General features: G+C 46.8%; 41 protein-coding genes and 3 pseudogenes (1 of these 44 running past the window's edge). 21 read left to right on the top strand and 23 right to left on the bottom strand.

Annotation, left to right across the window (positions count from 1 at the left end):
• The first annotated feature begins 46 nt into the window (after positions 1-46).
• Both ACY3LV_RS03600 and ACY3LV_RS03605 read left to right on the top strand, forming a co-directional pair.
• Positions 47-925, top strand: a complete 879-nt coding sequence (locus tag ACY3LV_RS03600) for a TetR/AcrR family transcriptional regulator (protein WP_148962996.1) — start codon at positions 47-49, stop codon at positions 923-925.
• A 19-nt stretch (positions 926-944) separates the two neighbouring features.
• On the top strand, positions 945-2,363 hold the full coding sequence (locus ACY3LV_RS03605; protein WP_333519213.1) for an MDR family MFS transporter: 1,419 nt from the start codon (positions 945-947) through the stop codon (positions 2,361-2,363).
• A gap of 42 nt (positions 2,364-2,405) precedes the next feature.
• Here ACY3LV_RS03605 and ACY3LV_RS03610 read toward each other — a convergent pair whose 3' ends face one another.
• The 4 genes from ACY3LV_RS03610 to yclN are packed head-to-tail and all read right to left on the bottom strand — an operon-like array spanning position 2,406 to position 6,026.
• The gene (locus ACY3LV_RS03610) at positions 2,406-3,362 is read right to left on the bottom strand and encodes a siderophore ABC transporter substrate-binding protein (RefSeq protein WP_464863398.1); all 957 of its coding nucleotides are present in this window, start codon (positions 3,360-3,362) and stop codon (positions 2,406-2,408) included.
• Between the two features lie 21 nt (positions 3,363-3,383).
• Positions 3,384-4,142: a petrobactin ABC transporter ATP-binding protein YclP gene (yclP, locus tag ACY3LV_RS03615; RefSeq protein ID WP_087993033.1), complete on the bottom strand. Its 759-nt coding sequence runs from the start codon at positions 4,140-4,142 to the stop codon at positions 3,384-3,386.
• The gene (gene yclO, locus ACY3LV_RS03620) at positions 4,136-5,083 is read right to left on the bottom strand and encodes a petrobactin ABC transporter permease YclO (protein WP_148962993.1); all 948 of its coding nucleotides are present in this window, start codon (positions 5,081-5,083) and stop codon (positions 4,136-4,138) included. The genes yclP and yclO overlap by 7 nt, the downstream gene beginning before the upstream one ends.
• A complete protein-coding gene (yclN, locus tag ACY3LV_RS03625) occupies positions 5,076-6,026 on the bottom strand; it encodes a petrobactin ABC transporter permease YclN (RefSeq protein ID WP_148962992.1) in 951 nt (316 codons plus the stop codon). Before yclN ends, yclO begins: the two co-directional genes overlap by 8 nt.
• A 385-nt stretch (positions 6,027-6,411) precedes the next feature.
• On the opposite strand from yclN, the gene ACY3LV_RS03630 reads away from it, so the two are divergent.
• The 3 genes from ACY3LV_RS03630 (at position 6,412) to ACY3LV_RS03640 (ending at position 8,271) form a co-directional block, all read left to right on the top strand.
• Positions 6,412-7,776 carry an aspartate kinase gene (locus ACY3LV_RS03630; protein WP_333561215.1) on the top strand — a complete coding sequence of 455 codons (1,365 nt, stop codon included), beginning with the start codon at positions 6,412-6,414 and terminating at the stop codon, positions 7,774-7,776.
• 149 nt (positions 7,777-7,925) lie between these two features.
• On the top strand, positions 7,926-8,039 hold the full coding sequence (locus ACY3LV_RS03635; RefSeq protein ID WP_039075856.1) for a YjcZ family sporulation protein: 114 nt from the start codon (positions 7,926-7,928) through the stop codon (positions 8,037-8,039).
• Between the two features lie 136 nt (positions 8,040-8,175).
• The gene (locus tag ACY3LV_RS03640) at positions 8,176-8,271 is read left to right on the top strand and encodes a YjcZ family sporulation protein (RefSeq protein WP_148962990.1); all 96 of its coding nucleotides are present in this window, start codon (positions 8,176-8,178) and stop codon (positions 8,269-8,271) included.
• Between the two features lie 99 nt (positions 8,272-8,370).
• Here the strand turns inward: ACY3LV_RS03640 and phrC are convergent, their stop codons facing one another.
• The 4 genes from phrC to yclJ form a co-directional block, all read right to left on the bottom strand.
• The gene (phrC, locus tag ACY3LV_RS03645; RefSeq protein ID WP_087993038.1) at positions 8,371-8,493 is read right to left on the bottom strand and encodes a phosphatase RapC inhibitor PhrC; all 123 of its coding nucleotides are present in this window, start codon (positions 8,491-8,493) and stop codon (positions 8,371-8,373) included.
• A complete protein-coding gene (gene rapC, locus ACY3LV_RS03650; protein WP_333519207.1) occupies positions 8,477-9,625 on the bottom strand; it encodes a response regulator aspartate phosphatase RapC in 1,149 nt (382 codons plus the stop codon). The genes phrC and rapC overlap by 17 nt, the downstream gene beginning before the upstream one ends.
• Positions 9,626-9,787: 162 nt before the next feature.
• Positions 9,788-11,203, bottom strand: a complete 1,416-nt coding sequence (locus ACY3LV_RS03655; protein WP_148962988.1) for a sensor histidine kinase — start codon at positions 11,201-11,203, stop codon at positions 9,788-9,790.
• On the bottom strand, positions 11,190-11,873 hold the full coding sequence (gene yclJ / locus ACY3LV_RS03660) for a two-component system response regulator YclJ (protein ID WP_333519206.1): 684 nt from the start codon (positions 11,871-11,873) through the stop codon (positions 11,190-11,192). Before yclJ ends, ACY3LV_RS03655 begins: the two co-directional genes overlap by 14 nt.
• Before the next feature lie 213 nt (positions 11,874-12,086).
• Between yclJ and ACY3LV_RS03665 the strand changes: the two genes are divergently transcribed.
• On the top strand, positions 12,087-13,538 hold the full coding sequence (locus tag ACY3LV_RS03665; RefSeq protein WP_333561217.1) for an ABC transporter permease: 1,452 nt from the start codon (positions 12,087-12,089) through the stop codon (positions 13,536-13,538).
• A gap of 15 nt (positions 13,539-13,553) precedes the next feature.
• The gene (locus tag ACY3LV_RS03670) at positions 13,554-14,234 is read left to right on the top strand and encodes an ABC transporter ATP-binding protein (RefSeq protein ID WP_289346457.1); all 681 of its coding nucleotides are present in this window, start codon (positions 13,554-13,556) and stop codon (positions 14,232-14,234) included.
• 101 nt (positions 14,235-14,335) lie between these two features.
• Here ACY3LV_RS03670 and ACY3LV_RS03675 read toward each other — a convergent pair whose 3' ends face one another.
• From ACY3LV_RS03675 to gerKA, 3 genes are read right to left on the bottom strand one after another with little or no spacing between them, the layout of a single operon-like run.
• Positions 14,336-15,460, bottom strand: coding sequence for a spore germination protein (locus ACY3LV_RS03675; protein ID WP_333561219.1), 1,125 nt, complete (start codon positions 15,458-15,460; stop codon positions 14,336-14,338).
• Positions 15,461-15,485: 25 nt separating this feature from the next.
• Positions 15,486-16,712, bottom strand: a complete 1,227-nt coding sequence (locus ACY3LV_RS03680; protein WP_464863399.1) for a Ger(x)C family spore germination protein — start codon at positions 16,710-16,712, stop codon at positions 15,486-15,488.
• Positions 16,702-18,336, bottom strand: a complete 1,635-nt coding sequence (gene gerKA / locus ACY3LV_RS03685) for a spore germination protein GerKA (protein ID WP_148962982.1) — start codon at positions 18,334-18,336, stop codon at positions 16,702-16,704. Before gerKA ends, ACY3LV_RS03680 begins: the two co-directional genes overlap by 11 nt.
• Before the next feature lie 125 nt (positions 18,337-18,461).
• On the opposite strand from gerKA, the gene ACY3LV_RS03690 reads away from it, so the two are divergent.
• Positions 18,462-18,683, top strand: a complete 222-nt coding sequence (locus ACY3LV_RS03690; protein ID WP_148962981.1) for a YczF family membrane protein — start codon at positions 18,462-18,464, stop codon at positions 18,681-18,683.
• A 12-nt stretch (positions 18,684-18,695) separates the two neighbouring features.
• On the opposite strand, the gene ACY3LV_RS03695 is transcribed toward ACY3LV_RS03690, so the two are convergent.
• Positions 18,696-20,450 (bottom strand): right-handed parallel beta-helix repeat-containing protein, encoded by a 1,755-nt coding sequence (locus tag ACY3LV_RS03695; protein ID WP_464863400.1) that lies wholly within the window; start codon positions 20,448-20,450, stop codon positions 18,696-18,698.
• Between the two features lie 279 nt (positions 20,451-20,729).
• Between ACY3LV_RS03695 and ACY3LV_RS03700 the strand changes: the two genes are divergently transcribed.
• Positions 20,730-22,208, top strand: a complete 1,479-nt coding sequence (locus ACY3LV_RS03700) for a peptide MFS transporter (protein ID WP_464863401.1) — start codon at positions 20,730-20,732, stop codon at positions 22,206-22,208.
• A gap of 39 nt (positions 22,209-22,247) precedes the next feature.
• Here the strand turns inward: ACY3LV_RS03700 and ACY3LV_RS03705 are convergent.
• The 5 genes and pseudogenes from ACY3LV_RS03705 to ACY3LV_RS03725 form a co-directional block, all read right to left on the bottom strand.
• Positions 22,248-22,703, bottom strand: a pseudogene (locus ACY3LV_RS03705) (alpha/beta fold hydrolase); the annotation flags it as partial.
• 11 nt (positions 22,704-22,714) lie between these two features.
• Positions 22,715-23,179, bottom strand: a complete 465-nt coding sequence (locus ACY3LV_RS03710; RefSeq protein ID WP_464863466.1) for a pyridoxamine 5'-phosphate oxidase family protein — start codon at positions 23,177-23,179, stop codon at positions 22,715-22,717.
• Positions 23,176-23,403 carry a phenolic acid decarboxylase subunit BsdD gene (gene bsdD, locus ACY3LV_RS03715; RefSeq protein WP_148962977.1) on the bottom strand — a complete coding sequence of 76 codons (228 nt, stop codon included), beginning with the start codon at positions 23,401-23,403 and terminating at the stop codon, positions 23,176-23,178. The genes ACY3LV_RS03710 and bsdD overlap by 4 nt, the downstream gene beginning before the upstream one ends.
• 17 nt (positions 23,404-23,420) lie before the next feature.
• Positions 23,421-24,842 (bottom strand): phenolic acid decarboxylase BsdC, encoded by a 1,422-nt coding sequence (bsdC, locus tag ACY3LV_RS03720; protein ID WP_333561224.1) that lies wholly within the window; start codon positions 24,840-24,842, stop codon positions 23,421-23,423.
• Positions 24,843-24,844: 2 nt separating this feature from the next.
• Positions 24,845-25,459 carry a non-oxidative hydroxyarylic acid decarboxylases subunit B gene (locus ACY3LV_RS03725; protein WP_333561225.1) on the bottom strand — a complete coding sequence of 205 codons (615 nt, stop codon included), beginning with the start codon at positions 25,457-25,459 and terminating at the stop codon, positions 24,845-24,847.
• Between the two features lie 91 nt (positions 25,460-25,550).
• Between ACY3LV_RS03725 and bsdA the strand changes: the two genes are divergently transcribed.
• The 10 genes and pseudogenes from bsdA to ACY3LV_RS03775 all read left to right on the top strand — a co-directional run bounded on the left by bsdA (position 25,551) and on the right by ACY3LV_RS03775 (position 33,678).
• A complete protein-coding gene (gene bsdA, locus ACY3LV_RS03730; protein WP_333561226.1) occupies positions 25,551-26,423 on the top strand; it encodes a transcriptional regulator BsdA in 873 nt (290 codons plus the stop codon).
• A gap of 115 nt (positions 26,424-26,538) precedes the next feature.
• A complete protein-coding gene (gene tcyA, locus ACY3LV_RS03735) occupies positions 26,539-27,345 on the top strand; it encodes a cystine ABC transporter substrate-binding lipoprotein TcyA (protein ID WP_333561227.1) in 807 nt (268 codons plus the stop codon).
• Positions 27,332-28,036, top strand: coding sequence for a cystine ABC transporter permease TcyB (tcyB, locus tag ACY3LV_RS03740; protein WP_148962972.1), 705 nt, complete (start codon positions 27,332-27,334; stop codon positions 28,034-28,036). Before tcyA ends, tcyB begins: the two co-directional genes overlap by 14 nt.
• A 13-nt stretch (positions 28,037-28,049) precedes the next feature.
• Complete coding sequence (tcyC, locus tag ACY3LV_RS03745; protein WP_148962971.1) at positions 28,050-28,793, top strand: cystine ABC transporter ATP-binding protein TcyC; 744 nt, start codon at positions 28,050-28,052, stop codon at positions 28,791-28,793.
• A gap of 154 nt (positions 28,794-28,947) precedes the next feature.
• A pseudogene (locus ACY3LV_RS03750) lies at positions 28,948-30,077 on the top strand (response regulator aspartate phosphatase).
• On the top strand, positions 30,077-30,199 hold the full coding sequence (locus tag ACY3LV_RS03755; protein WP_464863402.1) for a hypothetical protein: 123 nt from the start codon (positions 30,077-30,079) through the stop codon (positions 30,197-30,199). The pseudogene ACY3LV_RS03750 and the gene ACY3LV_RS03755 overlap by 1 nt, the downstream one beginning before the upstream one ends.
• Positions 30,200-30,320: 121 nt before the next feature.
• Positions 30,321-30,968, top strand: coding sequence for a YitT family protein (locus tag ACY3LV_RS03760; protein ID WP_333561229.1), 648 nt, complete (start codon positions 30,321-30,323; stop codon positions 30,966-30,968).
• Positions 30,969-31,088: 120 nt separating this feature from the next.
• Complete coding sequence (locus ACY3LV_RS03765) at positions 31,089-32,081, top strand: permease (RefSeq protein ID WP_464863467.1); 993 nt, start codon at positions 31,089-31,091, stop codon at positions 32,079-32,081.
• Positions 32,082-32,093: 12 nt separating this feature from the next.
• Positions 32,094-32,876, top strand: a complete 783-nt coding sequence (locus ACY3LV_RS03770) for a TIGR03943 family putative permease subunit (RefSeq protein WP_464863403.1) — start codon at positions 32,094-32,096, stop codon at positions 32,874-32,876.
• 127 nt (positions 32,877-33,003) lie between these two features.
• Positions 33,004-33,678 carry a 4'-phosphopantetheinyl transferase superfamily protein gene (locus ACY3LV_RS03775; protein WP_333561232.1) on the top strand — a complete coding sequence of 225 codons (675 nt, stop codon included), beginning with the start codon at positions 33,004-33,006 and terminating at the stop codon, positions 33,676-33,678.
• On the opposite strand, the gene ACY3LV_RS03780 is transcribed toward ACY3LV_RS03775, so the two are convergent.
• A complete protein-coding gene (locus ACY3LV_RS03780; protein ID WP_464863404.1) occupies positions 33,673-35,007 on the bottom strand; it encodes an aminotransferase-like domain-containing protein in 1,335 nt (444 codons plus the stop codon). The two genes, ACY3LV_RS03775 and ACY3LV_RS03780, sit on opposite strands and share 6 nt — an antisense overlap.
• A gap of 124 nt (positions 35,008-35,131) precedes the next feature.
• Here ACY3LV_RS03780 and ACY3LV_RS03785 point away from each other — a divergent pair, with 124 nt between their 5' ends.
• Positions 35,132-36,070, top strand: coding sequence for a DMT family transporter (locus ACY3LV_RS03785; protein WP_464863405.1), 939 nt, complete (start codon positions 35,132-35,134; stop codon positions 36,068-36,070).
• A 53-nt stretch (positions 36,071-36,123) separates the two neighbouring features.
• The gene (locus ACY3LV_RS03790) at positions 36,124-36,681 is read left to right on the top strand and encodes a YcxB family protein (protein WP_464863406.1); all 558 of its coding nucleotides are present in this window, start codon (positions 36,124-36,126) and stop codon (positions 36,679-36,681) included.
• A 14-nt stretch (positions 36,682-36,695) separates the two neighbouring features.
• Here the strand turns inward: ACY3LV_RS03790 and ACY3LV_RS03795 are convergent.
• The 5 genes and pseudogenes from ACY3LV_RS03795 to srfAA form a co-directional block, all read right to left on the bottom strand.
• A pseudogene (locus ACY3LV_RS03795) lies at positions 36,696-36,866 on the bottom strand (MFS transporter); the annotation flags it as partial.
• 208 nt (positions 36,867-37,074) lie between these two features.
• The gene (gene srfAD / locus ACY3LV_RS03800) at positions 37,075-37,803 is read right to left on the bottom strand and encodes a surfactin biosynthesis thioesterase SrfAD (RefSeq protein ID WP_148962963.1); all 729 of its coding nucleotides are present in this window, start codon (positions 37,801-37,803) and stop codon (positions 37,075-37,077) included.
• Between the two features lie 27 nt (positions 37,804-37,830).
• Positions 37,831-41,658, bottom strand: a complete 3,828-nt coding sequence (srfAC, locus tag ACY3LV_RS03805; RefSeq protein ID WP_464863407.1) for a surfactin non-ribosomal peptide synthetase SrfAC — start codon at positions 41,656-41,658, stop codon at positions 37,831-37,833.
• A gap of 36 nt (positions 41,659-41,694) precedes the next feature.
• A complete protein-coding gene (srfAB, locus tag ACY3LV_RS03810; RefSeq protein ID WP_464863408.1) occupies positions 41,695-52,446 on the bottom strand; it encodes a surfactin non-ribosomal peptide synthetase SrfAB in 10,752 nt (3,583 codons plus the stop codon).
• A gap of 12 nt (positions 52,447-52,458) precedes the next feature.
• On the bottom strand, positions 52,459-57,671 hold the 3' portion of the coding sequence (gene srfAA, locus ACY3LV_RS03815; RefSeq protein ID WP_464863409.1) for a surfactin non-ribosomal peptide synthetase SrfAA. The gene runs 5,548 nt beyond the window's last position; the window shows 5,213 of its 10,761 coding nt (coding positions 5,549-10,761); its start codon lies beyond the right edge, outside the window — the gene reads right to left on this strand; it ends in the stop codon at positions 52,459-52,461.

Here is a 57,671-nt window from a genome sequence, read left to right on the forward strand (position 1 = left end):
TGAACCAATGGGTTTTCTAATGTTCAAGAAAGAAGGAAGCCATGAGATGCTTGATAAAAAAACAGATATCTTGTTAACTGCGAGAAAGCTTTTTTCAGAAAAGGATTTTACGTCGGTTTCTATGCAGGCGATCGCAGAAGAATGTAAGATGTCAAAAGCTTCGATATATAAGCTGTTTCAGTCTAAGGAAGATCTGCTTTTAGAGCTGCTGTCATTTAACCAGAAGCAAATGGTGGCCGCGGCCTCAAGACTTCAGGAAAATACCTCGCTGACACCGGAGGAGCGTTTGATGCAAAAGGTCAAAATGGAACTGGAAGGCTTCAGGCGGAACCAGCAGTTTTTCAATATGCTGACCTACGGGAACCCTAAGCTGCATAATAACCGAGTCAAACAGCATATCCATCAGACAAGATCAACGATTATTTGCTGGCACCGCGATTCGCTGATCCAGGCGTATGGAGAAACCATTCTCCCATTTGTGTGGGATTTAGTCATCATTCTTCACGGCATGATGCGCGAGTTTGTCATGCTGATCAAAATAGAGGAAAAACCGCTTGAGCTTGACCCGATCGCAGCGTTTATCATCAGCACCCTCAATCAGCTTGTCAAAAACAAGGAAACCCGGCAGTCTCTCCTTCCTCCTGAAGCCATCGAGCTTTATATTCATTCAGCATCCTCCTACAAGCCAAAGGATAAATCAGCCCTGTTGTCGGAAAGCCTGAAGGAATTACACCAAGGCATCTCTTCCCTGCCCGCCGCGGACTTTGACGTAGATGAACTGACATCCGCAGCCGCTATGCTGGAGGAAGAAGCGAAGAAGAAAGAACCCCGCGCTTTTTTGCTCAAATCACTGATTGGCTATCTGGAACAAACCGGTGTTTTAACACAGCCCGTTTCGATGTTGAAAACACTGTTAATTACTTAGAGAAAAGAAGGGATATGTATTGGATAAAAGTATTGCACCAAAACCTTTTAATCGTTCTATCATTGTCGGCATTTTATTAGCCGGGGCGTTTGTCGCGATTTTAAATCAGACGCTGTTAATTACCGCGCTTCCCCATATTATGAGGGATTTCAATGTAGATGCCAACCAAGCGCAATGGCTGACAACTTCATTTATGTTAACCAATGGGATTTTAATTCCAATTACGGCGTTTTTAATTGAAAAATTCACGAGCAGGACGCTGCTCATCATAGCAATGAGCATTTTCACTGCCGGAACAGTCGTCGGAGCGTTCGCGCCGAACTTCCCGGTTCTGCTGACAGCGCGTATCATTCAAGCAGCAGGTGCCGGTATAATGATGCCGCTCATGCAGACCGTATTCCTGACGATCTTTCCGATTGAAAAACGTGGCCAGGCTATGGGTATGGTCGGATTGGTCATCTCGTTCGCGCCTGCAATCGGGCCGACTCTTTCCGGATGGGCAGTCGAAGCTTTCTCTTGGAGATCTCTGTTCTATATCATTCTTCCGTTTGCTGTGATTGATTTAATTCTTGCCAGCATCCTGATGAAGAACGTGACGACTTTAAGAAAAACACAGATTGATATTTTATCAGTGATCCTTTCGACATTTGGATTCGGCGGGCTTCTGTACGGCTTCTCAAGCGTTGGATCTTATGGCTGGACCAGTTCAACCGTCTTGATTTCACTGCTGGTGGGTGCTGTCGCACTTATTTTATTTATTACTAGACAAATGAAACTTGAAAAACCGATGCTGGAATTCCGCGTCTTTACGTTTGGCGTTTTCAGCTTAACAACACTGCTTGGAACGCTTGTCTTCGCACTATTGATCGGTACGGAAACCATCCTGCCGCTTTATACACAAAACGTCAGAGACGTCACAGCTTTTGATACAGGACTCATGCTTCTTCCGGGAGCCATTGTGATGGGCTTCATGTCACCGATCATCGGCAGAATCTTTGACCGTGTCGGCGGAAGAGGGCTGGCAATCGCCGGTTTCTGCATCATCTTCCTGACATCGCTGCCGTTTATGCAGCTGACCGACCATACGTCACTCGCTTGGATTGTCGTTTTATACACTGTTCGTCTTTTAGGTACCGCCATGATCATGATGCCGGTGACGACAGCCGGAATCAACGCACTGCCGCGCCATCTGATCCCGCATGGAACAGCGATGAACAACACGATTCGCCAAGTGGGCGGCTCGATCGGAACCGCTCTATTGGTATCCGTCATGAGCAACCAGGCGGCACAAGCAGGTACGGAAAATGTGAAACACGCCGCCCTGCACGGCATGAACGCCGCATTTCTCGTGGCAGCCTGCATCGCACTTGCCGGCTTCCTTCTCTCATTTACATTAAAGAAACCTCAGCGCCCTGCCGAACAGCAGGCGGCACGCTGATCACATAAAAAGGGCCCCGCTTTTAAGCGGAGGCCCTTTTGTTTACTTCTCTAAACCGTCTTTTACTTCTTTAATCATTTTCGTCATAGACTCAAGTCCGCCTCCAGATAAGTACCAAGTAGCAGAATCAAGGTAAACGACATGATCATTTTTTACTGCGTTTACGTTTTTCACATAATCGTTTTCAACGACTTGTTTTGTAGATGATGTTTCTCCGATTGCTGTACCGCGGTCAATGACAAACAGGTAATCCGGGTTTGTTTTTGAAATGTACTCGTAAGAAACACTTTGTCCATGAGTAGAGGCTTTGATGTTTTTATCAGCCGGTGTCACGCCGAATACGTCATGGATCAGGCCGTATCTTGATTTAGAACCAAAGGCGCTGATTTTGCCGTCGTTCGCCATGATGACGAGACCGTTTTTGTTCAGCTTTTCAGCTGTTTTCTTAAGATCCGCAATTGAGTTATCAATTGTTGCGAGTTCGTCTTTCACTTCATCTTCTTTATCAAAGATCTTGCCGATTGTTTCTGCGTCTGACTTAAATGACTCCATGTACTTCGCTGTGTCCACGCCAAGGTAAATCGTCGGCGCGATTTCAGAGAATTCTTTGTAAGACTCAGATTGTCTTCCTGAAATAATGATCAGATCAGGGTCTATTTCAGCCACTTTTTCAAAGTCTGGCTCTTTTAAGCTTCCGACATCCGCATATTTGTCATCTTTGAATTGGGATAGATATTTAGGAAGGGCTTGTTTCGGCAGGCCCGCCACTTTATCATCAAGGCCGAGTTTATCTAGCGTATCTAAGCTTCCAAAATCAAACACGACTACTTTTTTAGGGTTTTTTGGCACTTTTGTGCCGTCTTTGTCCAGCATGTGTTTCACTGTAATTTGTTCATTCTTTAAATCAGAACCTTTGCTGCTGCTTGCGCTTTGGTTTCCGCATGCAGAAATGACAACTGCCGTCACCAAAGCGATGAATAATAATGCAAACTTTTTCATGCTCTTCACCTCTTCTATATATTAAGAAAAATAAACACCTATTCTTTGATGATCAATCGTCTGAATCGGGATGGTCATATCGTAGATTTCTTCAAGCACAGAGGTTTCAATAATCTCCTCGGGCGGCCCCTCTTTTACGATTCGGCCGTTTTTCAAGGCCACGATATGATCGGAGTAGACAGATGCGAAGTTGATATCATGAATAACGATCACGATTGTTTTTCCAAGCTCCTCCACCAGCCGTTTCAGCAGTTTCATAATTTCAACTGAATGTTTCATATCCAGATTGTTCAGCGGCTCATCCAGAAAAATATAATCGGTGTCCTGGGCAATGACCATTGCGATAAATGCCCTTTGGCACTGTCCGCCGCTCAGCTGATCCAGGTATTTGTCCTGAATGTCTTCCAGTTTCATATAGCCGAGCGCCTGGTTGATATGGCCCCAGTCTTCCTCTGTCAGCCGGCCTTGTGAGTAAGGAAATCTGCCGAAGCTGACGAGATCTTTGATGGTGAGCCTGATATTGATTTGGTTCGCCTGCTTCAAAATGCTCATTTTTTTAGCAAGCTCTTTGCTGTCGCATGATCCAATCTCTTGGCCGTCTATGAAAATCTCGCCGGAATCTTTTTTGATCAGGCGGCTCATTATAGACAGCAGCGTGCTTTTGCCGGCGCCGTTTGGACCGATAAACGAGGTAATTTTGCCCTTTTGAATCGTGACTGACGTCTCTTCAAGGACCACTTTCCCGCCATACTGTTTGCTTACATTTTTGACCTCTACCATGATTTATTCTCCTTTAACAGCAAGTAGATAAAATAAATCCCGCCGGCAAAATTGATAATGACGCTCAGCGTCGTTGAAAAGGTAAACACTTTCTCAACTACAAACTGTCCTCCCACCAGCGCAATGATGCTGATGAAGACGGAGCCTGCGATTAAGTATGAATGCTTATATGTATTCAGGAATTCTCTCGCCAGGTTGACGACAAGAAGGCCTAAAAACATAATCGGCCCGACTAGCGCTGTTGAAACAGAAACAAGGATCGCAACCACGACCAGCATCTGCTTCACCACTTTGTCGTAGTCAATGCCCAAATTCACGGCGTGCTCGCGCCCAAGCGAAAGCACGTCAAAAAACTTCGTAAAACGCCAGACGTAAACGCCTGTCAGCAGGAAGATGATGAACGCGAGCCATAACAAATCCGTATTGATGTTGTTAAAGCTGGCAAACATCTTGTCCTGCACCACTTGAAACTCATTCGGATCAATCAGCATCTGCATAAAGGAAGACAGGCTGCCAAACAGTGTGCCAAACACGATTCCGACGAGCAGAAGGAAAAAGATATTTCTCCCCTCTCCCTTAAACATGAGCTGATAAAGAACAAGGGAAAACAGTATCATCAGCAGAACAGAGATGATAAAGTTCATGTTTTTATTCATGATGACCATATTTGCAGAACCGAATAAAAAGATAATGCCGGTCTGAATCAGCATGTAGAGAGAATCAAGGCCCAAGATGCTCGGCGTCAGGATGCGGTTGTTCGTAATCGTTTGAAAGATCATCGTCGAAAACGCAATCGCTCCTCCCGTCAGCACAATGGCAGCGACCTTTTTGATTCTTCTCGGCAGGGTGTAATCCCAATTGCCTACGTCATAAAACAAAAACAAGCCAATACATACAATGGCTAAACCAACGAGCAACGCAATTTTCATCTGGTTACGCATACGCTTTTCTCCTTAACAGCATAAACAGGAAAATGCCGCTGCCGATGATTCCGACCATCAGGCCAATCGAGATTTCATAAGGGAAGATAATGATTCTGCCCAATATATCGCAAAACAGCACAAAAACCGCTCCCAATAGCGCCGTGTGCGGCAGGCTGTTCTTTAGATTGTCTCCTCTGTAAATCGATACAATATTCGGGATGATTAAACCGAGAAACGGAAGCATACCGACAGTCAAAATGACAAGAGACGTGATCAGGGACACGATCATGAGCCCGATGTTCACAACCCGCTTGTACTTCAGGCCGAGGTTGACAGAAAAGCTTTCTCCCATACCGGCCACTGTAAATTTATCCGCATACAAATAGGCAATGATGACGAGCGGAATACTCAGATAAAGAAGCTCGTATCTTCCTTTCACGACTAAAGAGAAGTCTCCCTGAAGCCATGATGACACATTCTGGATCAAGTCATATTTATATGCGATAAATGTCGCGATTGAACTGACGATATTCCCAAGCATTAAACCGACAAGCGGAATAAAGATGGTGTCGTTAAACTTGATTCTTTCAAGGATTTTCATAAACAGAAAATTTCCTGCAAGGGCAAAGACAAATGCGACCAGCATTTTGATTAAAGGACTGGCGGATGTAAACAGCAGCAAAGAAATCAAAATGCCGAGCCTCGCCCAATCCACTGTGCCCGCAGTTGTCGGTGACACGAATTTGTTTCTGCTGATCTGCTGCATAATCAAACCGCAGATGCTCATGCTTAAACCCGCGATAATGATGCTGATCAATCGCGGCAAACGGCTTGCAAACAGCGTTGACGCCTCTTGTTTGCTTAAATCAAAGAGATCAAGCGGCGACAGATCTTCTACGCCGATAAATACAGATGTGACTGCTAATATGATAAGTAGAATAAATAAGTAACGTAGCTTCATGCTGCCTCCTCACATCCTTACAGCAAAAAGAACGTATCTCCTACTCCGCAAGGACTCAAAACAATATGGCCATATAGTAATTGATTATCATTATCATTTACATATTACCATTTTTCTAGTGTTAGTCAATATTCTTTCAAAATATTAACCTAGTCATGTATTTAATTTTACTAATCATTCTAATCATTTTCCATCCCAAATCGTTAGGTTGTTTACCATATTTATCTTCAAAACGCATGTATACAGGTAGTTTACCTGACATAATTCCTCACGGAAAATACAAATGTTCACTCCAGAAAGAAATTACCCCTTGATTTACAGGTCTGAAAGAGAGATAATAAATACTAAATTTGTGTGAAAATTTTAAACATTAGGAGATGTAAACATGAAGGTCGTTAAATTCGGAGGCAGCTCACTCGCTTCAGGCGCCCAGCTTGAAAAGGTGTTTGACATCGTAACCTCAGACCCGGCACGGAAAGCTGTAGTCGTTTCAGCTCCGGGAAAACGCTATGCTGAGGATACGAAAGTGACTGATCTCTTAATCTCATGTGCAGAACAATATTTGGCATCAGGCAGCGCCCCTGAACTGGCAGAAGCTGTTGTGGAACGGTATGCCCTCATCGCCAATGAGCTTCAGCTGGAGCAAAGCATTATCGAAACAATCCGCGATGATCTGTTTACGCTTTTAGAAGGAGATAAAAACGATCCCGAGCAGTATCTTGACGCAGTCAAAGCCAGCGGGGAGGATAACAACGCCAAGCTGATCGCCGCCTATTTCCGCCATAAAGGCGTCAAAGCGGAATATGTCAACCCGAAGGACGCCGGCCTTTTTGTGACACATGAACCCGGCAACGCGCAAGTTCTTCCTGAATCCTATCAAAACCTCTATCGTCTTCGGGAACGTGACAGCCTCATTATTTTTCCCGGTTTTTTCGGATTCAGCAAGGATGGCGATGTGATCACATTCTCACGGAGCGGTTCTGATATTACCGGTTCCATTCTCGCCAACGGACTTCAAGCTGATTTGTACGAAAACTTTACAGACGTGGACGCTGTGTACTCTGTCAATCCGTCTTTCGTTGAGAATCCAAAGGAAATCAGCGAACTGACATACAGAGAGATGCGGGAGCTGTCCTATGCGGGCTTTTCAGTTTTTCATGATGAAGCGCTCATTCCGGCGTTCAGAGCGGGGATTCCCGTACAAATCAAAAATACGAACAACCCGTCAGCCCAAGGCACCCGCGTCGCAAGCAAGCGGGATAACACAAACGGTCCTGTCGTCGGCATTGCCAGCGATACCGGCTTTTGCAGCATTTATATCAGCAAATATTTAATGAACAGAGAAATCGGATTTGGCCGCAGAGCCCTTCAAATTCTGGAGGAGCATGGTTTGACGTATGAGCATGTTCCATCGGGAATTGATGACATGACCATCATCTTACGGGAGGGTCAAATGGATGCCGTCACTGAACGCAGCGTGATCAAACAGATTCAAGAGGAGCTACACGCCGACGAAGTGATTGTCGAGCATCATCTCGCACTGATTATGGTTGTTGGAGAAGCGATGCGCCACAATGTCGGCACAACGGCAAGAGCGGCCAAGGCATTATCAGAGGCAAAAGTGAATATCGAAATGATCAATCAGGGATCATCTGAAGTAAGCATGATGTTCGGCGTAAAAGAAGCCGAAGAAAGAAAAGCCGTTCAAGCGTTATATCATGAATTTTTCGCGGGCGTACTGATCTCTTAATTACATAAATAGCGGGCGCAAACGCCCGCTATTTTTTTATGCCCATCTGGCTCATAGCTGTGTCCATTTTTCTCTTGTCCTCTAATGGCCCTGACAAACGGATCTGTTCTGCATATCTTATAGTATCTATTATAGGGAGGTGAAGCCTTATGTCAGGATACACTGGCGGCGGCGGTTACAATAATTCATTCGCTTTAATCGTTGTATTGTTTATTCTTTTGATTATTGTTGGAGCGGCTTATGTAGGCGGCGGCTTCTACTAAACCTTTTTCACTTACCTCGTATGGCGCCGTAAGACAAATTAATCTTACGGCGTTTTTGTTTTTTATATGGTCCATACCCAATCCTCTGTGATCATTCAGCATATGATAATGTAATCTCACAAGGAGGTGGCACAAGATGTCAGGTTATGGAGGAAACTCATTTACTTTGATCGTTGTGTTATTTATCCTCTTGATTATTGTGGGTACTGCATTTTATAACGGGGGATACTAAGAAAAATATTCTCCGGTGAAGAGCAGCGCCGAAAGATACATGTCTTGCGGCGCTGTTTCTGTAAAAAACCCCTTCTCACTAATGAGAAGGGGCTGATTCTTACGTCATTCCTCTTTCCGCCACATGAAAGTCGAGTGCTTCCGCGTTAGCAGAGACGCCAGCCGCTGTAAAAATCGCAGCCGCGGCTAAACAAATAACAAACAACTTAGATTTCAATTTCATACAAACCTTCACTCCTTTGTATTTGTTTTCTTGCCTCTTCAACTTTTAGAAAGTAGGAAGCAGACAGTTTAAACCATTTCTGTTCATAGTAATATTTTGCTACTTCTAGGGCTAAATCCTCTATATCAGCGTACATATTTTTATTTTTTAAGTATTGGAAACATCGTTCGATTCCTATTTCATTGGGCTGATCCTGATATAGGGATTTCAAAAATTCGAATTTTACCGCGTAATCTGCATCGTCTGTTTCTTTAGCATATTCATAGCCCCGCTTGTGATATTCCGAAGCTTTATCATGTTTTCCCCGTTTATAATAAATCAGGGTGATTAAAAAATAGGCTTGCGGCAGTGAATTGATAATCCGGCTGCTTTCAAACGTGGAGACCGCTTTTTCAAAGTAGTCAATAGCAGGGTCGAGAATGTCTTGATTATAATAGCATAGTCCGAGATTGTAGTACGCTCTTCCGACCAGCTGGGCTTTTTGTTCTGCTTCGGCCATATCGAGCGCCAATTTAAAATGGCTTGCGGCTTGTTCAAAATTCCTTTCATCCATCAGGTTAACCCCGTAGACGAAATGGCATTGAATGATTCTCACATTATAGGTTTCCTGCTCCACATAAATTTCATAGGCGTTTTTTATATTGATCAGTGAAAAGTACGTTTGCTTCATATAATAATAAGCTTCCGCGATTTTAAAATAGAATTCAGCCCGTTCAATATGGTCTGCGACAAAGGAGAGCTTCTTTTCCGCCTGTTTATAGTATGTAATGGCAGAAATAAATTCCCGCTTATCAAACTCATACATCCCGCGGAAAAAATTCACATAGTAGTCGAGCAGCCCTTTGAGATCCGCCTGGTTGCTGTCAATGTTTCTTGATAATTCAGACAGGCTTGGCTGGTCCTCGATATTTAATTTCTCTAACGGCTCAAGATAATCAAGCATAAGCTGGTGGCGAAATTCCATTAGTGAATAATAGAGCAGCAAGTTGGAATCATGCTGCATGTGTTTCAGTTCCTGCTGGATTTCAGCTTTTAACACTTCGGCATCCGGCACGCTGAATGTGCGGATATATTTGTACCACTCGTTAATTTTTTGACCGACCGCTGAAGAAGGAATTACCCCGCTCTTCATTCCTTCACCCTCTCCCATCAAAAACTGTTTATGTCATATTTTATCATGTTTATAGACCGTCCCAACCCGAAAAACACGCAATCTTTGTTTCGGGAGCACGCAATAAACCGAAGTGATACGCAAAAAAGGCAGTTGCACCTCATGATGCCGCCGCCCTGTATGTTATGGCTGTTTTGCCGTTAAAGGAAGGCGGATGATGAATGTTGTGCCTTTTCCTTCCTCACTCTTGATTTCTACTGTGCCCTGATGCATTTCAACGAGCTGCTTGACGATGGAGAGACCGAGTCCGTATTCCCCGTATGCCGTGTTCGTTCTTGAAATATCAGCTTTGTAGAACCGCTCCCAAATATGCTCAATATCCTCTTTTGAGATGCCGACTCCTGTATCTTCAATTTCGATAATCGTCTCTTTATATCCTTCTATTCCGCGCAGCCAAATGTTACCGTTTTGCGTAAATTGGATGCTGTTTTTTGTCATGTTGACGAGGATTTGAATGAGCCGGTCGTAATCGGCGTGAACGATGACGTGATCCTCTACCTGAATCGTCAGCTTGTTTTGCTTTTCTTCCGCCTGCTGTTCCAAGTGCTCTTTCACAATTTCAAAAACCTCAATCAGCGGAACATCGAGCTTGTTCAAGGTAATTTGCTGGGATCTGATTTTTTCATAATCCAGATTTTCTTTGACGAGCCGCAGCATGCGCTTTGTTTCCTCACTGATGAGCGAGAAGCATTTTTCCTTCTTATCATCAGGAATCGTATGGCTGTTCAGTCCTTCAACCAAGCCGTTAATCGTCGTCAGCGGTGTTTTTAATTCGTGTGATACATCAGCGATAAACTGCCTTCTCCGCTTCTCAAGGCGGTCGATTTCATCCCTTGATTGCTTTAATTTTTTCGCCATGATCGTAAAATCAGACGCCAGCACGCCGATTTCGTCCCCGTAGCTGCTTTCCAAGTGAATGTCATAATCACCGGAAGCCACTTTATCCGTTGCTTCTCTCAGCTTTTCAATCCGTTTCACATGGAATTTCGATAGCAGCCAGCTAACGAGAATGGAAATGGCAAGCGTGCTGATCACGGCATAAAACATGTAGAGATTAACTTGATTGACCATCTGTTCAACACCGCTGATCGGAGAAACCAGCACAACCGCGCCTTTAAATTCATTCTGAATCATGATTGGCTGTGCAACTAGTGAAACTTCTTCATTAAAGCGGCCATCCGATCGAATCATGACAGTCTGCCCTTTTTTCAGCTTAGACCATTCTTCTTTTTTCAGTTTATCCCTTGGCGGGAACCCTTCAGGAAGAAAATAAGGCTGCTGTTTTTCATCAAAGAGGAGAAACTTTGTCTTTCTCGTGCCCAGTATATCCTGATACGGGTACAGCCTGTGCATATCAATCTGGCCGCCTTGGAATTCGTTTGCGATCTGCACCGCGTATGACGTCAATTCCTCTACTTTGTTTTGATAGGCAAACTCTTTCACAAAGTGGGAAAAGAGAGAAATGATAATGACAAACGCTAAAATTAAAATACTGATATGGCTCAGCAGCAGCTGATATAAATATTTAATCTTCATCAAATTTATACCCTACTCCCCACACCGTATACAGGAAAGGCTTGTCCTCGCTGGAAAGCTTTTTCCGCAGCCGTTTAATATGAACGTCGACAGTTCGCTCATCTCCGTAGAACTGATAGCCCCAAACCTGCTCAAGCAGCTGTTCTCTGGAGAACACCTGCCGCGGATTTTGGACCAGGTAATAAAGCAGATCGAATTCCTTCGGCGTGAGGTTTTCCACAGGCTCTCCGTTTAAGAATACTTCTCTCGTCTTCTTATTAATTGTAAAACATTCAGATTCGATCATATCATCATCCATAACCGCCTTGCCTGTCGCCTGATATCTTCTGATAACGGCTTTGATGCGGGCAACCAACGTCAGCGGACTGAACGGCTTCGTGACATAATCGTCCGCTCCCATCTCAAAACCGATAACCTGGTCTGATTCAGTGTCTTTGGCAGTCAGCATGATAATCGGCACCGTGCTTGTCTCTCTTATTTTTCTGCAGATGGTCACGCCGTCCATAGAGGGAAGCATAATGTCCAAAATGATCAGATCCCAATTATCCTCCGCAAAACGCTGGTACCCCTCTAACCCGTCATGAACGAATTCCGCTTCAAAACCTTCCTTAAAAAAGAACATCTCCGTCATCGTACATACACTAATGTTATCTTCTATCATTAATATTTTCATTGTATCCTCCGGTTGTTTTGATGCTTTTCTATATCATAGCACCATTTTATACAGAAGGTTTTGTGTTTCACATTTGTTAGTTTTTATTTAATCAACTAGCAATACATTGTTCATAGTTTTTTCATACCTTAGGACTACTATTAATTTAACAGCAAGCGGGCCCGCTCCATAGGCGGCCTTATCAATAAAAAATACCTATACGGAGGAACATACATGAACTTTATCAAACGGGCCTTTTGGAATATGAAGGCGAAAAAGGGAAAAACGTTATTGCAATTATTTGTGTTTACAGTCATATGTGTCTTTGTTCTGTCAGGCCTCACCATTCAGTCGGCAGCACAAAAATCAAGCGAACTGGCCAGACAGGAGCTCGGCGGAAGCGTGACGCTCCAGGTGGACCGCCAAAAGCAAATGGAAAAACAGCAGCACAGCGGAGAAAAGCGCAGTTTCGAATCAACACCGGTCAAAGTGTCTGATGCGAATAAGCTTGCAGCACTTGATCATGTGAAGAGCTACAACTACATCACGTCTGCTTCAGCCAACGCGGGAAACTTTGATGCGATTGAAAGCTCTAGTTCAAGTGATTCCAGTTCAAGCAGTTCAAGCACAAATACGAAAAACAGCCAAGGCGGCGGACAAGGCGGACCGCAAATGGTTCAAGCCGATCTTTCGATTGAAGGTGTCATCAACACAGCGTTAGTCGATGATTTCTCTGACGGAGATTCAAAAATCACAGACGGACGCGCGATTACAAAATCAGACGTCGGCAAAAAAGTAACAGTGATTAATGAAACATTAGCGGAAGAAAATGATTTAAGCGTAGGCGATTCGATCACAATTGAATCAGCAACGGATGAAGATACAACGGTGAAGCTGAAGATTGTCGGTATCTATAAAACAACGTCTTCAGGCGACGACCAAGCCCAGAATTTCTCTTTTTTAAATCCTTACAACAAGCTGTACACACCTTACACAGCAACAGCGGCGCTGAAAGGTGACGACTATAAAAACACAATTGACTCAGCTGTTTACTATATGGACGATGCGAAAAATATGGATGCTTTCGTAAAAGCAGCGAAGAAAACATCAATTGATTTCGATACGTACACACTGAATACAAACGACCAGCTTTACCAGCAAATGGTCGGTCCGATTGAAAATGTGGCTTCATTCTCTAAAAACGTCGTGTACCTTGTATCAGCGGCGGGCGCGGTCATTCTCGGCCTGATTGTTATGATGTCAATCAGAGAACGAAAATATGAGATGGGCGTTTTAATGGCCATCGGTGAAAAACGCTGGAAATTGATCGGACAGTTCTTAGCTGAGATTTTGATCGTGGCCGTTATCGCCATCGGTCTTGCATCAGTGACGGGAAATCTAGTCGCAAACCAGCTCGGAAATCAGCTTTTATCCCAGCAGGTCAGTTCATCAACTGATTCAACGCAAAACGCAAGCGGACAAATGCCTGGCGGCGGCATGGGCGGAATGTTCGGCCACAGCTCAGCAAACACGAATGTCATTGATTCACTGAACGTCGCGGTTTCTATGAACGACATGCTTGTTCTTGGCGGAATCGGCATCTTAATCGCCATCATCGCAACATTGCTGCCGTCTATTTCAGTACTGCGGCTCCATCCAAAAACGATATTGACAAAACAGGAATAGAAAGAGGCGAAACCTATGAGCTTATTAGAATTTCAACAAGTCGGCTACTGGTATAAAGACAAGAGCCAACCATTGTTTCAGGATATCAACATCAGCTTTCAAAAAGGAAAATTCTACACGATCGTCGGCACATCAGGGACAGGAAAAACCACTTTCCTGTCTCTGGCAGGCGGACTTGACGCACCAAAAGAAGGAACGATTCTTTACGGCGGAAAAGCTGTTTCCAAAATCGGCTTAACAAACTTCAGAAATCAATATGTATCAATTGTCTTTCAGGCGTACAACCTGCTCCCATATATGACGGCTCTTCAAAACGTCACAACCGCCATGGAAATCACAGGTTCTAAAGAAAAGAACAAAGAAGCGTACGCGCTGGAAATGCTTCAGAAGGTCGGCATCAATGAAAAACAAGCCCGGCAAAAAGTGCTGACACTGAGCGGCGGACAGCAGCAGCGGGTTTCAATTACAAGGGCTTTCTGCTGTGACACGGATCTCATCGCAGCCGATGAACCGACAGGGAACCTTGATGAGGATACATCAAAAGAAATTGTGCGGCTCTTTCAAGATCTGGCGCACAAGGAAAATAAATGCGTCATCATGGTGACGCACGATGAGCAAATTGCGAAAGTATCGGACATCAACATCAGGCTTTCAAGAGGAAGCTTTACTGTGAAGGAAAACGTCGCAGTCGTATAACAAAACGCGCCTCTGCCAGTGCAGACAGGGGCGCAACCTATATCCCCCTTTTATATAGAAGTGAACGTAAAAAGAGCGGCGGCTGCATCCCCCCGCTCTTTTTATTGTTTCTTTTCTTCCGACGGCTTTAATTTCTCTCTTCTCTTCTTTTTCCAAACGGCTATGATAAACAAGAAAAGCGGAAACAAAAACTGAAAAGGCAAATGAATATAGAGCGGCACCACATTCAGGCCTTCGTTCAAATGCTCCGAAAAGTTGGTTGCAATCGTAATGGAAAGGACTAAGATGCCAAATCCCATCGGATAAGCCAGTTGAGAAGGGTTCTTTTCCTTAAAAAGCGTGGACGCGCCCACCACCACCGCGTATAAATAAAGGCTGACCTTAAAGAAACCGCCGATAATCAGCGCCAGCATAAAAAAGACATCGAGACGGTCTAAAAATTCTTCAACCTTGATCGTCTGAATTGTGCTTAATAGCGGAAACTGAGATCTCAATGTCAAATCAACATCAAGCACACTGATATTAATGGCCACGGTAAGCGTCACAACCAATCCGCTGATGATCATGGCAAGCATCCCCGTTTTTTTTACACCTTTACGATCACTGAGATAAGGAAAAATCATCACAAATAAAACAACCTCACCGAACGGTACATACATCGTTTGCGTAAAAACAGAGTGAACGATAGGATAAACGCCGTCTGCTAAAACTGGTTTTAAATTTTGCGGTTCTACAGAGCCTGATACAATAAGCAGTACGAGACCGAGCGCACCTAATAAATACATGGCCCCAAAAAGAAGTTCCGCTGACCGGGCCAGCACTTCAATCCCTTTTCTGACTGCATAAATGCTTACAACTATTAATAGCGCATTGACAATAATGAGAGGTGTATCATGATATGCAAACGTCAGCAGCATTTCTCCGAAATCACGCAGCACCCGTGCGGCAATATAGGCAAAGTATAAGATATAGAGAAAGGAAAAAATCCAGCTGAGCGTGGTGCCGAGCATATCATCCATATATTCTTTCGGGGAAAAGTCCGGGTAGCATTGGTATATGCCCTGATACAAATAAAACAGAAACAAACCGGCCGCACAGCCCAAAAGCACTGCTATCCAGGCATCACGGCCCGCAATCGTCCCCGGGGTAATCAATAAGGAGCTGCCCAGCTCAAAAATGATAATCATGACAAACAGCTGCCTTATGCTGATTTGGGCTTTTTCCATCTGTCACTTCCCCTTTCTCCAAGGCCTATTCATGGTCAAGCTGGTGCCTGATCGGATTATTACGCAATCCCGTTCTTCTGATATACGTCTCCGCCTTTACATCGACAGGCAGTTCAGGCAAATACTCTTTGTCCCATGTGCGTTTCATTTTTTCCCACTGCTTCGGATACTTTCTGTAGATCGTCTCTCCAAATCCGATAAAATCTATTTTATTCTTTTTAATGGTTTTAACAGTTCTGCTGATTTCATGTTCCAATTCTTTGTTTAGTGCTTTTTCGATACTTGCCAGCACCTTTGGATCAGACAATTGAAACGGGTATTTGACCGCGTCTATGATGCCTTCGACAGTGACATGAACATGAATTCGCGGGCGGCCGTTGCGCATCTCGGGGCTTAGCTTTGTGATTTGATGCGTGATCTGTAAGCTTACCGCATCTTTTGTCTTGCCCCAATCGGCATTAATATACGTGTGCTGAATTTGATTCTTAAGCCAAACCACACCGGAGCTTACCGTATCATCTTCAATCCAATATTTTAAATGGCCGGTTTTATCGAAGACCGCTAAACCGTTCGCCTGAAGAATCGCTTTCGGATCAGTCGCCTGTGTGTTTTCCAGGCTGATCCCTTTTTCGCTGTCACCGATCATCAAATACCCAGGTATGACCGGCGCTTGTGTCGAAGCAGCAAGAGTTTTTATGACGTCCTGAATATTTGTTTTAATGACCCGCCCATATTGGGCTTGTGTAAAGTCGAGTGTTTTATTGACTTTATTTGACGGAATTTTGTCAATCGGGGTCAGGGTTTTCACAATGTTTTCCGCTTTTGTTTTATGAGCGATGACCACTGTGGCTGTTGTTCTGAATTCTGTGTCGCGGTCAAGATTATCTAACACAAAATCCAACCCTTCCTCTTTCGCCAGCTTTTCACTGATCACGATCAGATTCGTATGAGCAAAGTAAAGCCGCCTTGATACTTTCATGGAGGCTTTTCTCAGCGCTTCCGTCATGTTGTCGCCTTCAATCGAATAAACGGATACAGGCGGCCTGTCTCCCGCGCCGCCTCCCTGAAGCCCGCCGGCTACATTTCCGGGATTGATAATTTGAAAATGCAGTACATAGTTTCCTTCATTTGTTCTATCGATGCCAATTGCCGAAATAATCGCTAGGTCCGTCAGTTCCCGCTTATCCCAGCAGCCGGGCAGCACAATGATGCTTAAAAACATGATAACGGCTAATACACGATTACGTATCATCCTTATCCCCTTCTTCCAGTTCTTTGTTCACCATTCCGCGTGAAGCGTCGGGCAAAGGCCGCTGATGTTTTGACTGGCGCACTTTATCTTTCTTGCTGATTGATTCCGGCCGTTTTTCATCGGCCCACCACGGCACCCTAAACAGCGTGTCCTTTACACCTTGAGAAGAATAAGGAGCAAGCGGCGACATATAAGGAACGCCAAAGGAACGAAGGCTGCATAAATGGACAATCATGATAATAATTCCTAAAATAAGCCCGTAAAATCCCATAACAGCTGATGCAATAATAAAGATGAACCGAATGAGCCGGGCTGAAATCGCCATCGCAAACGCCGGTGTTGCAAAGCTGGCAATAGCCGTGAGGGCAACGATGATGACCATGGCCGGAGAGACGATGCCAGCCTGTACGGCGGCCTGCCCGATAACAAGCGCACCTACGATAGACACCGCCGAGCCGACGACACGCGGAAGCCTGACTCCCGCTTCTCTGAGAATCTCAAACGCAATCTCCATCGTGAGTGCTTCGACAACAGCCGGAAATGGGACAATTTCCCGCTGTGCGGCAATGACAACCAACAGCTGTGTGGGAATCATTTCCTGATGAAACGTCGTGGCCGCCACGTAAACAGCCGGCGCCACAAGTGAAATAAAAAAGACTAAAACCCGCAGAATCCTTATGCTTGTCGCAATGTCAAAGCGCGAATAATAATCTTCAACAGACTGAAAGAATTGAACAAATAAGGCCGGGGCAATCAGAACAAACGGCGTTCCGTCCACAAGGATCGCAAATCTTCCTTCCAGCAGATTTCCCGCTACAACATCAGGGCGTTCTGTATGATACATGGTCGGAAACGTTGTAAATGTTTCATCTTCAATCAGCTGCTCGATATATCCCGACTCTAAAATACTGTCAATATCTATTCTTTTCAGACGTGAGCGAACTTCCTTCAGCACCTTTTCCTCACAAATGCCATGAATGTACATCAGCGCGACATCCGTGTGTGTGACAGATCCGATTTTCATTTTCTCTACCCATACATTCGGATTTTTGATGTATCGTCGGATCATGGAAATATTGGTTTGAAGAGACTCTGTAAACCCTTGGCGCGGGCCGCGAAAGGACACCTGGGTGCTCGGCTCTTGGATGGAGCGCTGTTCTCCGCCCTGTGTGCTGCAGATCAGCGCCTCTTCTGAATCGTCTGCAAAAACCAGCGCATTGCCGAGCATTAATTCAGAAAAAAGCTTGTCCCAATCCTTATCCGCTTTCACCCCGCCCAGCGGAAGCGTTTTTTCTAGAATCTGCTGGATCGCCTGAGAATTTTGAATGGACTGGTCCTCAACCAAAGGCTCAATTAAGGATTCATGAAGCGTGTTATTATCGACCAGACCCGCAATATAAATAACGGCGAGGCGGACACGCTCCTGTTCCCCGATTTTGATCTCGCGAATGATGACATCAGCGCTGCTTCCGACTTCCTTCTTCATTTCCGCTATGTTTTTTTCCAAACTCGGGGAAATGAGAACCGGCCTTTCTTTTTCTTTCTGCTGTTCGTGATTCTTTTCTTCTGTATTCTGCTTGTCTTTTGCATCAGTATTGTTCTTTCGCTTTGAAAATAAAGGCATACACAAATACCTTTCTTTGTCGTTTTCTCATATTCTCCCTTTAGGCGTTAAGATTATGCATGTGTCCGGCGAGCGGTATAACTCTCTGATAAAGATAGAAACTAAAAGGCGGAGGGTGATGAATCATGAAGATATTAGGCGTGACTGCGCTTTTATTGTTTTGTCTGTTAGTTATTTCTGTTTTCATGGACACGCTGCAAGGGTTCAGTTTGACAAAAGCCATATACAACAATATGTCCAGCTTCAAAATGACAACGTTTGCTGAGTGGATCGTGTTTTTATTTTTTATGTTGGAATTGAGCAGAGAAATATTCTTGATGTATAAATCGAAAAAAAAGAACCCCTAGAAGGGGCGGTTTTCAAACGATTATATTGCCGTCTGCTGTATCGCTGCTATGTTTGCTGATGGTTCCTTTGAAGATGCGATTGCCGATGATTTTCGAATTGGTTGAGGTGTTTGTTTGAATGGCTGTCGCCGTGCCTGCGGAGAGGTTATTGATGGTGTTTCCAGAAATGATAGAGCCCGCAGAACCGTTGATATACATGACTATCGGATTTCCGGCTGTTCTGTTGACTGAAATGGTATTATCCAAAATCTCATGCACACCGGCGTTGATATAGATGGTGACCAAAAGCGGAGATCTTTCAAAGTGGTTGCCGATAATTGAGGTTTTCGCACTTGTGGAACAGTAAATCGGGTAATTTTTAAACTCTTTACATGTATTGTTTTTGATGATAGCGCTCGCATTGTTTGTAACAGAAACAGTATATGATTCTGGGGCTGCTTCAAACGCGTCAGGATTCAGTGTATTTCCTTCAATCACCGCGTTTCCTTGAGCGATCCAGATCCCCCGGCTGAATTTTCTCAGCACATTATCTTTAATGATCATCTCGCCCCCGGAAATATTCACGCCGTCAATGACTTGAATGAGGCAGTTATTCAGAAATGCGGTATCATCTGACAGCACTGCGCGAAGGCCGGTACTGCGCCTTGTTTCAGACAGTCCGTTTTGAATCTGGTTGCCGTCTACCTTTACGTCGGATGACTGATAAACCAATATCCCTGTGTTTTCAAAGTTGCTGATTTTGTTGTTCGTGACAAGCACGCTCTTTCCCCTGACATCAATCCCGGTTGAAAACCCGGTAATGAGATTGCCGGCGATCACCGCATCACTGCTCTCTTTTCCTTGTGACACACCGAGTCCCGTAATCCCGACTCTAGGCGCAGCAGCCGCGTCTTTCTCCCGTCTGAGAATATTTCCTTTGATCACAGTCTGCGCTCCATACCCATAGCTGATGGTATTGTCTGAGTGGTTTCCTTCTATTGAAATGCCGTACCCGTTAAAATTGGTCACAGAACTTGAGACATTCCCTATAAAATGGTTATTGCGAATGGATACATTGATCGGTTCTTCATAGTCAACATCGCCTTCGCCATATCCTTCTATGTCAATTCCGAATTTCGGCGCTGTTCCATTCCCCGTTCCGGCGTCTTCAATCACGCATTCCTCCACCGTGACCCTGTCACATCCGGTAATAGAAATGTTATTTCTCCTCGACCGCCGAACCTCACAGCGGCGGATGGTAATATGCTCTGACGTTCGATAATCATTATTTGTCTTTAATCCCCTCGGACTGACAATGATCCCGTCGCCGGTAAAATCAGAAATTTTGACATCATCAATGACGACATTCAAACATCCTTCAATACATATGCCGAAGCCCCATTCATGGGTTGACCTTACCCCCGCGGACGCATACGTATGCTCATCGCGTTCGCCGATAATTTGTCCTCCGGAAATGGTGATATTTTCTTGCTTGCCTACATAAAATGCGGAATAACCCCACGAACTGTTCGGGATGACTTTGATGATACACTCGGGATCCATCACAATCTCAAGGTTGGCGGGAACCTTAATCCCCGCGTTTCGAAACTTCTGATTAGGATCTGCTCCAAGCGTTCCGTCTATTAAATAGGTTCCCTTTGGAAACCAGACCGTATGATACCCTTTCGAAACAGCCGTACTGAGGCACTGATTAATCAGTTCTGTTGAATCCGTTTTACCATCTCCTGAAATACCGAAATCCGCCGCATTTAATATGAATTCAGCCAATTGCGAGCCTCCTTCTCCATGATTACTATCATGATACTCACAAAGGCCCGATCCGCTTGTACATCTCTCTAAAATTTTATTGAAAAAATATAAAGGAATCGTTTTGTAATAAAACCTTACGAAAAAAGATTTAATCATTAGGACAAAATCACTATTTTTATACATTTATAACTTTTCCATTATGGAACTATTTGAAATGCGTATAAATTATATTGACACAAGTATTATATAAGAATATGATTTTTATAATACACTTTTTTAAGAAAGGGTTTGGCTGACATGGCTTCGATTGATAACGAAAGTATCATCAAAAGCGTCCCGCAAAAAGGGTTCTTTGGTCACCCGCGGGGACTATTTACGCTATTTTTCACCGAATTTTGGGAGCGTTTCTCTTACTATGGAATGAGAGCAATCTTACTTTACTATTTGTATACAGAGACGGTAAACGGAGGGCTTGGCTTTGACAAAGGCACAGCGGTTGCCATTATGTCAATTTACGGATCACTCGTATACATGTCCACTATTATCGGCGGATGGCTTGCTGACCGGGTATTCGGAACCGCAAACACCGTGTTTTACGGCGGCATATTCATTATGTTCGGCCACATTGCACTCGCCTATCCGGGCAGCGCGACAGCATTCTATATCAGCATGGGTCTTATCATTATCGGAACAGGCTTATTAAAACCAAACGTTTCAAGTGTGGTTGGAGATCTTTACACGAAAGAAGACCCGCGCCGCGACTCAGGTTTTAGTATTTTCTATATGGGGATTAACCTTGGCGGTTTACTCGCGCCGTTAATTGTCGGAACACTCGGACAGAAGTACAACTATCATCTTGGCTTCGGAGCTGCCGCAGTCGGAATGCTTCTCGGGCTTATCGTATATGCTCTGACAAGAAAGAAAAACCTCGGGCTTGCAGGCTCAAATGTGCCGAATCCGCTGTCTAAAAAATCTGCGATTGGTACTGGAATCGGTGTTATCATTGTGGTGATCGCAGTGATGACCTCTGTACAAACAGGCGTGCTGACGGTCAATGGTTTCATCGACCTTGTCAGTATTCTCGGTATTTTGATTCCTATTGTTTACTTCATCATCATGTTTACAAGCAAAAAAGCGGACAAAACAGAAAAATCTCGTCTTGCCGCTTACATTCCTTTGTTTATCGGTGCTGTCATGTTCTGGGCCATTCAGGAACAGGGAGCGACCATTCTTGCGGTATACGCTGATGAACGCACAAGGCTTTCATTGGGCGGATTAGAACTTCAGTCATCTTGGTTCCAATCATTAAACCCATTGTTTGTCGTCATTTTCGCGCCAATTTTCGCGTGGCTATGGATGAAGCTCGGCAAACGCCAGCCGTCCACACCAGTTAAATTCTCAATCGGAATTATTCTAGCTGGATTGTCATTTATCATTATGGTATTCCCGGCTATGCAAGGAAAAGAAGCACTCGTAAGCCCGCTTTGGCTCGTTCTCAGCTTCCTGCTTGTCGTGCTTGGAGAGCTGTGCCTGTCTCCAGTCGGTTTATCCGTCACAACGAAACTGGCGCCAGCTGCATTCTCTGCACAGACAATGAGTATGTGGTTTCTGACTAACGCAGCAGCCCAAGCGATCAATGCCCAAGTAGCCGGATTATTTGATAAAATTCCTGAAACAACTTACTTCGGCACCATCGGCTTGATTTCTATCGTACTTGGCGGCATTCTTCTGCTGCTTTCGCCGATTATCAAGCGTGCGATGAAAGGGGTCTTATAATAAGAAACAGCCCGCGGATTTTGGCCTGCGGGCTGTTTCTTATTTGTCCATCCTTTTGCTGAAGCTTTGATCTAAGGCTTGCGATTCTTCCAGCATCGGCTGATGGCCGCTACCCTCAAAAATTACCTTCTCCACATGGGAATATAAACCGTCAACAATATCCCACAGCGCAACAGGGGCGACCAGGTATTCATATCTCCCTTATCCGATGGACACCGGCATTTGAACATCTGCTAACCGCTGAATAAGACAAACCCGGCAAATGTATGGCCCCATCATTAATCAATGATCGGCATATTCGTGAAATCACCATCCCATAGAGCAGCATGCGGCCGCTCTTGATAAAAGCTTTTCGCCTCAGCGCTTCGTACACATGTGTACGAAGCGTCTCTCAGGATCTTTTTTGATGTCTTGCTGCAAATTCGCGATGTCTTTTTCAAAGCGTTCCTTTCTCTCAAGACCGGCTGTTTCTAAGAAAAACGATTCACTTTTTCGAGCTGTCTATATTACTGTGTTAATTCCTCAAGCGTCTTTTCCCATCTGTTCAGTACCTCATCAGGGCTGTGAAGCCGGATACGGACACCGGAAGTCAAATCAGCATATTTCGCAACTTCTTCCTTCACCGAAACGACGCGGCAGGCAAAACGTTCTCTGTCATATTCGGCTTCTTGCAAAGGCGGCAAAGGCTCACATTGCAGCTTCACATAATGGGCTGATCCCTTCCACCATGCCGTGAACTGCGCTTTTCCTGTCCGAAGGATGTTGGCGGCAGTCACTGTGTTTCTCCACAGAGCGATTCGGATATCTGTCCGGCTTAGAGCGATAATTTCTCCCACGCTGATCATAGCGGCGTGCGGCCAGCCATCCTCCGATACCGTTTGCAGAACGAAAGCCTCCTGCTGCTTCTCCTTCAGGCGATTCCCGTCAAGCAGCTCAAAGAGACGGTCTGATATACAATTCACGCTGATCAGGCCTTTCGTTCCGGCACAGCCGGAACTTCAATTGCTGTTTCAGTTTCCTTCGGATTAATTTTAAACGCCGGATTGTATTTCGCGGGATTTGTCATGCTTTCCGGCTCACAGGATCTCCATGTAAAAAAGCATGTTTGGCACTGGTAAACTTCCCATGCGCCTTTTACAGGCGATTTGCTCATGACTTCTCCCTTTTTTGAATCGCATCGAGGACATGTATGCATATCGAATCATCCTTTCCTTATTTGTTCATGAAGTCCATTAGTTTTTGTTCCCATTCTTTCGTTGTTAATGGTGAATCAAGCGGCTGTGAATAGTGGCCTCTTGTTTCTGGCGCAGCAGGTGTAGTAGCGTCAAGAATCATTTTGTGAGTGATTCCTGATGGGTTAGATCCCGGGTCAAGCGGCAGGACAGATAAGTCCGGGATGATGACCGCATCGTGTTTCGGATGCATTTTGGTGGAAAGCGCCCACATGACCTGCGGCAGGTTGAATGGATCGACATCCTCGTCAACGACAATGACCATTTTGCAGTAGCCAAGTCCGTGCGGTGTTGTGAGTGCGCGCATACCGACGGCTTTCGCAAATCCGCCATAGCGGGTTTTTGTGGAAACAATCGCGATTAAACCATGTGTGTACATGGCGTTCACAGCCACAATTTCATTCGGATACGCTTCTTTTAACTGCTGATAAAGCGGCACACAAGTGTTAATGCCAATCATGTAATCGCATTCTGTCCAAGGCATGCCTAAGTATAAATGTTCAAAAATCGGATTGTTTCTGTGATATACGCGTTTAATTTTGATAATCGGCATGCTGCGGCCGCCGGAATAATGGCCTGTGAACTCACCGAACGGGCCTTCATATTCACGTTCTCCGGCAATGATTTCACCTTCAAGCACCACTTCGGCGCCCCATGGAACATCTAGATCAGACAGCTTCGATTTCACAATGCGATATGGTTCGCCTTGAATCGCGCCCGCCATTTCGTATTCTGATTGATCATAAAGAAGCGGAGTCGATGCCGCCGTTGTAATGACCGGCTCACAGCCGAGCGCAATGGTGACCGGAAGATTGATGCCGCGTTCTTCAGCTTGGCGCAGATGGACCGCAATATCGTGCTGCGGTACAGGCTGAATGCCAAGGCGGTCTTTTCCTTTAACCTGCATTCTGTAAATGCCGACGTTTTGTTTGCCAAAGTTGTCTGGATCTTCAAGATCGCGGGAAATGACACACGCTTTGTCTAAATAGTAACCGCCGTCCCCTCGGTTAATTCTAAAAAGAGGCAGTATATCGAACAAATTGATATCTTCAGTGATTTCATTTTCATGAAACGGCGCTGTTTCCTCACGTTTGACCGGCATCGGAAACTGGTCATAACGCTTCGCGAATTCAAAAAACTGTTCTTTAACCGGCGTGTCTTTCGGCATGCCGAGCATCATCGCATGGTTCGGCCAGGAACCGATCACATTCATCGCAATTTGGGCGTTGTGATAGCCGTAAATATTGTTAAATAAGAGCGCGGGGCTCTTATCGCCAAGATTGCTGGCTGCACGTGCCGCGGCCCCTAAATCCGGCTCCGGCTTTACCTCTTCACTCACTGTCAGCAGCTGCCCTTCTTTTTCAAGAGCAGCGAGAAATTCTCTGAAATCTTGATAAGCCATGATCAAGCTCCTCCTTTTTGTTTTTCAATCCCATTCCAGCGTTTCGCTTCAGGAAGGCGAATGCCGAATTGGTCCAACGTTCTGAAGATAATATGGTCGACCATTTCCTCTAGACTGCCCGGCTGATTATAAAATGCCGGCATCGGCGGAAGAATGATCGTGCCCATCTTCGTAAGCGCTAGCATATTTTCGAGATGAATCTGGTTCAAAGGCGTCTCTCTCGTTAAGAGGACGAGTTTTTTTCTCTCCTTGAGCATGACATCCGCCGCACGAGTCAGCAGATTATCCGCCATCCCGGTGCGAATGCTTGCAAGAGATTTCATGCTGCAAGGCGCAACAATCATTCCATCGGTATCAAACGATCCGCTTGAAATGGCTGCCGCCTGATCCTTCTGCGAATAAGTGTATGTAGCCAGTTGTTCTACTTCTTTTAAGGTATAGCCTGTTTCGTGTTTGATCGTGACGTTAGCCCAAGGAGACACAACGAGATGGGTTTCCACTTCCGCAGCCTTCAGCCACTCCAGCAGCCTGACTCCAAAAATGGCACCTGTTGCCCCTGTCATTCCGACAACGAGTTTCACTTTGCCCCCTCCTTTACGCTTGAATTCTGCTTTCATTTCCATCATACTCCTGATATATCCATATGAAAAATATCTGTTAAATCTATATTTAATACCCAAAAGGTATAAACGAGGAGGCGCTATTTTTTTGGACATTCGACAGCTTCGATATTTCATTACCATCGCCCAAGAAAAGAAAATCACATCCGCCGCCAAAAAGCTTCACATGGCGCAACCGCCTTTAAGCAGACAGCTGAAACAGCTGGAGGATGAGCTTGGTGTCATTCTCTTTGACCGAAATAAGAAAAAACAAATGTCGCTAACATATGAAGGAACTGTTTTCCTGAAAAGAGCCAAGGAGATTCTGCACAGGTTTGAAGATGCAGTCATTGAGGTACAAGAGCTGAAGGAGGAGGTAGCCGGCACGCTAGCCGTCGGTTCAACCATCTATTGCGCCGCTCTGATGCTTGAAAAAGTGACACAGATCAAAGAGAGATACCCGCACCTTACCTTTAATATTTGGGAGAATGAGCCTGCGACGCTGTTAGAATTACTGGAAAGCCGTCAAATCGATGCGGCTGTCACGACGACAATGATCAAAAGCGACACGATTCAATTCAAACAGCTTGATGACATTCCATGTGTGCTCGTGCTTTCCGATGAAGCCGGATATACGTGCGGAGACACCATTAAAATGGAAGACATCCCTTCCTTTCCGCTGATTCTGCTGCGGCCTGTCAACGGAAAAGGCGTCTATAATCAGGTCATGAATGAATTTCATCGTTTGAATCTGGAGCCGCGCATTGTTTGCGAATGCCACGATTCCGCCACTTTGCTCAGTCTCGTCTCATCCGGATTCGGCGCTTCCATTCTGCCCGTCACGATGATTCCCGTTCATATGAGGAATCACGTTCATACCGTTCATATCGAAAACAATCCCTTTATTATGACACCGGCTGTCATGTGGAGAACAGACAGTTATTTACCAAAACCGATACAGCAATTTTTGGATTTATTTTAAAAGAAATGGCCTTATGAAAACCAATTACTTGACTCATACTAAAAAAAAGTTATCCTTTAGATTTGTAAGCTAATTTTTTATTTCAATAAAATCAACCAGAAAAGTGGGGAATAAGATGAAAAAAGCATTTTTGGCTTTATTCATGGTCGTAAGCATTGCAGTGCTCGCAGCTTGCGGAGCAGGAAATGACAATCAGTCAAAAGACAACGCCAAAGACGGCGACCTTTGGGCTTCAATTAAGAAAAAAGGTGTGCTGACAGTCGGTACGGAAGGAACATATGAACCGTTCACTTTCCACGACAAAGACACGGACAAGCTGACTGGCTATGATGTGGAAGTCATCACAGAAGTCGCAAAGCGCCTAGGGCTGAAAGTCGATTTTAAAGAAACACAATGGGACAGTATGTTTGCCGGCCTGAATTCCAAACGGTTTGACGTCATTGCCAACCAAGTCGGAAAAACAGACCGTGAAGACAAATACGATTTCTCAGATAAATACACAACATCAAGAGCCGTTGTCGTTACAAAAAAAGACAACAACGACATTAAGTCTGAAGCAGATGTAAAAGGAAAAACATCAGCTCAATCACTGACAAGCAACTACAACAAATTAGCTACAGATGCCGGCGCGAAAGTTGAAGGCGTTGAAGGCCTGGCACAATCCCTTCAGCTCATCCAGCAAGGCCGCGTCGATATGACATACAACGACAAACTTGCTGTATTGAACTACTTAAAAACATCAAACAACAAAAACGTGAAAATCGCGTTTGAAACAGGTGATCCGCAGTCAACCTATTTCGCGTTCCGCAAAGGAAGCGGCGAGGTTGTGGATCAAGTCAACAAAGCATTAAAAGAAATGAAAGAGGACGGGACTCTTTCTAACATTTCCAAAAAGTGGTTCGGCGAAGATGTTTCTAAATAATCTGCCGGCATTGACGCTTGGCACGGCGATCCCGTGGGATCTGGTGCAGCAGTCATTCTGGCCGATACTTTCAGGGGGAATCTACTATACGATTCCCCTTACCATTCTTTCCTTTATATTTGGAATGATCATCGCGCTGATTACAGCGCTTGCCAGAATGTCGAAAGTGAGACCTTTGAGATGGGTGTTCAGCGTATACGTATCCGCGATACGCGGCACTCCTCTTCTCGTTCAATTGTTCATCATTTTCTATCTGTTCCCGGCTTTTAACATCACATTAGATCCATTTCCAAGCGCAGTGATCGCCTTTTCACTAAACGTCGGCGCCTATGCATCTGAAATTATCCGGGCATCTATTTTATCCGTGCCGAAAGGGCAGTGGGAAGCCGGCTATACGATTGGCATGACCCATCAGAAAACGCTGTTCCGCGTTATTTTGCCGCAGGCGTTTCGGGTATCGATCCCGCCATTATCCAATACCTTTATCAGCCTGATCAAAGATACATCCCTCGCCTCTCAGATTCTGGTCGCTGAGCTGTTCAGAAAAGCTCAGGAAATCGGCGCGCGGAATCTTGATCAAATTTTAGTGATCTATATTGAAGCAGCCTTTATTTATTGGATGATCTGCTTCCTGCTTTCACTCGTCCAGCATGTCATCGAACGGCGTCTTGACCGCTACGTGGCCAAATAAGGAGGTTCCGAGTATGCTTACCGTTACAGGATTAAACAAATCATTCGGTGAAAATGAAATTTTAAAAAAGATAGATATGAAGATTGAAAAAGGGAAAGTCATCGCTATACTTGGGCCTTCAGGTTCTGGGAAAACGACGCTGCTCCGCTGCCTGAACGCGCTGGAGATCCCCAATCGCGGGGAACTTGCATTTGACGATTTCTCTATCGATTTCTCCAAAAAGGTGAAACAGGCGGATATCCTTCGGCTTCGCCGGAAATCCGGAATGGTGTTTCAGGCGTATCACCTGTTCCCGCACCGCACAGCTCTTGAGAACGTGATGGAGGGCCCTGTTCAGGTGCAAAAACGGAACAAAGAGGAAGTCAGAAAAGAAGCGATTCAGCTACTTGATAAAGTCGGATTGAAGGACAAAATGGATTTATATCCGTTCCAGCTTTCCGGAGGACAGCAGCAACGCGTCGGCATCGCCCGCGCACTAGCGATTCAGCCTGAACTCATGCTGTTTGACGAACCGACCTCAGCGCTTGACCCCGAACTTGTCGGAGAGGTGCTGAAGGTGATCAAGGATTTGGCCAATGAGGGGTGGACCATGGCTGTCGTGACCCACGAAATCAAATTCGCCCAGGATGTGGCCGACGAAGTCGTCTTCATCGACGGCGGCGTAATCGTGGAACAGGGACCGCCGGAGCAAATCTTCTCCGCACCAAAAGAAGAACGGACGCAGCGGTTCTTGAACCGGATTTTGAACCCGTTGTAAAATTCTCAAAAAAACCAAAACGAAAGCTGTTTTGGTTTTTTTCTTTTTATAGATTGAATAATGCCTCCTTGAAGTTTGCGGTTTTTTTGCGGACAAGCATCATATGGAAAATGATAGAATATTACATAAAAAGGATGAACAGGGAGGATGAACCATAGGTTCGGCAGTACCATCTTCACACGTAGGCGTTAAGATTAACGATTGGTATAAAATGATTCGTCAATTTAGTGTTCCTGATGCTGAAGTTTTAAAGTCAGAGGTTGAGCAGGAAATAAAGGCAATGGAACAGGACCAAGATTTACTTCTCTATTATTCTCTTATGTGTTTCCGTCACCAATTGATGTTAGATTCCTTAGAACCGCCAGAAAAGAAATATGAGCGACCAAGCATCTCAGAACTGCTTGAGAAAATTGAAAATCAACAAAAAAGGCTTACTGGCCTTCTTAAATATTATTCATTATTTTTTCGTGGAATGTATGAATTTGATCAAAAAGAATATGTCCAGGCAATCCATTATTATCGAGATGCCGAACAAGAGTTAAACGAAGTTACAGATGAAATCGAAAAAGCAGAATTTCATTACAAACTAGCTGATGCATATTATCAAATCGACCAACATTATGTTTCATTGAATCATCTAACAATTGCCAAAAGTTTATTTGAAGGCAATTGTTTTTACAAAGTTAAAGTTATCGGATGCAATATGATGTTTGCAGCAAATATGTATGATATGCACCGTCTCTCTGAAGCTGAAACATATTATCAAAAGCTTTACACATGGCTGAACATTTGACAGGGAAACAAGCAAATAGGATTATCGGAGTAATCCACCACAACTTAGGACTTGTATCAGCAAGAGGTAGAAATCTAACAGGTGCTGAGTATTTTTTCAGAAAAGCATTAGAAATGAAAGATCACGTGAACACAGCTAATGGCATTAGGACATTATATATGATGGCAAATGTGCTTTATCAATCTTCTAAACCGGAAGAAGCGCGTTTATTTTATCAAAAAGCATTAAAACTAGCTTTGCATTGTAATGAAGAAGAATATAAAGCAAAATTAACAATCATTTATTCAATTTATGAAGATTATAATGAGAAAGAAGTGGAGCAGAGCCTTAACTATTTGGAAACGAAACGTTTATGGTCTGAATACGCCGAATTAACCGAAAAAATAGGTGATTTTCATTTTGAGACAGGAAATTTTACCGAAGGGAGGAATTTCTTAAAGAGGACTATTAATGCCCAAACTCAAATACTAAAAGTTACGGAGGCGCTATAATGAAAAAACTTATTATCAGCACCGCTTTGCTTGGTTTCCTTTTTGCTGGTTTATTAAATGCAGGTACATACGCTAACGAGCCAGATTCATTTCAAATAGCAGAAAAGGCAATAAATATTTAAACTTAAACAGGGCGCCTGCGACGGCCCTGTTTTTTTGTTGAGCTCCATTCGCCTATTCCGCCCTTCTGTCAGATGTGCTACAATGACACTCGACTGATTTTTACGAAAGAAGGGACCTCACGTGAAGCGAGAACTTGTGCTGCGCTGGACATTTTATTTTGCCGGTTTGATCATTTTGGCTTTTGGTGTATCCTTGACGATAAAAGGAAAAGCACTCGGCATAAGTCCGTGGGATGCATTTCATTACGGCCTGTTTCAGCACTTCGGGCTTACCGTCGGCCAGTGGTCCATCATAATTGGAGCGCTCATCGTCGGATTAACGTCATTGTTTACGAGGGTTTGGCCAAAAATTGGCGCAATCCTGAACATGGTGCTCATTGGTGTTTTTATAGATTTTTTCAATTTTCTCCTGCCTGCCCCCTCCACTTATACGGGCTCCGTCATTGTCTTCTCTCTCGGCGTTTTGCTGATCGGCTACGGCGTCGGTGTTTATGTATCAGCAGGCCTTGGCGCGGGGCCGCGTGATTCACTGATGATGCTGATTACAGAAAAAACCGGCTGGAATGTGCAATGGGTGCGGAACGGCATGGAAATAACAATTTTGTTTGCGGCTTGGGGCATGGGCGGCCCGATCGGGGTAGGTACTATTTTGACCGCCATCCTCACCGGTATCATTTTGCGTTTTTCATTGCCGCAGTCAATTCAGCTGCTGAATTATGCTGTGGCAAGGCGGACAGCCGCTGTTAAAGCATCTCCGCCTCTGCATTAATCTTTAAACGGACCAGTTCAATGGCCCGTTTTTTTGTTTTCACTCATGTTTTGAAGGCTTGTCTCATAGATTGGTACTATCTCTGATGAAAGAGAAATACTAGAGACGGAAGGTATCATGATGGAAGCTCTCCAACACTTTGCAAGACGCTCCTTCAGCATATTGCTCTTTTTCTTTTTACTGTACTGTTTTATTTTGCTTGAACCTAATAAGCTGTCTTTTTCTATTCCGGTTTCACTGCTGAATGTGAATACCATTTTCCTGAGTATTTTGCTAGAATCCATTCCATTTATCATGCTCGGCATCTTTTTTTCTTCTTGCATTGAATTCTTTGTCTCAGATGAATGGATGACCAAATGGATCGTCAAAAACCCGTATGGCGCGATAGGGTCCGCTGTCGTCATCAGTATTCTTTCCCCTGTATGTGAGTGTGCTGTTATTCCGGTGGTGCGCCGGCTCATTCAAAAAGGGCTTCCGCTTCACGTCGGCGCTGTTATCTTAGTTGGAGCCCCTATATTAAATCCGATTGTCATCCTCTCCACCTACTATGCCTTCAGCAAGCATTTGGAACTTGTGTACGCGAGGATTGGGCTCGCCTTCGTCATTTGTATCATAATCGGGCTCATGATGTATTGGATATTCGGAAACAAGAACATGCTGAAACCACATAAAACAGCTGCCTTGCCGGAACACAGCCAGCAGCAAGGAAAACGCTTGAAACCTATCGTCACCCATGCTGTTGAAGAGTTTTTCGATATGGGCCGCTATTTGATCATGGGCGCATTTATCGCCAGTCTGTTTCAAACGTTTTTAAACCGCGGGGCTCTCGCTGAGCTGGGGACAAGCGACCTGTCTGGTTCCGCTGTCATGATGGGACTGGCATTTGTCCTGTCACTTTGCTCACATGCGGATGCGTTTGTCGCATCTACTTTTTCAGGCACCTATTCTCACGCTTCCCTTCTCTCCTTCATGCTGTACGGCCCGATGTTAGATTTAAAAAATACGTTTGTGTATGCTTCATTTTTCAAAAAACGCTTTGTGTTTGTATTTTTTGTTGTCATTTCAGCTTCAGTTCTTGCAATAGCTTGGCTTTATGGTTTGATTACCTCATAAAGGATGAGTATGATGAAACAAAATAAACCGTATTCTTTTGATGCCGTTGTGCGGGGGCTTCTATTAATCGGCTTTGCTTTAATGGCATTTAAACTTTATCTGACAGGACATATTTTGCATTTCATTTCTCCGCGTATGCTTTGGTTTACGAAGTTCTTTATTGTAGCTGCTTTTGCGCTTGGCATACTGTCATTGATCTGGAGAAAACAAGATAGTCCGCACGTGTGCTGCGCATGTGCAAGCAGTCAAACACATTCTCCGTCTCACCCATGGCTGTACAGCTTTTTTCTGATCCCTATCATGTCTGGTTTCCTTTTTCCTAACCATGTGCTGACAAAGGAAGTCGCACAGAACAGAATCTTCTCAGCAAACAGTGCCAAGAGCCCGGAAGAGATGAAATCTGATGCTCAAACGCAATCCTCTGATGAAGCAGGGACGGCTGCGGTACTGCCAAGCGGGTATGAAAAAGAACTGGCGCGGGAGCTGGAGGGTAAGGATGTCATTCCGATTTCAGATAAGTATTATGTTCCAATCGTCAATCTATTGCTGGAGAATGCGGAAGCGTATGCAGGAAAAGAGATCGGCATGAAAGGATTTGTCTATTTTGATGAACAGCTAAATCACTATATCGTTGGACGTTACGGTATATCCTGCTGCATTGCGGATGCCGCGGTTTACGGACTGCCGGCTTCTTTCTCAGAAAATAATAAGATAAAGGAAGGCGACTGGGTCCAGATCACTGGAGGCTTGCTCTATTCCATAAAAACGGCGAACAGCTTCCAATCGTTTCTGTAACACATGCGGAAACGATCAATACGCCCAAAAACCCCTATGTATATGAGATCATCGAGGATCTTACTCCGAAGTAAAACAAAATATGATAGGATAGTTTTGACAATCTTTTGCAGACGGAGGATCTAGAATGAAGATTTACGGAATTTATATGGACCGCCCGCTTTCACAGGAAGAGACTGAACGGTTCATGTCATTCGTATCACCTGAAAAACGGGAGAAATGCCGGAGATTTTATCATAAAGAAGATGCTCACCGCACCCTGCTGGGAGATGTGCTCGTTCGCTCAGTCATCAGCGGACAGTATCAGCTGGACAAAGCCGAGATTCGCTTCAGCGCGCAGGAATACGGGAAGCCTTGCATCCCTGATCTTCCTGACGCCCATTTCAATATTTCTCACTCCGGCCGCTGGGTCATATGCGCGTTTGATTCACAGCCGATCGGCGTCGATATTGAAAAAATGAAACCGATCAGCCTCGACATCGCCAAACGTTTCTTTTCAAAAACGGAGTACAGCGATCTTTCAGCCAAAAATAAAGACGAGCAGACAAACTATTTTTATCATCTATGGTCAATGAAAGAAAGCTTTATTAAACAGGAAGGCAAAGGCTTATCACTTCCTCTTGATTCCTTTTCGGTGCGCCTGCATCAGGATGGACGGGTATCCATTGAGCTTCCGGACAGCCATTCACCATGCTATATCAAAACCTATGAGGTGGATCCCGGCTACAAAATGGCCGTATGCGCTGCGCACTCTGATTTCCCTGAGGATATCACAATGGTTTCGTACGAAGCGCTTTTATAGATGGCTCATCAGCAGCTTGACGCCGCGTTCAATTTCTTCCGTTTTCACATTGGAAATATTGATTTTTAATAGATTTTCTTTCGGATAATCTGATAAATAATGACGATCTATCGCCTCAAGGAGAACCCCTTGTTGTTTCAGCCTTTGCATCACCCTTGAGGCCGGCAGATCGGGAGGAAGCACCAGATGGGTATGCATGCAGGGCGCCTGCCCGCTGGAAAACGCAAAGCGTCCGCTTCCCAGCTGTCTGTGCGTTTGAATGGCTTGATGAAGCCTCATTGATCGTTCTTTATAGGATTCTCGGATTTTGTCTTTATGCCGGCTGAACATTCCGCTTTTGATATAAATTTCTAACGCTGCTTGAGAAATCACAGAGCTGTCGATGTCGTTCAGCTTTTTATACGTGTGAAACGTGTCAGTCAGCGCATCCGGCAAAACAGCGGCCCCTACGCGAAGGCCTGGAAACATCATTTTTGAGAAACTTTTTAGATAGATGACATGCGAGGACAGATCATATGCGTACAGCGGATCTGCCTTTTTGTTTTCCTCCAGATCACCGAGATAATCATCCTCAACGAGATAGACATCATGCGTTTCCGCCAGTCTCACAAGCTCTTGTTTATCACGCTCTGACAAAGAGCAGCCAAGCGGGTTATGGAAGCGCGGCATCGTATAAAACAATTTGATCGATTCTGTCTGAAACAGCCGCTCAATCTCGGTGATATCAAGCCCCTCTTCCGTTCTTTTCACTCCGATGGCGGGTATCCCAAGCACCTCAAGCTGTTCAACCATCAAATGATAGCCAGGCTGTTCAATGGCAATCTTCTCTTTCCCATTTGGAAATGGCATGGCGCAGAGCAGGGATAATGCCTGCTGGACACCTGATGTAATGAAAATGTGCCGTTCGTCCGCAAATACCTGCTGATTGGCCAACAGTTTTTGGAGTACACGAATAAGCGACGGAAGCCCCTTTGGCGTCCCATAAATAAACAAATCGTTTTTGTATGTATCAATCGCTTTGTTGATACAGTGTTGAAAATCAAGATACGGAAACACATCGGGGTCCGGCGCCGATGTCACAAAGTCGATGGGGCCCGGCTGCCCGCTTTTTAAATTTCCCATCTTTTTCACAATGTAATAGCCGCTTTTTGGAACGGAATAGATGAGGTGGCGCTTTTCGAGCTCCTGCAGCGCGCGGATCACTGTGCTGTTGCTGACTTGATAGCGGGCTGACAGCTGTCGGATGGACGGAAGCCTGTCTCCTTCTTGATATGCGCTGCTTTGCATCATCTCCTCTATCCTCGTCAATAGAGTCATATATTTCTCCATGCGTTCTCCCCCTGTTTTTGTACCGGTACAGTTCATTGTTTTTCTCATTGTACCCTTCTGCTCACAGCCATACAATAAAAGGAGCGACCGGCGCTGCAAATCAGGTAAAGGAGCACCTTCCATTATGTTTAAAAATCAGCAAACCTCCGCTTATATGGCTGCTATCTTATATTCGTTCATTATCGGTTTATCCTTTTTATTCGTAAAAATCGCACTGCAAACAGCCGAACCGTTTGATATTCTCGCGCACCGGTTCACCATTGCGTTTGCCGCGGCCACTGTACCCGTCTTATTCGGCTGGGTAAAGCTATCAATCCGTGTAAAAGACGTCATTGCCATTTTGCCGCTCGCCCTGCTGTACCCGGCGTTGTTTTTCAGCTTTCAGGCATTCGGCCTTGTGTACTCGTCCTCCTCTGAAGCGGGAATTATTCAAGCAGCCATTCCGATTTTCACAATGGTCTTAGCCAGTTATATATTAAAGGAACGCTCCACGTGGACGCAGAAGGGTTTCACGGTTTTATCAGTGGCCGGCGTTATGTTTATTTTTGTGATGAAAGGCGTTGACGTGGAATCAGCGAGCTTAACAGGATCTTTGCTGATCCTTTTGTCAGCTTTGTCCTCCGCGATGTATAATACCGCCGCCAGAAAAATGACGCAGCGGTTCAAGCTGACCGAGCTCACCTACATCATGTCAGCGATCGGCTTTGTCGTCTTCAACGCCATCGCCCTTGTTCGCCACAGCGCGGCGGGAACTGTCGGCACTTATTTCCAGCCATTCCGGGAACCCGGCTTTGTTCTCGCCATTGTGTATCTGGGCGTGCTGTCTTCACTCGTCACTTCGTTTCTGTCCAACTATACACTTTCGAGGATTGAGGCGTTTAAAATGAGCGCTTTTAGTCATGTGTCCACCATCGTGACGATGATTGCGGGCGTGGTGATTCTAAACGAAACTCTTGCCTGGTATCATCTTGCTGGAGCCGTTTGTATTATGATCGGCGTGGTGGGGAGCAATACGAATCTGCAGAAAAAGACAAATCGCCATAGGGCTCCTGCAAAAAAATGAGAAATTATGCTAGACTGGTAGGAAAAACATGGTTTGAGGTGTAAGGTTACCGTATGATTCAATATGCTAGTGAAAGTATTAATCTTCCAGGAGAAATTACTTTTAAAGACGTAAGAGAAATCTTTTTTTATCAACTCGGAAAAATCTCATTCTATTACTTTCTGTTGTTTTGCGCCATTTTTGCTGCAGTTCATTTCATTAACGGATGGCCCCGTATTGTTTATGGCAGCGACGCGCTTAACTTGTTTATGAATAGTATTTTGATTATCGTGATGTCAGTTCTGTTTACACTGCTGCTCCTCCTTCTTCTATATGTAAAGTTTTCTAGAGCATACAAGAAGAACGAACGGATTAAATCCAAAAGAACGTATACCCTCAATCAAGAAGGAATCCGTATATGTTCTAAAAAATATGACCTCATTTTTCATTGGAATGAAATCACGGCTGTTTTCGAATATAAGAATATCTTCCGGATCAATACATCCAGCAGCCAATATATTGCGATACCAAAACATTTTTTTCATTCCAAAGAGGAGATGAACAGATTCCGAGGAATTATCCTTAATCATACCGAAACAAAAAAAGTAAAATTCAAAAAGGATCAGCGCTGACAGTGCTGATCCTTTTATATTGATTGATGCGTTTCTTTTGCCTTCTGTTTATCTAAAAACGGTATCAGCTCTATCCCAGCCGATACACCTACAAACACGATGCACACAACAACAATCAGCAGATAATCATGGGTCATGTCAAAAAACAAACCGCCCGCATACACGCTGAGAGCCCCGGCGATCCGCCATTGGCAGCATGAAAAATTGAAAGGAAATTCTGAATGAGTTCATTCCTATGGCCAAAACAAACATAACCAGCAATACAAATCATTCATCCTAGGGACGCGCTCATGTTTCGGCTTGCCTTTGTTTGAGTATTGCGACTATTACGTCATGAAAAAATTCCCGCTCCTCGAAAAAAAAAGCGGAACAGCCAGCGCTGTCCGCTTTTGATCACGATTGAATGATCGGATGCTGATTCAAGATCGCAAAAATTCGTTCTGCCACTTCTTCCGTATGTGACAGCAGAAACATGTGCCCGCCGCCAAATTCATGGAACTTGATGTCTTTCGCCCACTTCTTCCAGCCTTGTGCATCCCTAATGCATTTTTCATCATCAAGCCCGTTAAAGACATGAACAGGTGATTGGATTGGGGTTACATCGTGAAGCTCAAATTGCTCAAGAGCCCGGTAATCTGATCGAAAGGAAGGCAGGAAAAAGGACATGACTTCCTTATTTTCAACGAGCTCCGCGGGCATCCCGCCTAATTTGATAATATGATCGAGAAATTGATCATCAGGCAGATGGGACACTTTCTTCCGCTGAATATGCGGCGGCTGTATCGCAGAAATGATCACCGCCTGAGGAAAGATGCCTTCACGCTCCAGCTTTTGCGCTAGCCTGAAGGTGATCATTCCGCCCATACTGTGTCCGAACAGCACAAACGGCCGATCGGGACGAAGGTTTAATTCTTGCTTGTACAAATCGGTCAGCTTTTCGAGATCCTCAATGGCTGACGTTTGATTCGTGCCGTGTCCCGGCGGCTCGGCAGCGAGCATCTCACACTCCCCTTGCAAAAAAGCATGGAGAGGGCGAAACGAAGCCGAGTAGCCGCCGGCAAACGGAAAACAGATGAGCTGAGTTTTTTCCGACGCATCAAATGATTTGAAGAGTTGACTCATTGGCCGTCTCCTCCTTTCACACTTCATTTAAGAAACCGTTATGGTTTGTGTATTAAGAAATTCGAGAAAAATCCCGGCATTCCTATCCAGAATTTCACCCTGCAGCATTTCAGCATGTGTTCCAAAGCCTCTTTTCACACGGTAAGCACCTGTTGTTGCCCCTTCCCATGATGCAAGCCATTCCGGCATGTCAAAATCAACGCCGGAAGTCAGCAGATCAATATCTGCTTTCACCTGTCCTGTGCTGATCAGGTTCACGTAGTACGAGTAAAAAGCGTGTGTTTTTTGCTTGAGGCCTTGTTTGACGGCTTCGCTGTTGAGCGCTTCATTGTCCCGGTTGACATTCATCAGGGCTTCGACATCACTTTCAACGGTGCGCCCGTCCAGATCGCTGACACCTTGTTTTTTATAGGAATCCACCATGATGATCCGCTGAACAATACGGCCTTGTTCCTCAAGCCTTTTGGCAGCTTCAAACGCCAGGCTGCATCCCGCTGAATATCCAAACAATATTAAAGGCCCTTCCGGCTGAAGCTTCTGGATCAAATCCGCATAGCGGTCAAGCCGGTTTTCCTCCTCAATGAAATCAAAGGCGCACAGTTTATATGACGGCAGGTGGCTGGCCAGGTTTTGGTACATGAGGCCATAGCCCAATACCGGCGGGAATGCAAAAATGATCTGATCCTGATCGGGATTTATCATCGTTACATCTTGCAATCCATCTGAGGCACCGTTTTTCAAATATGCTGAGATGCCGGCGATCGTCGGTGCATCAAACAAAAGCTTCACCGGGAGATCAATCCCGAGCTCTTTCTTGATGCGGGAAGCGGCGGTCATTGCCTTTAAGGAGTGCCCGCCGAGCGCAAAGAAATCGTCATGAATGCCGACTTGCTGTCTGCCGAGAATCTCGGACCAGATTTGCGCGATCGTTTCTTCCGTCTCGTTGCGCGGTCCGATCCATTCTTCCGCCGGCTGATCCTGATCCGGTTTTGGCAGCAGCCGTTTATTGACCTTTCCGTTTGTCGTTAAAGGAAACTCGTCCAAGAACGTAAAGGTTTGCGGCACCATGTAAGCAGGAAGCTGTTTTTTCAGATTCGCCTTTACGTCCCTAACTGAAAGCTGCGTTCGGTTCACGAGGTAAGCGTTGATTGACGCATCGCCAGACTCATGGCGGTCCGCCACAACGACCGCATCTTTCACACCCGGATATTCCTGCAGGTGTTTTTCGATTTCTTCAAGTTCAATCCGGTGTCCGCGTATTTTGACCTGGTCGTCAATACGGCCGGCGTATTCAATCGTTCCATCCGGCAGCCAGCGTGCTAAGTCCCCTGTGCGGTAAAGTGTTTCTCCCGGCTTAAACGGGTTCGTGATAAACTTTTGCTTCGTCAGGTCATGACGGTTTAGATACCCTTTTGATACGCCCATACCGCTGATGCACAGTTCACCAACCGCTCCGAATGGCTGGAGCTGGTTTTGCTCATTGAGAATATAAACACTGGCATTGCTAATCGGCTTTCCGATCGGCAATGAGGAAATGGAATCCGGTATATCATGTACAACGTGAGCTGTCGCAAATACCGTGCCCTCAGTAGGCCCGTAGCAGTTAATCAGCTTGCCCGGTCCCATGATCCGCAGCGCTTTTCTGACGTGAGGCACTGACGCCCGCTCCCCGCCGAATAACACGCAGCGAAGCCCCTTCATCCAATCCTCTCCCGCATCGGTGAGCAGGTTAAATAGTGCGGTTGTCGCAAACATGACATTGACATTTTCTTGATGAATCAGATTGGTTAGACGTTCTGTATCAAGCAGCGTTTGTTCATCTGCGATAATCAGCCGTGCCGCATTGAGTATTGAAGCGTAGAAATCAAAGGTAAATGCGTCAAAGGCGTAATTCGAAACAGATAAGAACGTATCTTTTTCAGAAAATGCCATGTAGTCTACATGCTTGACCAATCCTTGAATATTGGCATGAGTGGTGATATTGCCCTTCGGCTTTCCGGTTGTGCCGGACGTGTACATGATATATGCCGGATCATCGGATTCAATCGCGATTGCAGGGTCGCTTGCCTGTTCCTCAAACCGAGTTTGATCGTCGATGAAGAGCGTTGTTCCTGTATACGGCAGCTGAACCGCTTTTTCTTTCATTTCCTGATGTGTCAGCAGGCAGGCTGCCGCGCTGTCAGTCAGCATATACGAAATTCGGTCCTCCGGCAGCTTCGGATCAACCGGCAGATAAGCCGCTCCCGCTTTTAATACGCCGAGAATGCCGATCACCAGTTCAAGTGAGCGCTTCGTGTATAAAGCGACTACGGAACCTTTGCCCGCGCCTTGCTTTTGCAAACGGCGTGCAAGGCGGTTCGCTTCCTCATCTAATTCGCGATAGGAAAGGGTTTGGTTGGCATACGTAAGCGCCGGTGCATCCGGATCAACGTTCACCGCTTCCTTGAACCACTCCGTCAGAGGCTTTGCATCATGAGTTTGAGCCGGCGGGTTTAAGCCGGTTAGCAAAAACGCGCTCTCCTTTTCGTCAACGAGGCTGATCGTGCTGACTGGCTGATCCGGCTTCTCGATAAGCTGCTGAATCGCTGTGAGAAGCTGAGATTTCAAGCGCAGGATAAACGCCTCATCAAACACATTCTCATTATAGGCAAGCTTTATCAGCATCTCATCCCCCGGAGAAGCCATCAGATTGAGATCATAATTCGACTTCTCAAAAACATGTACATCCTCCATATCAAAGCCGTTTTCACTGTTTTCTTCATTTTTCGCATCCTGAAGCGGATAATTTTCAAAGACAATGATGTGGTCAATCAGTTTTGGCTGATCGGCCTGAGTTTGGATGTCATAAAGCGGCACATATTGATGCGGCTCGGACTGGAGCGATTGCTCCTGCAGCTGCTTGAGCAAACCGTTAAATGTGAGATCCTCAAACAATTTCACACGTCTCGGGACAACGTTGATAAACAGTCCGACCATATGTTCAACGCCTTTGATTTCCGCGGGGCGCCCGGAAACGACTGTGCCGAAGGTCAAATCGCCAGACTGCTGATAGCGGCTGATCAACACGCTCCAAACTGCCTGCAGCGCCGTACTCAAAGTGGTATGCTGCGATTTCGCAAGCTCGGCAAAGGCCTTTGTTTCCGCCTCCGGCAGCGAGAAGAGCAGTTCTTTCGGCTCGTATCCGCCCCCTTGTTTCTTTCTTTGCTCCGCAAACGTCGTCTGTCCTTCAAAGTCCTCTAAGTACTCGCGCCAGTAACGGAGTGACGCTTGTTTATCCTGTTTTTCGAGCCACTTGACATAGTCCTTATATGGTTTGACAGGCGGCAGATTGTACGGCTTTTGTTCGCGCAGGGCATTGTATACCTTGAACAGATCCTGCACGACGATGCCGAAGCACCAGCCGTCCAAAATGATGTGGTGGTAGCTCCACACCCATTCAAAGCTTTCTTCAGTTTTTTTGAAAATGGCTGCCCGCATGGGGATATCCCGGGTCAAATCAAAGCCCTTGATCTTATCCTGTTCTTTGTATTCATTGATTTTGGCTGTTTGCTCGCTGTCCGTTAAGTGCGTCAGGTCGATTTCTTCTATATGAAACTGGCGTTTTTTCAATACGACTTGGACAGGTCTTTTTACTTTTTCGTGAATGAACACGGTACGAAATACATCGTACCGGCCCATGATCACATTCATGCTTTCTTCAAGGCATTTGATATTCAAGCTGCCTTTCACTTTCATCGTAATTTGTTCAAGGTAAAAGCTCTGGCCGGGATTCAGGATGGTATGAAACAGCATCCCTTCCTGCATCGGCGATAGGTAATACATATCTTGAACCTGATCCTTGCTAAATTGACTCATATGCTTCGCTCCCGCCTCCTGTAATTCCCTTGCGTCTTATTTTAAATTCTCCTCAAGCATGTCAAAGATATCGCCCATCTCGTCCATTCCAAGGTCATCGGCGCTGAAGTCGCTTGGCGTGAACTCCTTGTCCTCTTTTTCCGTGCAATGGCGGATCAGCATCAGGAGGTTTTCTTTAAACCGTTCCATTTGCTCCTCGACTGTAGCTCTTTCAAACTCCTTCTCATTGTAGGAGCAAGAAAGCACAAACCGGCCGTTTCTAATCATGCCGCTGAAGCTTAAAGCATACAGCGCTTCTGATTCCTCGCTTACTTGACGCCCCATATCGAAAGTGGACGGCTCAAAGAAATCGGTTTTTACTTCACTGTCGAATTGGCCTAAATAGTTGAAGCTGATCTCTGGCGTGAAGCCCTTGGTTTCCGCTGTTTCTGTGACATAACGGAGAATGCCGTAGCCAACACCTTTGTCCGGAATACGGCGCAGGTTTTCTTTGACTGATTTGATCACGGCTGAGGCGTCTGCTTCAGATATGTCGAGCACAACAGGATATTGTGCCGTAAACCAGCCGACCGTCCTGGAGATATTCACATTCGGGATGATGTCCTCCCGTCCGTGTCCCTCCAGGTTTATGCCGATTTTGGCATCTTCTGTCCATTCTTTCATCGTTAAACCGAGCGCGCTGAGAAGAATATCATTGATTTCGGTTCCATATGGCTGATGAACATCTGTTAAGAGATGTTTGGTGTCTTCTTCCGTTAATTCACAAAGGACGGATGAGGTATGTTTGACAATCCGCCGCTCTGTTTCGTAGTCCTTCGGCACAGGAGAAACTTGTTCTGCGTCCATTTGTGCCCAGTATTCAGCCTGTTGTAAAAGATGCGCTGATTGGCTGAATGCTTCCAGTTCTTCCGCCCAGTCCTTGAAGGAGTTCGTTTTTTGCGGGAAGACAATGTTTTCTTCTTTCTCAGCCTGCATATAGCCTGAAGCAAAATCTTCAAGTAAAATCCGCCATGACACACCATCGACCACGAGATGGTGTACAGCGATGAGCAGGTGATCGCCAGCTTCCGTACGGTATTGCTCCGCCTTCAGAAGCGGTCCGTTTTGCAGATCGAGACTGCTTTGCAGCCTGTCCGCGAGAATTTTGATCTGGCTTTTCAGCATCTCTTCATCAGTGCCGTACAAATCAACGATCTCGAAGCTGATCTTGCTTTTACTGATCGGTTTATATGCTTGAATGATGTCCCCGTTTTCCTCGCGATAGACCAAACGGAGTGCATCATGATGTTCAATCAGTGCCTGCAACGTTTTCTCCACCCGTTCTGGGTCAAAGCCCTTCGCGGCGTGAAGCATCACCGATTGGTTCCAGTGGTGCTTGTTCGTGAAGTTCTTTTCAAAGAACCAGCGCTGAATCGGCGTCAGAATGGCTTCGCCTTCCACAGGCCCTTGGTCCGCCTGTTTGCCTTCGGCACGCTCCACGTATTGGGTGAGCTCCTCGATTGTCGGATGCTGGAAGAGATCTTTCATTTCCAGCTTCCAGCCGTGCTGGTTCAAGCGGCTCGCCATCTGAATTCCTTTGATGGAATCTCCGCCGAGTGAGAAGAAATTGTCACTGACACCGATCTCCGAAATGCCGAGCACATCCTGCCAAATGCCGGCAAGCAGCTCTTCCATATCCGTTGCCGGTGCTTTGTATTCTCCGCTTCCCGCTTCGATGTCCGGCTCAGGCAAGGCTTTGCGGTCTACTTTGCCGTTTGCCGTAACCGGAAGTTCGTTCAGCGTCACCCAGAACGCCGGGATCATGTAATCTGGCAAGGTTTCTTTCAGTGCTGATTTCAGTGCTTCTATGTCAGCTGTTTCCGGTGTCACGTACGCCGCAATCGCTGTATTGCCGCCTTTATCTTTGACAGCTGTCACCGCCGCATCCTGCACCTCTGAAAGCTGGGCGAGCTGGACTTCGATTTCTGAGAGCTCGATCCGGTAGCCGCGGACCTTGACCTGCTGGTCGATCCGGCCGATGTATGCGATACCGCCGTTCACCCATTTCACCAAATCGCCGGTGCGGTACATGCGTTCACCCGGCACAAACGGATCGGCGACAAACCGCTTCGCGGTTTCGTCTTCCTTGTTCAGATAGCCGCGCGCCAGTCCTCGCCCTGCCACGCAAAGCTCTCCGGCTACGCCTTCCGGCTGCACCTGATTGCCCCCGCCGAGAATATACACTCTTGTATTGGCGATCGCCTGCCCGATGGAAAGCGAGCCTTCCTCCGGATTGATTTCTGTGCTTGTGGCAACGACCGTGTTTTCTGTCGGCCCGTAGTTGTTGACGAGCGTGTACGGCTGTTTGACCGCGCGTTTCAGCTTGTCCCCGCCTGTCAGTAATACGCGAAGCGATGTGTTCTCAAGCTCCATGAACTGTTCTGCCAGCTGTGTCGGCAGGAACGTGATCGTCACGCCGTGCGCTTCGAAATAGTCGTTCAGGCGGACGATATCGAGGCGGATCGCTTCATCAATGACGTGAAGCTCAGCGCCGATCGTCCAGGTCGGGAACATCTCCCAAATGGAAGCGTCGAATCCAAAGCCCGCGTACTTCGCACTGCGGTCCTCCGCTGTCATGCTGAACGCATCGTGGTGCCAGAAGCAGAGGTTCACAAGCGCATGGTGCTCAACCATGACACCCTTCGGCTGACCGGTCGTTCCTGACGTGTAAATCATGTACGCGAGGTTCTCCGCTTTTGTAGCTGTGAGCGGATCTTCCTCATCGTTTTCATCCAGCGGCAGGCTTAAAATCGTGCGGTCACCATCAAGAAGAATGACCTCTCCCGTATAGCTGGCCGGCACTGCGATGCCTTCCTGTTTCAAGAGAATCTTCGCGCCACTGTCTTGTAAAATGTAGTCAATCCGCTGATCCGGATAGTCAGGGTCAATCGGCACAAACGCCGCTCCCGCCTTTAAGACGCCGAGCACCGCGGCGGACATTTCAAGCGACGGCTTCGTGAGAACACCAACGCGCTCATCCGCACTGATCCCGCAGTCGATCAGAATCCGGGCGAGACGATTCGCCTTGGCGTTCAGCTCGCCGTACGTCCACGACTGGCCATTGTATGTGACAGCCGGACGGTCTTTGTGGCGCTGAGCCGTTTCTTCGAATAGCTGATGAACGGTTATGTCTGTCGGCACAGGCAGCGTGTTGCCCTTCCATGCCTCGAGAAGCGTTTGTTTTTCTGTTTCGGTGACGAGTGACAGGCTGGAAAGCGGCTGGTTCGGGTTTTCCGCAACAGCCTTCAGTAAACGAAGAACATATTCGCTCCATTTCTCAGCCGTTTCTTTTGAGAACAGATCAGTCGCATATTCGAGCTGCAGGCCGATGCCGTTTTCATCAGTAAATCCGCCTAATGTCAGATCAAACTTAGAAGTTCCTTGATGAGACTCGTAAGGTGAAATGCTTAGATTCTGCAATGCGAGCTGTTCTTTATCAGGATTTTCTGTCGTCACCATTACGTTAAACAATGGATTTCTGCTCATATCCCGAGGGAGATCAAGCTGATTGACCAAGTCCTCAAACGGATATTCCTGATGCTCCAGTGCTGACAGGTTCGTCTGCTTCGCTTGCTCGAGGAGCTCTGTAAATGTTTGCTGTTCTTCCGCTTCCATTCTTAAGGCAAGCGTATTAACGAACATTCCCGGCATGTCTTGGACATCAGCATTCGTCCGGCCGGCAGTAACGGAGCCGATGACGATATCACGCTGTCCGGAAATTTTGCTTAAAAAGACGTGGAAAACAGCGTGAAGCACCATGTGCAAGGTCGTTCCAGTTTCCGCGAGCAGTTTTTCTACCGCTTTTGCCGTCTCACTCCCCGTACGGAAACGGACCGTGTCCCCTTTAAAGCTTTGCACAGGCGGACGGGCGTAATCGAGCGGAAGATCAAGCTCAGGCAGCTCGCCTGAAAGAACCGAGAGCCAGTACGCCTCATGCTCCTTCATCCGCTCCTTTTGCTCCGCTTCATTTTGCCAAACGGCGAAATCCTTATAGTGAAGCGCCGGATCTGGAAGCTGCTCCCCTTTGTAAAGCAGTGCCAATTCTTTTACAAAAATGCCTCTTGATACGCCGTCTGCGATAATATGATGCATATCCAACAGCAGCAAATGTTTTTTCGCTTCTATTCGAAGCAACGCCGCGCGAATAAGCGGTGCATCGTTTAAGTCGAATGGCTGGATAAATTCCTTGATCTTTTGTTCCGCTTCATCTTCTTCCGCTTCAAACACGTGTAGATCAATCGCCGCCTCCTCCATAATGCGCTGAACAGGCTCACCATTTGCTTCTATAAATGACGTACGCAATGACTCATGGCGGTTCACAAGCTGATTGAGCGAGTCGCGCAGACGAGAAATATCAAGCTCGCCTTCCATCAGAAGAACAGATGGCATGTTGTAGCTGATCGTCTGCCGGTCAAGCTGATTCAGTACATACATCCGTTTCTGTGCGGATGACAATGGATACATATCCTGTTTGTCAGCCGATTTAAGCAAGTGGTGGCCGCCTGAAACCGCCGATGCCTCCATATAAGCCGCCAGCTGGCGGACAGTCGGCTGCTCGAACAAGGCTTTAAGCGGTACGGTTTTCCTCAATTCGGCCTGAATGTTGGCAATGAGCATCATCCCTTTTAAGGAATGGCCGCCTAAATCGAAGAAATCGTCGTCGATTCCGATCGCTTCTATGCTAAGCGTTTTCTCCCAAATGCGGCATAGACTCTCTTCAAGCGCTGTTTCCGGTGCAGCTGAGGCCTTGCTTACGGATTGTGCCGCGTGCGGCTTTGGCAATGCGTTTCTGTCGGTTTTCCCGTTTGCGGTCAGCGGAATGGCGTCCACCTGCACAAAAAAAGCAGGAATCATATGAGACGGCAGTGTTTGTGAAAGCTGGTTCCGGAGCGCTGCTTTTTCAATGGCTTGCTCCGCCGTATAATACGCGCAAAGCTCTTGAAGCCCGCCCTCGGAAACCGCCAGCACAAACGCTTCTTGAATGCCGCTGAGGCTGAGCATGACCGTTTCAATTTCCTTTGGCTCAATGCGATAGCCGCGGATTTTCACCTGATCATCAGCCCGGCCGATAAATTCAAGTGTACCGTCAGAAAGTCTCCGCACAACATCTCCGGTTTTGTACATGAGGCTGTCCGGTGAATATGGATTTTTAACAAACCTCTCCGCCGTCAGCTGAGGCCTGTTGAGATACCCTCTCGCAAGCCCCTGTCCCGTGATATAGAGCTGGCCGCTCGCTCCCGGAGGCACAAGCTTCAAAGCCTCATTCAAAACAAGCGCGCCGGCATTCGCAATCGGCTGTCCGATTGTCGGGCGTTTCGCGAACGCGTCCGGTTCAGATAGATCAACCCGTCCGGCGATGGCGCCGATCGTTGCTTCAGTCGGGCCGAAGTGATTGATAAATTCGGTATGTCTGTACACCTTGCGGAAGGCGAGAACATCAGCCGGAATGATTTTTTCTCCTCCCAAGACAATCAAGCGCAAGGATTCAAAGTTTGGCTCTTTTGTAAAGCTGGCCGTATTCACCATCGTATGGAACAGAGACGGTGTCAGTTTGATATAAGTGATTCCGTGCCCCTTGATATAACGCCCCATTTCATCCGGCGCCGTATAGGTTTCCTTCGGCACGATGTGGAGCTCGCCCCCTGCCAGAAGCACAGGGAACACGCTCGTATAGCCCAGATCGAATGCGTAAGACGAAAGCAATACAGTCTTATCGCTTTCCGTTAGAACCGCCTCTTCATTAAACCAAGAAACATAGTTTGTCAGATTGCGATGCTCGATCTGCACGCCCTTCGGCTTCCCGGTCGTACCGGACGTATAAATGACGTATGCAAGATTATGAGACCCGGAGATCGAAGAGGGGTGCTCCTTACTCGCATTTCTCCATTTCGCGTCATCAAGGTTGACGATTGTTCCTTCATATTGCCCAATGGCCGTCATGTTTCTTTCATTCACGACCGCAATTCTCGCTCCGCTGTCCTCTAATGAATAGCGGATTCGTTCTTCGGGCGTATCAGGATCAATCGGCAGGAAAGCCGCCCCCGCTTTCATGACACCAAGAATCGATACCATAACCTCAGCTGACCGATCCATGACAATCGCGACGATGTCTTCACGTCCTGCACCTTGCGCGCGAAGATGATGCGCCAGCTGGTTCGCCTGTTCATCAAGCTCGCGATAGGTCAGCAGATTTCCCCCAGACCTTACCGCAGGATGATCAGGTGTTTGTTGGGCCTGTTTTTCGAAAAGAGCTGCAAAGGTTGCTTCAGTCTTTTGAGTCATATGCCTTTCTTCAAGCAAAGCAGCCGTTTCTGCAGGTGAAAGCAAGTCTGCATCAGACAGCCGAACGTTCGGATTAGCCGCGGCCGATTTGATGATATTGACAAAGTGGCTGCTCCAGCGGCGGATCGTCTCGTCCTTAAACAGGGCAGTCGCATAGTCAAAGCTTAGGCCGATATCCTCTTCACGCTCGACCGCTTCCAAGGAGAAATCAAATTTCGCGACGTGATGAAGCATGGAATATGAAGAAATCTTCAAATCTCCTAATCTCAATGAAGGAATCTCCATATTCTGCATGTTGAACATCACGCTAAACAGCGGACTTCGGCTAGTATCCCTTGTAAGCGGAAGCTTTTCAATCAGCTCCTCAAGCGGATAGCTCTGGTGCTCGAAAGCTTGAAGGCTGGCTGATTTCACCTCTTCAAGGAATTGCGCAAAGGTTTTATCCCCCGCAGGCGCCGTTCTTAATGCCACCGTGTTGACAAACATGCCCGGCACACCTTGCAGATCAGGATGTGTTCTTCCCGCAGTCGGCGAGCCGACAATGATATCGTCCTGTGACGCGTACTTAGAAAGAAGGACATTGAACGCCGCCAGCAAAAACATGTACATTGTCGTATCCGTTTCGGCCAAGAGTGACTTGATTTGAGCCGTCATCTGTTTATCAAGCCCGAACATCACGCGCTCTCCTTCAAAGCTCCGCTCAGCAGGCCGCTCAAAATCCGCCGGAAGATCAAGAATCGGCAACTCGCCTTTAAAGGTCTCGAGCCAATATGCTTCATCCTTTTGATGATCAGCATGTTCTTTGTTCCAGACAGCGTAATCTTTATAGTGAATCTGCGGCAGCTCAAGATCAGTGCCTTGATATATTTTGGCGAGATCACCGATCAGAATGCCTGTTGAACTGCCGTCAGTAATGATATGGTGCATATCAATGAGCAGCAGGTGGCGTTCTTCTTCAAGCTGGACAAGCTTCGAACGGACGAGCGGCGCGCGGTTTAATTCAAACGGCTGAATGAACGCTTTGATCATCTCTTCCGCGTCTTCTTCCCGTCCCTTGGCAGCCTCCAGCTGAAACGATATGTTTTTATGAATGGTTTGTACAACCTCTCCGTCGATCATGTCAAATGATGTACGGAGAATTTCGTGCCGGTTGATTAATTGCTGAATCGCGTTTTCAAGCCGGTCTTTCTCTACTTCTCCCTCCAGCAAAAGTACAGCGGGGACGTTGTAGCTTGTGTTTGCTTGTCCAAGCTGATTGAGGATATACATTCTCCGCTGGGCTGGGGATACAGGATAATGCTGCTGATAAGGTGCTTGCCTGATCGGTTCAAACGTCTGCTCCTCCTTGCCTTCGTTCTCTTCCAAATACAGCGCCAGTTCTTGAATGGTCGGCTTTTCAAAAAGCACTTTTATCGGCACTTCCTTATGAAATTGCTCTTGGATTTTCGCCGTCATCATCATCGCTTTCAACGAATGGCCGCCGATCATAAAGAAGTTATCGGTAACGCCTGCTTTGACGCCGAGAATCCCTTCCCAAATCTCCGCTAATTTCTTTTCACTCTCTGTCTCTGGTGCTGCGTATTCCCGCTGCACAGCTTCTGATTGAGGCGCAGGAAGTTCTTTTTTGTTGATTTTTCCGTTCGGCGTGAGCGGCAGGCTGTCCATCTGAATCAAATGGGCGGGAACCATATAATCAGGCAAAGACTGAGACAGCGTTTTTCTAAGCCCGCTCACAGATACTTCGCGATCCGCCGTAAGGTACGCGCAAATTTCATTTTCATCCGCTTTGTTCTTGCGGATGATCACCGCAGCCTCTGTCACATGATCCGCCATGTTCAGTTTTGCTTCAATTTCGCCAAGCTCAATTCGGAAGCCGCGCACCTTCACTTGATTGTCGATTCTGCCTAAAAACTCGATATTCCCGTCCGGCAGCCATCTCGCCAAGTCGCCAGTGCGATAAATCCTTTCACCCGGTCTGAACGGATCTTCGAGAAATTGCTTCTCCGTCAGCTCAGGAAGATTAACATATCCTCGCGCTACACCAATTCCGCCGACGCACAGCTCACCCGGCGCGCCAATTGGCTGCAGACGCTGCTGTTCATCCATGATGTAGGCAGTTGAATTTCCGATAGGCTTCCCAATGGGAATAGTGCCGCTGTACTCACGGTCGATCAGAAAACTTGTTGAAAATGTCGTGTTTTCTGTCGGGCCATATCCGTTCCACAACGAAAGCGAAGGCGATGCCTGTTTCACTTTGCTGACGATATGCGGCACGAGCGCGTCTCCGCCGATGATTAAATGGCGTAATGTGCCGAATATGCCGGCGTCCTTTGCGGCAAGCTGGTTGAATAAAGGTGATGTCAGCCACATGGTCGTGATTCTCTGCTCTCGCAGGAATGCCGCAAATGGTTTCGCATCAAGTAGCGTCTCTTTTTTAACGGGATAAAGCGCTGCGCCATTCAGCAGTGCGCCGAATACCTCAAAGGTGCCGGCATCAAAGCTGACAGCCCCCGTTTGCGCCATGCGGTCCTCCTCGTGAACAGGAACGTAACCGGCATTTTTGACGAGGCGCAAGATGCTTTTATGTTCAATCATGACGCCTTTCGGTTTGCCCGTCGAACCAGATGTATACATGATGTATGCCAAATCAGACGGCGAGGATGGCAGATTGAGATTGTCAGCCGCTTCGCTCTCTTCAAAACCACTGTCCAGTGTAAGAACCGGCACTTGCAGCTGCTGCGCCTGCTCTGCATATGTCTTTCCGGCCAATACCATCCGAATCGAGCTGTCCTCCGCCATGAAACGAAGCCGGTCTTTAGGAAGCGCTGGATCAAGCGGCACATAGGCGGCGCCTGCTTTTAACACAGCAAGCATACCGACAACGGTTTCTGCCGATCGGTCATTCATAATCGCGGCTGTTTCCCCTTTTTGAAGACCTTGTTCAACAAGCTTTCTCGCCAGACGGTTAGCCGCTCTATTCAGCTCACGGTACGTCAGCTCGGCTCCTTCATATACGACGGCAGTGCTTGCCGGTGTTCGTTGCGCTTGTTCTTCAAACACTTGATGAACGGCCTTTCCCTCAGGAAGTTCGGCTTTCGTTTGGTTAAACACCTCGACAATCTGCCGCTGCTCTTCGTCTCCCACAAGCCCGTACTCACGCACATAAGCGTCCGGCTGATCGACAGCCGCTTCCATCATGCGGGTAAGGTGCTCTGCTGTCCGTTCGATAAAATCGGAATCAAGGGCGGCTCCGTTATATTTGATTTTGACGGTCCACGTTTTGCCTGGATACACAATCAGGTTGAAGTCGAAGCTTGTTTGCTCAAATGCGCTTTCTACCTTGATAGAAAATCCGAGGCGGTCTTCCATGCTGCCATTTTCAAGCTCTTGATCAAGCGGATAATTTTCAAACGCGACCAAATGGTTCAAGAGATTGCCATCAAGGGCTGAGCGTTTTTGAATCTCATAGAGCGGCACGTAATCGTAGCGCTCCGCCTCTACCGCATGCTGCTGGACAGCTGAGAAAATATCAGCAAAAGCAGCATCACGATCAACTTTTACCCGCACCGGAATCGTGTTGATAAACAGCCCCGCCATCGTTTCAATCCCGTTGATTTCAGACGGCCGTCCCGATACGACCGTGCCGAAGACAACGTCATTTGCAAAGTTGTATTTACTGAGAACAATACCCCAAACAGCCTGAAACAGGTTGGGCCCTGTCACTTGGTGACGGTTTGCGGTTTGCTGAATGCGGGCAACCAGTGTTTCGTCCCATGTAAATGAGTATTCTTTATTGACATATTCGTCTTGTTTCTCAGGCAGGCGGCCCGGAAGCACGCTCGGCTGTTCAAAACCCGCTAAGCGTTCGCTCCAGTAGCTCTCTGCTTCTTCATTGTCTTGTTTTCCGAGCCACTTGATGTAGTCGGAATAAGGTTTGCCCTGACCGTTTGCCGGTGTCCGGCCTCCTCTGAGCGCCTCGTAGTTTTGGAACAGGCTTTTCATGAGCACGCCCATGCTCCAGCCGTCCATCATAATATGATGATTGCTCCAGACAAGATACAGCTGATCTGCGTCAAGACGGAAAACCGCCACCTTGAACAACATGTCTTTTGCCAGGTTAAAACCTTGGCGCTGCACATCTTGTTTATAACGCTCAATGTGCTCTTTTTGGCGGTCTGCGTCCGCATGACTAATATCTTCATAGTGCACCTTTGTTTTGCGTTCAGCTAACACAACCTGACGCGGTTTTTGCAGCTGCTGGTGCACAAATACCGTACGGAGAATATCATAAGACCGAATCAGTTCATTGACGCTTTTCTCAAAGATTTCAAGATCAAAAGCACCGTGTATCCCAAGCTCTAATTGTGTGAAGTACGAGGAAGAATGCGGATCAAGCATCGCATGATACAGCATTCCCTCCTGCATTGGTGTCAGTGCGTACACCTTTTGAATCGATTTTTTGCTCATATGCCACCTCTATTAGAAAATTTCCATTAATTTATCTAGTTCATCCAGCGTCAAGTCGTCGTCGCCAAGGTCACTCGGCGTCAGTTCCGTTCCATCTTGAGATAGACAATGTTCAATGATTCTGAGTAGATGGGCTTTAAAGCTGTCGCTGAATGTTTGTATCGTTTTTTCATGAAATTCAAGAGAATGATAGGCCAGTGACATCGTCAGTTTTCCGTTTTCGATATATCCGACAACATCGAGCGCGTTCGGTTTTTCTGTTTCCGGGCTTAACGACTGTCCTGACGGCAGCTCTGATCTCTTAAACAAGCCTGCGTCCGACATGTCATCGAACTGTCCTAAATAGTTAAAGCTGATATCCGGCTGAAGCGAGAACGCCACATCTTCTTTGTGTTCCGGCGCTGTCAGATAGCGCAGAATGCCGTATCCGACTCCCTTATTCGGTACATGTCTGATATCTTCTTTCATTTGCTTCAGCTGGTAGCCCAGATCATCCGCATGCTTCATATCGAGCACCATCGGGTACATGCTCGTAAACCAGCCGACTGTGCGGGAAATGGTCAGGTCTTCTATGATTTCTTCACGTCCATGCCCCTCTAAATGAACACTTACTCGATCCTGACCTGTCCACTCCTTCATCGCCAATCCGAATGCCGTCAGCAAAATATCATTCATTTCTGTGTGATATGCCTCATGCACCTTTGTGGTGAGCTGTTCTGTCTCTTCAGCAGTCAGCGAGAATTCGATTGTCTTTGTATGTTTCATTCGCTGATCACCAGATTCGCGATCCTTCGGAAGCTTTGCCGGAACAGTCTGTTCTTCAAGCTGTCTCCAATACTCTTTTTCTTTCAAAAAGGCTTTGGAATTCGCGAAGTCTTGCAATCTCTCCGCATACTCCGCAAATGAATGTGTTTTCTGCGGGAGAACCGGTTCATTGCCTTGCTCAAGCTGTGTATAAACCGCGGCGAAATCCTCCAGTAAAATCCGCCACGACACGCCGTCTACCACTAAGTGGTGAATGGCAAGGAGCAAGTGGTCTCCGTCTTCCGCTTGGAACAAGCCTGCTTTTAACAAGCCGCCTTCCTGCAAGTCGATGCTGCTCTGCAGCCGTTCCGCTTCTCTCTCTATACGGTCTTCATGATCTTTCGCTTGGCCCTCAATTTGGATGATCTCCAATTGAGCTAAAGCAGCATCAAGTCCTCTGTTATATTGAACGACCTCTTTCGTTTTCTCACGATAAACCATGCGGAGCGCGTCATGGTGTTCGATCAGCGCCTGCAACGTTTTCTCCACCCGTTCTGGGTCAAAGCCCTTCGCGGCGTGAAGCATCACCGATTGGTTCCAGTGGTGCTTGTTCGTGAAGTTCTTTTCAAAGAACCAGCGCTGAATCGGCGTCAGAATGGCTTCGCCTTCCACAGGCCCTTGGTCCGCCTGTTTACCTTCGGCACGCTCCACGTATTGGGTGAGCTCCTCGATTGTCGGATGCTGGAAGAGATCTTTCATTTCCAGCTTCCAGCCGTGCTGATTCAAGCGGCTCGCCATCTGAATTCCTTTGATGGAATCTCCGCCGAGTGAGAAGAAATTGTCACTGACACCGATCTCCGAAATGCCGAGCACGTCCTGCCAAATGCCGGCAAGCAGCTCTTCCATATCCGTTGCCGGTGCTTTGTATTCTCCGCTTCCCGCTTCGATGTCCGGCTCAGGCAAGGCTTTGCGGTCTACTTTGCCGTTTGCCGTAACCGGAAGTTCGTTTAGCGTCACCCAGAACGCCGGGATCATGTAATCTGGCAAGGTTTCTTTCAGTGCTGATTTCAGTGCTTCTATGTCAGCTGTTTCCGGTGTGACATACGCCGCAATCGCTGTATTGCCGCCTTTATCTTTGACAGCTGTTACCGCCGCATCCTGCACCTCGGAAAGCTGGGCGAGCTGGACTTCGATTTCTGAGAGCTCAATCCGATAGCCGCGGACCTTGATCTGCTGGTCGATCCGGCCGATGTATTCAATGCCGCCACCCGTCCATTTCACCAAATCGCCGGTGCGGTACATGCGTTCACCCGGCACAAACGGATCAGCGACAAACCGCTTCGCGGTTTCATCTTCTTTATTCAGATAGCCCCGCGCCAGTCCTCGCCCTGCCACGCAAAGCTCTCCGGCTACGCCTTCCGGCTGCACCTGATTGCCCCCGCCGAGAATATACACTCTTGTATTGGCGATCGCCTGCCCGATGGAAAGCGAGCCTTCCTCCGAATTGATTTCTGTGCTTGTGGCAACGACCGTATTTTCTGTCGGCCCGTAGTTGTTGACGAGCGTGTACGGCTTTTTGACCGCGCGTTTCAGCTTGTCCCCGCCTGTCAGTAATACGCGAAGCGATGTGTTCTCAAGCTCCATGAACTGTTCCGCCAGCTGTGTCGGCAGGAACGTGATCGTCACGCCGTGCGCTTCGAAGTAGTCGTTCAGGCGGACGATATCGAGGCGGATCGCTTCATCAATGACGTGAAGCTCGGCGCCGATTGTCCACGTCGGGAACATCTCCCAAATGGAAGCGTCGAATCCAAAGCCCGCGTACTTCGCACTGCGGTCCTCCGCTGTCATGCTGAACGCATCGTGGTGCCAGAAGCAGAGGTTCACAAGCGCATGGTGCTCAACCATGACACCCTTCGGCTGTCCGGTCGTTCCAGACGTGTAAATCATGTAGGCGAGGTTCTCCGCGTTTGCATCCGTCACTGGATTTTCCTCATCGTTTTCATCAAGCGGCAGGCTCAGAATCGTGCGGCTGCCATCAAGAAGAATGACCTCTCCCGTATAGCTGTCCGGCACTGTGATACCTTCCTGTTTCAAGAGAATTTTAGCGCCGCTATCTTGTAAAATATAGTCAATCCGCTGATCCGGATAGTCAGGATCAATCGGCACAAACGCCGCCCCCGCCTTTAAGACGCCGAGCACCGCAGCGGACATTTCAAGCGACGGCTTCGTGAGAACACCAACGCGCTCATCCGCACTGATCCCGCAGTCGATCAGAATCCGGGCGAGACGATTCGCCTTGGCGTTCAGCTCGCCGTACGTCCATGACTGGCCGCTGTATGTGACAGCCGGGCGGTCTTTGTGGCGCTGAGCCGTTTCTTCGAATAGCTGATGAACGGTTTTGTCTGTCGGCACAGGCAGCGTGTTGCCCTTCCATGCCTCAAGAAGCGTTTGTTTTTCTGTTTCGGTGACGAGTGACAGGCTGGAAAGCGGCTGGTTCGGATTGCCGGTGACTGCATCTAGAAGCTGCATCCAGTATTGCTTCCATCGTTCGATCGTTTCGGGTTTAAACAGCGCTGTATTGTACTCAAGTACGAACGTAAGCCCTCCGTCCGTTTCGTCAGCTGTCAGCGTGATGTCAAACTTGGCCGTTTTCCGTTCAAACGGATACGGTTCCAGCTGAATCCCTTTCATCGTTAGATCCTTGATATTTGCATTTTGCATCGAAAATACGGCATCGAATAACGGATTTCTGCTCGTGTCACGCTGCACCTGTACGTTTCCGATCAGCTCCTCAAGCGGATAATCCTGCGCATCAAAAGCATTGAGCGCGGTTTCTTTCACTTCACTAAGATAGTCAGCAAACGTCTTTTCACCCTTCGGATACGTACGCAGCGCCAATGTATTGACGAACATTCCGATAACGCGGCTGACGTCTGTTTGAGAGCGCCCGGCTACAGGTGAACCGACGATAATATCGTGCTGACCGCTTAGCTTCGATAAAAACGCACTGTATGAAGCCAGAAGCACCATGTACAGCGTGGAATCCGTTTCTTTTGCAAGTCTGCGCAGAGCATCAGCTTTTCCTGCTTCTAATGAAAATGCAATGCGGTCTCCCTCAAATGTTTGAACGGCAGGCCTGCTGCAGTCAGTCGGAAGCGTCAGCACCGGCAGCTCTCCTTCCAGCTCCTTCAGCCAATGCTCCTCTTGCTTCTTATAAAGCTCAGACTGGATGAACTGCTGCTGCCACACGGAATAATCCTTATATTGAATGCTGAGCGGCTCAAGGGTTTCTCCGTCGTACAGCTTCGAAAGTTCCTCAATCAGCACACCGACAGACGCACCGTCAGAAATAATATGATGCATATCGAACAGCAGCACATGCTCAGTGTCTGAATGCTTGATCAGCCCCATTCTGAAGAGCGGAAGCCGATCGATTTTGAAAGGCTTGATAAATTCAGAAACGATCCGCTCTGTCTCTTCTTCTGCGGCTTCGAAATAGGCCATCTCACACTCAGCTTCTTCCCAAATCCGCTGCACCGTTTCTCCATCTTTTATTTCAAACGTGGTTCTAAAGGCTTCATGACGCTGCATTAACTGCTGCATGACGCTGTTAAGCCTTTCAATATCTAGATCACCTGTAAGACGCAGAACCGCCGGCATGTTATAGCTCGTTTGCGCTCCTTCAAGCTGCTGGAGCACATACATCCGTTTTTGCGGCGAAGAAACAGGATACGTATCTTGTTTCTTTGCCGGGCTGATGCTGACGGCTGTCCCTTTTTCAGCAGAGGCTATCACCTGTGCTAAGCCCTCAACCGTCGGTGACTGGAAGAGATTTTTGAGTGACAGCTCAACACCCAGTTCCTGATGAATCAGGGCAAGCATCTTCATGCCTGCTAATGAATGTCCGCCGATATCAAAGAATTGGTCATAAACGCCGACCTTTTCAGCCTGAAGCACCTGCTCCCAAATGTTTGCGACTTTTTGTTCCGTTTTATTTCGAGGCGCTACATATGACACACCTCTTGAGACGCTGGCATCAGGAAGCGGCAGCGCTCTTCGGTCGATTTTTCCGTTCCCGGTCAGCGGCAGCTCGTCCATTTGAATAAACACAGCAGGAACCATGTAAGCCGGCAGATCCTTCGCCGCATACTCTCTCAGCTCTTGAGATGAGATTTCTCCCTCTGCAACAAAGTACGCGCAGAGCAGCTTGTCTCCCGCTCCTTGATCAACAGCAAGCACGACAGTCTCCTGCACGCGGTCGTGGGTTTGCAGCTGATGTTCGATTTCCCCAAGCTCGATGCGCTGTCCGCGAATTTTCACCTGATGGTCGATCCGTCCGATAAATTCGATGTCGCCATTCGGCAGCCATCTGGCAAGGTCACCTGTTTTATACATGCGTTCGCCGGGTGTAAACGGATGCGGAACGAATTTCTCCTCAGTCAGTTCGGGACGGTTGTAATAGCCTTTCACGAGGCCTTCGC

Source organism: Bacillus sp. 11C (assembly GCF_055486375.1).

Excerpts from the sequence above, each read along its gene's own strand:
- ACY3LV_RS03600 (WP_148962996.1), top strand. The coding sequence starts at position 47 with ATGCTTGATAAAAAAACAGATATCTTGTTAACTGCGAGAAAGCTTTTT.
- ACY3LV_RS03610 (WP_464863398.1), bottom strand. The coding sequence starts at position 3,362 with ATGAAAAAGTTTGCATTATTATTCATCGCTTTGGTGACGGCAGTTGTC.
- yclP (WP_087993033.1), bottom strand. The coding sequence starts at position 4,142 with ATGGTAGAGGTCAAAAATGTAAGCAAACAGTATGGCGGGAAAGTGGTC.
- yclO (WP_148962993.1), bottom strand. The coding sequence starts at position 5,083 with ATGCGTAACCAGATGAAAATTGCGTTGCTCGTTGGTTTAGCCATTGTA.
- yclN (WP_148962992.1), bottom strand. The coding sequence starts at position 6,026 with ATGAAGCTACGTTACTTATTTATTCTACTTATCATATTAGCAGTCACA.
- ACY3LV_RS03630 (WP_333561215.1), top strand. The coding sequence starts at position 6,412 with ATGAAGGTCGTTAAATTCGGAGGCAGCTCACTCGCTTCAGGCGCCCAG.
- ACY3LV_RS03635 (WP_039075856.1), top strand. The coding sequence starts at position 7,926 with ATGTCAGGATACACTGGCGGCGGCGGTTACAATAATTCATTCGCTTTA.
- ACY3LV_RS03640 (WP_148962990.1), top strand. The coding sequence starts at position 8,176 with ATGTCAGGTTATGGAGGAAACTCATTTACTTTGATCGTTGTGTTATTT.
- phrC (WP_087993038.1), bottom strand. The coding sequence starts at position 8,493 with ATGAAATTGAAATCTAAGTTGTTTGTTATTTGTTTAGCCGCGGCTGCG.
- rapC (WP_333519207.1), bottom strand. The coding sequence starts at position 9,625 with ATGAAGAGCGGGGTAATTCCTTCTTCAGCGGTCGGTCAAAAAATTAAC.
- yclJ (WP_333519206.1), bottom strand. The coding sequence starts at position 11,873 with ATGAAAATATTAATGATAGAAGATAACATTAGTGTATGTACGATGACG.
- ACY3LV_RS03665 (WP_333561217.1), top strand. The coding sequence starts at position 12,087 with ATGAACTTTATCAAACGGGCCTTTTGGAATATGAAGGCGAAAAAGGGA.
- ACY3LV_RS03670 (WP_289346457.1), top strand. The coding sequence starts at position 13,554 with ATGAGCTTATTAGAATTTCAACAAGTCGGCTACTGGTATAAAGACAAG.
- ACY3LV_RS03675 (WP_333561219.1), bottom strand. The coding sequence starts at position 15,460 with ATGGAAAAAGCCCAAATCAGCATAAGGCAGCTGTTTGTCATGATTATC.
- ACY3LV_RS03680 (WP_464863399.1), bottom strand. The coding sequence starts at position 16,712 with ATGATACGTAATCGTGTATTAGCCGTTATCATGTTTTTAAGCATCATT.
- gerKA (WP_148962982.1), bottom strand. The coding sequence starts at position 18,336 with ATGCCTTTATTTTCAAAGCGAAAGAACAATACTGATGCAAAAGACAAG.
- ACY3LV_RS03690 (WP_148962981.1), top strand. The coding sequence starts at position 18,462 with ATGAAGATATTAGGCGTGACTGCGCTTTTATTGTTTTGTCTGTTAGTT.
- ACY3LV_RS03700 (WP_464863401.1), top strand. The coding sequence starts at position 20,730 with ATGGCTTCGATTGATAACGAAAGTATCATCAAAAGCGTCCCGCAAAAA.
- bsdD (WP_148962977.1), bottom strand. The coding sequence starts at position 23,403 with ATGCATACATGTCCTCGATGCGATTCAAAAAAGGGAGAAGTCATGAGC.
- bsdC (WP_333561224.1), bottom strand. The coding sequence starts at position 24,842 with ATGGCTTATCAAGATTTCAGAGAATTTCTCGCTGCTCTTGAAAAAGAA.
- ACY3LV_RS03725 (WP_333561225.1), bottom strand. The coding sequence starts at position 25,459 with ATGAAAGCAGAATTCAAGCGTAAAGGAGGGGGCAAAGTGAAACTCGTT.
- tcyA (WP_333561227.1), top strand. The coding sequence starts at position 26,539 with ATGAAAAAAGCATTTTTGGCTTTATTCATGGTCGTAAGCATTGCAGTG.
- tcyB (WP_148962972.1), top strand. The coding sequence starts at position 27,332 with ATGTTTCTAAATAATCTGCCGGCATTGACGCTTGGCACGGCGATCCCG.
- tcyC (WP_148962971.1), top strand. The coding sequence starts at position 28,050 with ATGCTTACCGTTACAGGATTAAACAAATCATTCGGTGAAAATGAAATT.
- ACY3LV_RS03755 (WP_464863402.1), top strand. The coding sequence starts at position 30,077 with ATGAAAAAACTTATTATCAGCACCGCTTTGCTTGGTTTCCTTTTTGCT.
- ACY3LV_RS03765 (WP_464863467.1), top strand. The coding sequence starts at position 31,089 with ATGGAAGCTCTCCAACACTTTGCAAGACGCTCCTTCAGCATATTGCTC.
- ACY3LV_RS03770 (WP_464863403.1), top strand. The coding sequence starts at position 32,094 with ATGAAACAAAATAAACCGTATTCTTTTGATGCCGTTGTGCGGGGGCTT.
- ACY3LV_RS03775 (WP_333561232.1), top strand. The coding sequence starts at position 33,004 with ATGAAGATTTACGGAATTTATATGGACCGCCCGCTTTCACAGGAAGAG.
- ACY3LV_RS03780 (WP_464863404.1), bottom strand. The coding sequence starts at position 35,007 with ATGGAGAAATATATGACTCTATTGACGAGGATAGAGGAGATGATGCAA.
- ACY3LV_RS03785 (WP_464863405.1), top strand. The coding sequence starts at position 35,132 with ATGTTTAAAAATCAGCAAACCTCCGCTTATATGGCTGCTATCTTATAT.
- ACY3LV_RS03790 (WP_464863406.1), top strand. The coding sequence starts at position 36,124 with ATGATTCAATATGCTAGTGAAAGTATTAATCTTCCAGGAGAAATTACT.
- srfAD (WP_148962963.1), bottom strand. The coding sequence starts at position 37,803 with ATGAGTCAACTCTTCAAATCATTTGATGCGTCGGAAAAAACTCAGCTC.
- srfAC (WP_464863407.1), bottom strand. The coding sequence starts at position 41,658 with ATGAGTCAATTTAGCAAGGATCAGGTTCAAGATATGTATTACCTATCG.
- srfAB (WP_464863408.1), bottom strand. The coding sequence starts at position 52,446 with ATGAGCAAAAAATCGATTCAAAAGGTGTACGCACTGACACCAATGCAG.